44 protein-coding genes, 2 tRNA genes and 2 pseudogenes (1 of these 48 running past the window's edge) are annotated in these 57,671 nt (G+C 64.3%); 23 read left to right on the top strand and 25 right to left on the bottom strand.

Annotated elements, in window-relative coordinates; all coding sequences use genetic code 11:
* Window positions 1-748 carry the final stretch of a M13 family metallopeptidase gene (locus MUN85_RS09310; protein WP_250506457.1) on the top strand. 1,211 nt of this gene lie to the left of the window's left edge, so only the last 748 of its 1,959 coding nucleotides appear in the window; the start codon falls outside the window, past its left edge; it ends in the stop codon at window positions 746-748.
* 86 nt (window positions 749-834) lie between these two features.
* Window positions 835-1,524 (top strand): alpha/beta fold hydrolase, encoded by a 690-nt coding sequence (locus tag MUN85_RS09305; protein ID WP_250506456.1) that lies wholly within the window; start codon window positions 835-837, stop codon window positions 1,522-1,524.
* A 3-nt stretch (window positions 1,525-1,527) separates the two neighbouring features.
* Here the strand turns inward: MUN85_RS09305 and MUN85_RS09300 are convergent, their stop codons facing one another.
* Window positions 1,528-2,130, bottom strand: a complete 603-nt coding sequence (locus MUN85_RS09300; RefSeq protein WP_250506455.1) for a mycothiol-dependent nitroreductase Rv2466c family protein — start codon at window positions 2,128-2,130, stop codon at window positions 1,528-1,530.
* 83 nt (window positions 2,131-2,213) lie between these two features.
* Between MUN85_RS09300 and pepN the strand changes: the two genes are divergently transcribed.
* Window positions 2,214-4,748, top strand: coding sequence for an aminopeptidase N (pepN, locus tag MUN85_RS09295; RefSeq protein ID WP_250506454.1), 2,535 nt, complete (start codon window positions 2,214-2,216; stop codon window positions 4,746-4,748).
* A gap of 56 nt (window positions 4,749-4,804) precedes the next feature.
* Here the strand turns inward: pepN and MUN85_RS09290 are convergent.
* From MUN85_RS09290 to MUN85_RS09275, 4 genes and pseudogenes are all read right to left on the bottom strand, one after another.
* A pseudogene (locus MUN85_RS09290) lies at window positions 4,805-5,067 on the bottom strand (5-methyltetrahydropteroyltriglutamate--homocysteine S-methyltransferase); the annotation flags it as partial.
* Window positions 5,068-5,360: 293 nt separating this feature from the next.
* Window positions 5,361-5,822 carry a PTS sugar transporter subunit IIA gene (locus MUN85_RS09285; protein ID WP_250506453.1) on the bottom strand — a complete coding sequence of 154 codons (462 nt, stop codon included), beginning with the start codon at window positions 5,820-5,822 and terminating at the stop codon, window positions 5,361-5,363.
* Between the two features lie 3 nt (window positions 5,823-5,825).
* A complete protein-coding gene (gene malQ / locus MUN85_RS09280) occupies window positions 5,826-7,967 on the bottom strand; it encodes a 4-alpha-glucanotransferase (RefSeq protein ID WP_250506452.1) in 2,142 nt (713 codons plus the stop codon).
* Window positions 7,968-8,051: 84 nt separating this feature from the next.
* Complete coding sequence (locus MUN85_RS09275) at window positions 8,052-8,291, bottom strand: PTS sugar transporter subunit IIB (RefSeq protein WP_092565389.1); 240 nt, start codon at window positions 8,289-8,291, stop codon at window positions 8,052-8,054.
* Window positions 8,292-8,422: 131 nt separating this feature from the next.
* Between MUN85_RS09275 and ptsP the strand changes: the two genes are divergently transcribed.
* Both ptsP and MUN85_RS09265 read left to right on the top strand, forming a co-directional pair.
* On the top strand, window positions 8,423-10,129 hold the full coding sequence (gene ptsP / locus MUN85_RS09270) for a phosphoenolpyruvate--protein phosphotransferase (RefSeq protein WP_250506451.1): 1,707 nt from the start codon (window positions 8,423-8,425) through the stop codon (window positions 10,127-10,129).
* Window positions 10,130-10,135: 6 nt separating this feature from the next.
* Window positions 10,136-11,101 (top strand): acyl-CoA thioesterase, encoded by a 966-nt coding sequence (locus tag MUN85_RS09265; RefSeq protein WP_250506450.1) that lies wholly within the window; start codon window positions 10,136-10,138, stop codon window positions 11,099-11,101.
* Here MUN85_RS09265 and MUN85_RS09260 read toward each other — a convergent pair.
* The 5 genes from MUN85_RS09260 to MUN85_RS09240 all read right to left on the bottom strand — a co-directional run bounded on the left by MUN85_RS09260 (window position 11,098) and on the right by MUN85_RS09240 (window position 16,973).
* The gene (locus MUN85_RS09260) at window positions 11,098-11,544 is read right to left on the bottom strand and encodes an acyl-CoA thioesterase (RefSeq protein ID WP_250506449.1); all 447 of its coding nucleotides are present in this window, start codon (window positions 11,542-11,544) and stop codon (window positions 11,098-11,100) included. The genes MUN85_RS09265 and MUN85_RS09260 overlap by 4 nt on opposite strands.
* An 8-nt stretch (window positions 11,545-11,552) precedes the next feature.
* Entirely contained in the window at window positions 11,553-13,235 is a 1,683-nt protein-coding gene (gene ettA / locus MUN85_RS09255; protein ID WP_250506448.1) for an energy-dependent translational throttle protein EttA, read from the bottom strand.
* Window positions 13,236-13,375: 140 nt separating this feature from the next.
* A complete protein-coding gene (locus tag MUN85_RS09250; protein WP_176780769.1) occupies window positions 13,376-13,828 on the bottom strand; it encodes a single-stranded DNA-binding protein in 453 nt (150 codons plus the stop codon).
* Window positions 13,829-13,960: 132 nt separating this feature from the next.
* Window positions 13,961-15,385, bottom strand: coding sequence for a GTPase (locus MUN85_RS09245; protein WP_250506447.1), 1,425 nt, complete (start codon window positions 15,383-15,385; stop codon window positions 13,961-13,963).
* On the bottom strand, window positions 15,369-16,973 hold the full coding sequence (locus MUN85_RS09240; RefSeq protein ID WP_250506446.1) for a GTPase: 1,605 nt from the start codon (window positions 16,971-16,973) through the stop codon (window positions 15,369-15,371). The genes MUN85_RS09245 and MUN85_RS09240 overlap by 17 nt, the downstream gene beginning before the upstream one ends.
* A 117-nt stretch (window positions 16,974-17,090) precedes the next feature.
* On the opposite strand from MUN85_RS09240, the gene MUN85_RS09235 reads away from it, so the two are divergent.
* Window positions 17,091-17,166, top strand: a tRNA-Arg gene (locus MUN85_RS09235).
* A 189-nt stretch (window positions 17,167-17,355) separates the two neighbouring features.
* On the opposite strand, the gene MUN85_RS09230 is transcribed toward MUN85_RS09235, so the two are convergent.
* From MUN85_RS09230 to MUN85_RS09220, 3 genes are read right to left on the bottom strand one after another with little or no spacing between them, the layout of a single operon-like run.
* Window positions 17,356-18,981 (bottom strand): ABC transporter permease, encoded by a 1,626-nt coding sequence (locus MUN85_RS09230; protein ID WP_250506445.1) that lies wholly within the window; start codon window positions 18,979-18,981, stop codon window positions 17,356-17,358.
* 29 nt (window positions 18,982-19,010) lie between these two features.
* On the bottom strand, window positions 19,011-19,940 hold the full coding sequence (locus tag MUN85_RS09225) for an ABC transporter ATP-binding protein (RefSeq protein WP_250506444.1): 930 nt from the start codon (window positions 19,938-19,940) through the stop codon (window positions 19,011-19,013).
* A gap of 43 nt (window positions 19,941-19,983) precedes the next feature.
* The gene (locus tag MUN85_RS09220) at window positions 19,984-20,637 is read right to left on the bottom strand and encodes a TetR/AcrR family transcriptional regulator (RefSeq protein WP_250506443.1); all 654 of its coding nucleotides are present in this window, start codon (window positions 20,635-20,637) and stop codon (window positions 19,984-19,986) included.
* A 636-nt stretch (window positions 20,638-21,273) separates the two neighbouring features.
* Here MUN85_RS09220 and orn point away from each other — a divergent pair.
* Window positions 21,274-21,945 (top strand): oligoribonuclease, encoded by a 672-nt coding sequence (gene orn / locus MUN85_RS09215; protein ID WP_348647975.1) that lies wholly within the window; start codon window positions 21,274-21,276, stop codon window positions 21,943-21,945.
* 86 nt (window positions 21,946-22,031) lie between these two features.
* Window positions 22,032-22,104, top strand: a tRNA-His gene (locus MUN85_RS09210).
* Here MUN85_RS09210 and MUN85_RS09205 read toward each other — a convergent pair.
* Window positions 22,100-22,447: a hypothetical protein gene (locus MUN85_RS09205; protein ID WP_250506442.1), complete on the bottom strand. Its 348-nt coding sequence runs from the start codon at window positions 22,445-22,447 to the stop codon at window positions 22,100-22,102. The two genes, MUN85_RS09210 and MUN85_RS09205, sit on opposite strands and share 5 nt — an antisense overlap.
* A 378-nt stretch (window positions 22,448-22,825) precedes the next feature.
* On the opposite strand from MUN85_RS09205, the gene MUN85_RS09200 reads away from it, so the two are divergent.
* From MUN85_RS09200 to MUN85_RS09190, 3 genes are all read left to right on the top strand, one after another.
* Window positions 22,826-23,104, top strand: a complete 279-nt coding sequence (locus MUN85_RS09200; RefSeq protein ID WP_250506441.1) for a hypothetical protein — start codon at window positions 22,826-22,828, stop codon at window positions 23,102-23,104.
* A 288-nt stretch (window positions 23,105-23,392) separates the two neighbouring features.
* On the top strand, window positions 23,393-24,844 hold the full coding sequence (locus MUN85_RS09195; protein ID WP_250506440.1) for an ATP-binding protein: 1,452 nt from the start codon (window positions 23,393-23,395) through the stop codon (window positions 24,842-24,844).
* A 116-nt stretch (window positions 24,845-24,960) separates the two neighbouring features.
* A complete protein-coding gene (locus MUN85_RS09190; RefSeq protein WP_250506439.1) occupies window positions 24,961-26,829 on the top strand; it encodes a Druantia anti-phage system protein DruA in 1,869 nt (622 codons plus the stop codon).
* A 5-nt stretch (window positions 26,830-26,834) separates the two neighbouring features.
* Here MUN85_RS09190 and MUN85_RS09185 read toward each other — a convergent pair whose 3' ends face one another.
* The 5 genes from MUN85_RS09185 to MUN85_RS09165 all read right to left on the bottom strand — a co-directional run bounded on the left by MUN85_RS09185 (window position 26,835) and on the right by MUN85_RS09165 (window position 40,098).
* Window positions 26,835-27,980 (bottom strand): RecB family exonuclease, encoded by a 1,146-nt coding sequence (locus MUN85_RS09185; RefSeq protein WP_250506438.1) that lies wholly within the window; start codon window positions 27,978-27,980, stop codon window positions 26,835-26,837.
* A 65-nt stretch (window positions 27,981-28,045) separates the two neighbouring features.
* Window positions 28,046-33,619: a DEAD/DEAH box helicase gene (locus tag MUN85_RS09180; protein WP_250506437.1), complete on the bottom strand. Its 5,574-nt coding sequence runs from the start codon at window positions 33,617-33,619 to the stop codon at window positions 28,046-28,048.
* Window positions 33,609-34,697, bottom strand: a complete 1,089-nt coding sequence (locus tag MUN85_RS09175) for a hypothetical protein (RefSeq protein WP_250506436.1) — start codon at window positions 34,695-34,697, stop codon at window positions 33,609-33,611. Before MUN85_RS09175 ends, MUN85_RS09180 begins: the two co-directional genes overlap by 11 nt.
* Window positions 34,697-37,537: a hypothetical protein gene (locus tag MUN85_RS09170; RefSeq protein ID WP_250506435.1), complete on the bottom strand. Its 2,841-nt coding sequence runs from the start codon at window positions 37,535-37,537 to the stop codon at window positions 34,697-34,699. The genes MUN85_RS09175 and MUN85_RS09170 overlap by 1 nt, the downstream gene beginning before the upstream one ends.
* A 1,142-nt stretch (window positions 37,538-38,679) precedes the next feature.
* The gene (locus tag MUN85_RS09165; protein ID WP_250506434.1) at window positions 38,680-40,098 is read right to left on the bottom strand and encodes a hypothetical protein; all 1,419 of its coding nucleotides are present in this window, start codon (window positions 40,096-40,098) and stop codon (window positions 38,680-38,682) included.
* A 204-nt stretch (window positions 40,099-40,302) separates the two neighbouring features.
* Here MUN85_RS09165 and MUN85_RS09160 point away from each other — a divergent pair, with 204 nt between their 5' ends.
* Entirely contained in the window at window positions 40,303-40,476 is a 174-nt protein-coding gene (locus tag MUN85_RS09160; RefSeq protein ID WP_250506433.1) for a hypothetical protein, read from the top strand.
* 462 nt (window positions 40,477-40,938) lie between these two features.
* Here MUN85_RS09160 and MUN85_RS09155 read toward each other — a convergent pair whose 3' ends face one another.
* Complete coding sequence (locus MUN85_RS09155) at window positions 40,939-41,661, bottom strand: B3/B4 domain-containing protein (RefSeq protein ID WP_250506432.1); 723 nt, start codon at window positions 41,659-41,661, stop codon at window positions 40,939-40,941.
* Window positions 41,662-41,671: 10 nt separating this feature from the next.
* The gene (locus MUN85_RS09150) at window positions 41,672-43,156 is read right to left on the bottom strand and encodes an NAD-dependent succinate-semialdehyde dehydrogenase (RefSeq protein ID WP_250506431.1); all 1,485 of its coding nucleotides are present in this window, start codon (window positions 43,154-43,156) and stop codon (window positions 41,672-41,674) included.
* Window positions 43,157-43,429: 273 nt separating this feature from the next.
* Between MUN85_RS09150 and MUN85_RS09145 the strand changes: the two genes are divergently transcribed.
* The 9 genes from MUN85_RS09145 (at window position 43,430) to MUN85_RS09105 (ending at window position 54,396) form a co-directional block, all read left to right on the top strand.
* A complete protein-coding gene (locus tag MUN85_RS09145) occupies window positions 43,430-44,878 on the top strand; it encodes a fumarylacetoacetate hydrolase family protein (protein WP_250506430.1) in 1,449 nt (482 codons plus the stop codon).
* An 11-nt stretch (window positions 44,879-44,889) separates the two neighbouring features.
* Window positions 44,890-45,810 (top strand): 4-hydroxy-tetrahydrodipicolinate synthase, encoded by a 921-nt coding sequence (gene dapA / locus MUN85_RS09140; protein ID WP_092566015.1) that lies wholly within the window; start codon window positions 44,890-44,892, stop codon window positions 45,808-45,810.
* Between the two features lie 8 nt (window positions 45,811-45,818).
* Window positions 45,819-47,354, top strand: a complete 1,536-nt coding sequence (gene hpaE / locus MUN85_RS09135; protein ID WP_250506429.1) for a 5-carboxymethyl-2-hydroxymuconate semialdehyde dehydrogenase — start codon at window positions 45,819-45,821, stop codon at window positions 47,352-47,354.
* A 19-nt stretch (window positions 47,355-47,373) separates the two neighbouring features.
* Window positions 47,374-48,438 (top strand): 3,4-dihydroxyphenylacetate 2,3-dioxygenase, encoded by a 1,065-nt coding sequence (gene hpaD, locus MUN85_RS09130; RefSeq protein WP_250506428.1) that lies wholly within the window; start codon window positions 47,374-47,376, stop codon window positions 48,436-48,438.
* Window positions 48,439-48,468: 30 nt separating this feature from the next.
* A complete protein-coding gene (gene dctP / locus MUN85_RS09125) occupies window positions 48,469-49,641 on the top strand; it encodes a TRAP transporter substrate-binding protein DctP (protein ID WP_250506427.1) in 1,173 nt (390 codons plus the stop codon).
* Window positions 49,642-49,705: 64 nt separating this feature from the next.
* Window positions 49,706-50,335 (top strand): TRAP transporter small permease, encoded by a 630-nt coding sequence (locus MUN85_RS09120; RefSeq protein WP_250506426.1) that lies wholly within the window; start codon window positions 49,706-49,708, stop codon window positions 50,333-50,335.
* Window positions 50,332-51,732 carry a TRAP transporter large permease gene (locus MUN85_RS09115; protein ID WP_250506425.1) on the top strand — a complete coding sequence of 467 codons (1,401 nt, stop codon included), beginning with the start codon at window positions 50,332-50,334 and terminating at the stop codon, window positions 51,730-51,732. Before MUN85_RS09120 ends, MUN85_RS09115 begins: the two co-directional genes overlap by 4 nt.
* Before the next feature lie 51 nt (window positions 51,733-51,783).
* Window positions 51,784-52,452: a GntR family transcriptional regulator gene (locus MUN85_RS09110; RefSeq protein WP_092566002.1), complete on the top strand. Its 669-nt coding sequence runs from the start codon at window positions 51,784-51,786 to the stop codon at window positions 52,450-52,452.
* 60 nt (window positions 52,453-52,512) lie between these two features.
* Window positions 52,513-54,396, top strand: coding sequence for an FAD-binding monooxygenase (locus tag MUN85_RS09105; protein WP_250506424.1), 1,884 nt, complete (start codon window positions 52,513-52,515; stop codon window positions 54,394-54,396).
* On the opposite strand, the gene MUN85_RS09100 is transcribed toward MUN85_RS09105, so the two are convergent.
* The 4 genes from MUN85_RS09100 to MUN85_RS12950 all read right to left on the bottom strand — a co-directional run bounded on the left by MUN85_RS09100 (window position 54,386) and on the right by MUN85_RS12950 (window position 57,166).
* The gene (locus MUN85_RS09100) at window positions 54,386-54,595 is read right to left on the bottom strand and encodes a hypothetical protein (protein ID WP_250506423.1); all 210 of its coding nucleotides are present in this window, start codon (window positions 54,593-54,595) and stop codon (window positions 54,386-54,388) included. The genes MUN85_RS09105 and MUN85_RS09100 overlap by 11 nt on opposite strands.
* Before the next feature lie 143 nt (window positions 54,596-54,738).
* Entirely contained in the window at window positions 54,739-55,650 is a 912-nt protein-coding gene (locus tag MUN85_RS09095) for an ATP-grasp domain-containing protein (protein ID WP_250506422.1), read from the bottom strand.
* Window positions 55,651-55,678: 28 nt separating this feature from the next.
* The gene (locus tag MUN85_RS09090; protein WP_250506421.1) at window positions 55,679-56,815 is read right to left on the bottom strand and encodes a DUF418 domain-containing protein; all 1,137 of its coding nucleotides are present in this window, start codon (window positions 56,813-56,815) and stop codon (window positions 55,679-55,681) included.
* Window positions 56,816-56,827: 12 nt separating this feature from the next.
* On the bottom strand, window positions 56,828-57,166 hold the full coding sequence (locus MUN85_RS12950) for a CPBP family intramembrane glutamic endopeptidase (protein ID WP_348647973.1): 339 nt from the start codon (window positions 57,164-57,166) through the stop codon (window positions 56,828-56,830).
* Between MUN85_RS12950 and MUN85_RS12945 the strand changes: the two genes are divergently transcribed.
* The gene (locus MUN85_RS12945) at window positions 57,152-57,427 is read left to right on the top strand and encodes a hypothetical protein (protein WP_250506419.1); all 276 of its coding nucleotides are present in this window, start codon (window positions 57,152-57,154) and stop codon (window positions 57,425-57,427) included. The two genes, MUN85_RS12950 and MUN85_RS12945, sit on opposite strands and share 15 nt — an antisense overlap.
* An 18-nt stretch (window positions 57,428-57,445) precedes the next feature.
* A pseudogene (locus MUN85_RS13070) lies at window positions 57,446-57,643 on the top strand (hypothetical protein); the annotation flags it as partial.
* Window positions 57,644-57,671: the final 28 nt, after the last annotated feature.

The following is a 57,671-nucleotide window of genomic DNA, read 5'->3' as shown; positions in this document are numbered from 1 at the left end:
GGCCGTTCGCAACGGGAGCCGATTCGAGTTCAACCGGCAGCTCGGTAAACTTGGCGGCCCGATCGATCGCGATGAATGGCTGATGTCCCCGCAGACCGTGAACGCCTACTACATGCCGACGATGAACGAGATCGTCTTCCCGGCCGCGATCTTGCAGCCGCCGTTCTTCGACGCCGAGGCAGATGATGCGCAAAACTACGGCGGGATCGGCGCGGTCATTGGGCACGAAATCGGCCACGGGTTTGATGACCAGGGTTCGCAGTTCGATGGCCGCGGCCAGGTGCTGAACTGGTGGACGGATGCCGACCGGGAAGAATTCGAAAAGCGCACCGCGCTGCTCATCGAGCAGTACGACGCGTTTGTGCCCTCGCAGCTGCCCGACGACAGCCCCCATCACGTCAACGGTGCGCTGACCATCGGTGAGAACATCGGGGACCTCGGCGGCCTTTCGATCGGGCTGAAGGCCTACGAAATCGCGTTGGAGAAGCAGGGCAAGACGCTCGCCGAGGCGCCCGAGATCGACGGCCTTTCCGGCCTGCAGCGCATCTTCTACTCGTGGGCACACATCTGGCGGGAGAAGGCGCGCAACGCCGAGATCATCCGCCTGCTCACGATCGACCCGCACTCGCCCGCGGAGTTCCGCTGCAACGGCGTGCCGCGCAACATGGACGCCTTCTATGAGGCCTTCGATGTCCGCGAGGGCGACGGCATGTGGCTCGATCCGGAAAAGCGAGTAGAGATTTGGTAGCGTCGCTCTTCCCGGTTCTCGCGATCGTCAGCATTCTCGCCCTAGTGGGGATCGTGATTGCGCTGATCAAGACGTCCGAGTAGGTCATGCGCCTGATCGCGCTGCACGGCTCGATGTCGTCCGCCGCCCAGTGGCGGGGCTATGCCTCGCTGCTGGGCGGCGTCGAGGTCGTCGCCCCCGACCTTCCGGGACACGGCCCCCGCCTCGCCGAGCGGTTCACGATCCCGCGCGTTGCCGAGACTATCGAAAAGGCGAGCTCCGGGGCGGATCAGTTCGTTCTTGCCGGACACTCACTTGGCGGCTATCTCGCGTTCGGGTACGCGGCCACCCATCCGGATCGAGTCGCCGGGCTCATTTTGCTGGGAGCCTCGGCCGAGCCCACGGGAGCATTAGCTGCGACCTATGGCGCATTCGCGTGGGCAGTTGAGCGAGCTCCGCGACGGGCTTTCACTCATGCCCGCAACAGCCTGGCCCGCCGGTTGGGAATGGCGGACGACCTGCTCGTACCGCCCGAGGCCTATGACGACCTCGCGCACATCTGGGCGAGCGTGCAGCGTGCATGCCCCTTGCGGCTGTTAGGACAGGTCCGTTGTCCGGTCGTGTTCATCAACGGGCAGTTCGATCAGATGCGTCTTCACGAACGCCGGGCTGCTCGCCTCGCATCGAATGCGCCCGTACGGATCATTACGGGTGCCAGCCACCTCGCCCCGATCACGCACTGCGCGGCCGTGGCAGGCGAAATACGACAGTTTCTGGCACAGCACGACCTGTGCTAACAGCTAGTCGAAAATCGGCCCCACGTCGCGTGAGCGCTTGAGTTCGAAGAAGCCGGGAACGGAAGCTACGGCGACGCAACCGTCCCAGAGCTTGAGCGCGTCCTCGCCCTTGGGCGCGGGCGAGACGACGGGGCCGAAGAATGCCACCCCATCAATCGCGATCACGGGGACGCCGACGTCATCGCCGACGAGGTCGAGCGCACGCTGGGTCGATTCGCGCATGACGGGATCGAAGTCCTCCGTCTGAGCGGCATCGGCGAGCTCTGCCGGTAGGCCCACCTCGGCGAGCGCTTCGGAGATAATCGCCTCGGTATCGGTGCGGCCCTCGACGTGGATCCGTGTGCCGAGCGCATCGTAGAGCGGCTTAACGTATTCCTGGCCCTGGCTCTGGGCGACGGCAGCGATAAGACGAGACGTCACCCAGGTCTTATCAATCATCTCGCGGTAGCCCGGATCGAGCTCCCGGCCCTCGTTCAAGACCGCGAGCGCCAGCAGGTTCCAGGAGACATCGAGGTTGCGTGCCTCGGCGACTTCGCCCATCCAGCGCGACGTCATCCAGGCCCACGGGCAGGTCGGATCAAACCAGAATTCAACGTTGGTGCTCATACCCTTCACTGTATTGGGTGGACCGAGATAGCGCAGGGTGGAAAGATCGAACCGATACCGACCCCGGCAGCCGAAGGAGCACCATGCCCGGCAAGAACCTCACCCGACTCGAAGCGATCGAACGCGCCAGAATCGTCACCGACGTCGAGTCCTACGACGTGAACCTCGACCTCACCCGCGGCGATGAAACGTTTGGCTCTACGACGACGATCGTCTTTAACGCCGAGGCCGGAGCAGCCACTTTCGTCGACCTCATTGCCGATAGCGTCGAGCGAATCGAGCTCAACGGTGAGCAGGTCGATCCCGCAGCCTTTGGTGATCACCGCATCCAGATCACGGGGCTGGCCGCCCACAACGAGCTGACGATCGAGGCCGTCTGCCGCTACACCAACACCGGCGAAGGCATGCACCGCTTCGTCGATCCGGAAGACGGCGAGGCCTACCTCTACACCCAGTTCGAGGTACCCGATGCCCGCCGCGTCTACGCCTGCTTCGAGCAGCCCGATTTAAAGGCCGCCTTCACTTTCCACGTCACGGCCCCCGAGCACTGGGTCGTGGTCTCCAATGAGCCGGCGTCGGTCAGTGAGGTGGCCGGCGCCAAGCGCTGGGACTTTGCAGCCACTCCCCCGATTTCGACCTATATCACCGCGATCGTGGCCGGCCCGTACCACGAGGTGCGCAGCGAGCTGACGAGCAGCGATGGCCGCACGATCCCGCTCGGCCTGTATTGCCGCGCCTCCCTCGCCGAGCATCTGGACGCCGAGGAGATTTTCGACATCACGCGTCGCGGCTTTGAATTCTACGAGCGCGAGTTCGCCCGCCCCTACCCGTTCACGAAGTACGACCAGCTCTTCGTGCCCGAATACAACGCGGGCGCGATGGAAAATGCGGGCTGCGTGACCTTCCGCGATCAATACATCTTCTCCTCCAAGCCCACCGAGTACATGATCGAGCGCCGCGTCGTGACGATCCTGCACGAGCTCGCCCACATGTGGTTCGGCGACCTCGTGACGATGAAGTGGTGGAACGACCTGTGGCTGAATGAGTCCTTCGCCGAGTTCATGTGCACGCTCGCGACGGCCGAGGCCACCCGCTGGGATCACGCCTGGACCACCTTCGCGGCCGTCGAAAAGGCCTGGGCCTACAACCAGGATCAGCTGCCCTCCACGCACCCCATCGTCGCCGAAATCAACGACTTGGAAGACGTCGAGGTCAACTTCGACGGCATCACCTACGCCAAGGGCGCCGCCGTGCTGCGTTCCCTCGTCGCCTACGTCGGGCGCGAGCCCTTCTTTACCGGCGTGACGAACTACTTCGACAAGCACGAGTGGTCCAACACGACGCTCGCCGATTTCCTCACCGAACTCGAGGCCGCCTCTGGCCGCGATCTTGACGCGTGGTCCAAGGTCTGGCTCGAAGAAGAGGGCCTGACGATCCTGCGCCCTGAACTTCAGATCGACGACGACGGCATCATCCGCTCCGCTGCGATCATTCAGGAATCCTTCAAGGGCTCCTCCATGCGGCCCCACCGCGTCACCGTCGGCGGCTACGAGGTGATCGACGGCATCCTCACCCGCACCTACCGCGACGAGCTCGACGTCGACGGGGAGCGCACCGAACTGCCCGAGCTTGTCGGCCAGCGGGCCGGCGCGATGCTGCTCGTCAACGACGAGGACCTCGCCTACGCCAAGATCCGAATGAGCGAGGCCTCCCTTGCGAGCGCCACCACCTACATCGACACCATGGCCGACTCGCTCGCCCTCGCCGTCCTGCTCGGCTGCGCGTGGGACATGACGCGCGACGCCGAGATGAGCGGCGCCCAGTTCGTGGCGCTTGCCTCCCGCGCCCTGTCGGCCCCCGGAATGGTGCCCTCGGTCCGGCATTCGCTGCTCAATCAGCTCGCGACCGCGGCCGAGCGCTTCACCGCGCCCGAGGGGCGAGCCCAGGTCATCGAGTCCTATGCCGAGACGCTGCGCGACCTGCTCGCCGACGCAAAGCCGGGCAGCGATGAGCAGCTGCTCTACGCCCAGCACTACGCGAGGTTCGCCACGACCACGGACCAGCTCGCCTACCTGCGCGGCATCGCGGGCGGCGCCATCGCGGGCCTGACGCTCGATGACGCGTTGAACTGGAAACTGCTGCAGGGCCTCGTCGCTGCCGGTGCGGCTGGCGAGAGCGAGATCGTCGCCCAGCTGGAATCCGACCCGTCGCTGACCGGGCGGGAAGAGGCCGCCTTCGCGCGCGCCGCCATCCCGACGGCGGGCGCCAAACAGGCAGCCTTCGATGCCGCGCTGGGCGATGAGTCCCTGTCCAACGACGCGCTGCTGTCAACGATGCGGGGCATGTTCGCCCGCGCCTGGCAGCGCCCCGAGCTCCTCACCGGCTTCACGCCGCGCTACTTTGACGAGCTCGAGCGGATCTGGCGCGAGCGTTCCGGCCACATCGCGCAGATGCTCGTCGGCTGGCTCTATCCGACGGAGCTGGCGGGCCTGAGCGATATCGCCGATCAGACTCGAGCCTGGCTCGAAGCGCACGAGGACGCGCCCGCCGCGCTGCGCCGCCTCGTCTCCGAGCAGCTCGACGGCGTCGAGCGCGCGGAGCGGATCCAGCAGATCTAGCCCAGATGCCAAGGGGCCCGGCCAGCACGCGCTGGCCGGGCCTTTCGGTATTCAACCTACGAGCTCACCTGCCCGCGTACCTCCGCGGCGGCAGCCACCAGGTTCCTAAGCGTCGCGATCGTCTCGGGATAGGCGCGCGTCTTCAGCCCGCAGTCGGGGTTCACCCACAGTTGGCGCGGGTCCAAGGCCGTGGTGGCAGCGCGCGACAGCGCGACCTCCTCTTGCAGCGTCGGAATGCGCGGGGGGGCAAGACATCCATCTTCGAGCGAGACGCCTCGATCGAGGTGACATCGGCATCGAGGTTGTCGATGGCGTCCACGAAAGATGCCGGGTCAGATGGGGTATAGGGGTGCTATGGCAAGAGCGGTAGTCATGGTGGTGTTCCTGCAAGGACGGTTCGGGCCGGGTCCAGGGGTGGGCTCTGACGGGCACGCGGACTTCCGAATGTGTGCGCAGGAGAAAGTTCAAGAGGACCGAGGCGCGCTGACGTGCTCGTCAACCAAACATTCGCAGGAACACAAATGCAGTATCAATGGGCGCGACCGCGAGCTGAAAGACGCGTCCACATCGTCGACAATGTAGCGCGCGTTAAGGAATATTGCTCGATTCAGGCTATGGAGCTGTGACCGAAAAGAGCGATTCGCCTGCCTCGACATGTTCCCCGGCTAGCCGCGTGATGCTATGGGCCTCCCCCATTGCCACGATCGGCGTAATAGGAAGGAAGTTCTCGATCTTTGAGGTATCCCAGGCACACATGAGTTGACCCTGTGCCAGCCGCGAGTCCTTGGCTACGTGCCAGGCAAACCCCCGACCCTGCAATGCGACGGTGTCCAGCCCTAGGTGCACGAGAATCGGGATGCCCTCATCAGGTGAGATGACGCAGGCGTGCGGATGCCAGGCGGTGATAAGCCCCGCAATGGGCGCCACGACGGGGATTCGCTCGCGTTCCGGCCAGATCGCTACGCCAGGCCCAAGCACCTGGCCGGAAAAGATATCGTCCGGGACATCGGGCAGGTCGACGACGTGCCCACCAAAGGGCGCTCTGACCGTGAGCTCAGCCGCCGAGCCAGCCATGACCTAGTGCGATCCCAGGCGGTCGCGCACGCCGAGCGCTTCGCGCACGGTGTGGATCAGCGACGTGAGCCGCCCGTTGTCTGGCAAATCCTCCACGAGGATCGATGCTCCAGTGCCATCACCGAGCGGAATCTTCCAGTTGGGGTATTCCTGGTCCGTGCCTGGCTGGTTCTGCGTCCGACGCTCCCCCACCATGTCGGTAAGCGAGATTCCGAGGAGTTGGCTCGGCGTCAGCGTGATGTAGCGGTGCATCGCTTCGACGATCTCGCGTTCCGTGGGATCGTCGCCGATGAGCCCGTACTCACGCAGGCGGTTGAGCATGCGCTCGCGTTCCGCGAGTGCCTCCGCGCGGACCTGTTCCACCGGGTCGACAAGCAGGCCGAGGCGCTCTCGAACATCGACGTGCTCACCGGCGAGGTAACCGGCCGCGGGCGGCATGTCGTGGGTGTCGACGGTCGCGAGCGCCAGGTGGCGGTAATCTTCGGGACGCTTCGGCAGCCCGTCCTCGCCGTACTCGAACCACATGACCGAGGTGCCAAAGATCCCGCGCTCCGTCAGGTAATCGCGCACCCACGGCTCGACGGTCCCGAGATCCTCGCCGATGAGTGCCGCGCCGGCGCGGTGCGCTTCGAGCAGCAGGACCCCGATCATAGCCTCGTGATCGAAGCGAACATAGGTGCCGTCACCGGGCGATGCGCCCTGCGGGATCCACCATAGGCGGAAGAACCCAATAATGTGGTCCACCCGGATCGCGCCGGCATGACGCAACACGGTGCGGAGCATGTCGCGTAGCGGTTCGTAGCCGCGCTCAGCGAGGGCATCGGGGCGCCACGGAGGCTGGGACCAGTTCTGGCCCTGCTGGTTGTACATGTCTGGCGGAGCGCCCACCTCGATGCCGCGCGCGAAGACATCTTGCAACGCCCACGCGTCAGCGCCTCCGGGGTGTACACCGACCGCCAGGTCCTGCATGAGGCCGAGTCCCATTCCGGCATCGATCGCGTCGGCTTGTGCGCGCTGCAGCTGCTGGTCAATGATCCACTGCAGCCAGCAGAAGAAATCGATCCGCTCGGCAAGCTCGATGCGCAGCAGCCGGGTGCGAGGCGAGGACGGGTGCGAGACCGACTCAGGCCACTGCTCGCCGCGGTAGCGTTCCGCGAGTGCGCACCACAGGGCGAAGTCCTCCAGGCCCTGGCCCATCTCGCTGCGGAAGCGCTCGAATTCGCGGCGCCGGGCAGGCGACAGCCCGTGCGCGTAGATGACGGCGAGGGCCTGGCTCTTTGCCCGCCAGGACGCATCGCGATCGATGGGCTCGGGCGAGTCGTTATCGGCTTCAACCTCCTGCTGCGCCCAGCGGACAAGAGATCGCTGCGGGCCGGTGAGGTAGGCAACCTCCTCAATGTCCTCGGGCCGGATGTAGAGCGGAGAAACGAAGCGGCGCGACGTCGGTAGATAAGGCGAGGGCGTGATGGGCGGGAACATCTCGGCCGCATGCAGCGGGTTGATGAGAAGGAAGTCGGCTCCCACCGAACCGAAGAACGAACCCAGCTCCGCTAGATCACGTGCATCGCCCATCCCCCACGAGTCCTTGGAACGCACCGAATACAGCTGGGCCATCGTGCCCCAGCCGCGGCCCGTGGCAAGCGTGGGCTCGGCCAGCCGCTCCGGAGTGACCGCGAGCGGCGCCCGAGTCGTCGACCCATCACCAAGCGTGGCCACCACCGTGTGCCAGCCCAGCGGAAGGTTACTCGGCAGAACGAACGTTGCCTGCCCCGTCAGTACCCCGTCGACCTCACGCGGTTCGACCCAGTGGTCCTTTTGCCCCAGCTGCCAGCTTCCGCCGTCTTCCAAGACGACGGCGACCTCGACGCTGCGGCCGTGCGGCAGGTGAACCGGCACGTCGTGTTCGTGGCCTTCGCGCACGACGAGGCAGGCCGGCAGCAGGCGACGCCAGGGGGCGAGATCGACGTCAGCGATCGCCTTGTGGACATCCTCATCGGAGGTGAGCTGAAAGCCGAGGGCGGCTAGCACCCGAATCAGCGTCTCATCGGATACCTGGCGATGGGCGCCGTGAAAGTCCCAGAATTCGGTGGCGACCCCGTTGAGGTCGGCCAGGTGACGAAGGGCGTCGGAGTTGTCGATGCTCATGAGGTTCCCACCTGTGAGGTTTCGTGAGTGAACGGTCGGCATAAAAACCGCCCCGCGACAAGCGGGACGGTCCGGATCTCAATCCTATTCTTCGGCCATCATGCCATTGATGTTCTCGGCGATCGCCTCGGCTTCGGGGCCGACGACGACCTGGACCACGTGGCCGGATCGCACTACGCCATAGACGCCGTCGATCCGCAAGCCCTCTTCACTGACGGCCTCTGGGTCCTTGACCTGGACACGCAGTCGCGTGATGCACGACTCCAGCTCCTCGATGTTGTCCTTGCCTCCGAGTCCGGCCAGAATTTCAGCTGCGTTGCTCATGTCACCCATCTCATTTCTTGCGTTCCGACTCCGTAACTATCCTCACACCAGTATCGCACTAACCGCGGGCTTCGGCGATGCTACCGGCTGAGCAAGTTGGCACAATGGGGATCGGACCGAGGAGGTTTTCCATGACAGGCGTACACGAAGCTGATCGCGATAAGCATGGCCGTACCCGCTACCACGGCATCGGGGTCAGCCCCGGCCGCGCCGTCGGCCCGATCGCGCGCGTCTTTCCCCGGGTGAGTGAGCCTCGCGCTCGATTCCTCCCTCCCGAACGCCACGCCGACGCCGAGGTCGAGCGCATCTATGAAGCGGCCAAGCAGACGGCCGAGAACCTCTCGCTGCGCGCCCAGCTCGCCGAGGGTCAAGCCGCCGAGGTATTGACGACGGCAGCTCAAATCGCTGAAGACCCCGTGTTGTTGGAAGGCGCGAGCGATCTTGTGCGCTCACGTCAACTCGTTCCCACTCGCGCCGTATGGGAGGCCGCGGGCTCGCTCGCTGACCAGCTCCGAGAAATGGGCGGCTACCTCGCTGAACGCGCGCTCGATGTCTACGATGTGCGCGACCGCATCATTGCCCGCCTCATCGGCCGTCCCGCGCCGGGCCTTCCCACCCCAGATCGGGAGCACATCCTGTGGGCCTCCGATCTCGCGCCCTCCGATGCCGCGCAATTGGACGCCGCAAAGGTGCTCGGCATCGTCTTGCAAGAGGGTGGCCCCACCTCGCACACCGCGATCGTCGCCCGCGAACTCGGAATCCCGGCCGTCGTCGCGGCGCAGTCATCGAGCGCACTGAAGGACGGCGACATCGTTCTGATCAACGGCGCCGCGGGCACCGTCACGCTCGACCCTACCGAGGAGCAGATCGCGGCCGCGCAGCAACAGATCGTGCGCCGCGAGTTTTCCGGCACGGGCCAGCTCGCCGACGGCCACCCCGTTCCGTTGCTCGCCAATATTTCGGACGCGGCTGGTGCCCGCGCCGCTCGCGAGATGAAGGCCGAAGGCATCGGTCTGTTGCGTACCGAGCTGTGGTTCCTCGGCTATCCCGAAGAGCCCTCCGTCGCCGATCAGGTCGAAAAGTTCACGGACGTCTTCACCGCGGCGCCTGACGGGCGGATCGTCGTGCGCACCCTCGATGCGGGCTCCGATAAACCCATGCCGTTCCTCCCTATGGGCCACGAAGCGAACCCTGCCCTCGGGGTTCGCGGCTACCGCATGGTCCGAAAGTTCCCCGACGTTCTAACGCGCCAGCTCGATGCGATTGCGCAGGCGCAGCGCGCCACCGGAGCTGACGTGCACGTCATGGCTCCGATGATCTCCACGGTGAGCGAAGCCTCCGATTTTGTCGACGCCTGCCGCGCCCGCGGTCTGAACCACGCCGGCATCATGGTCGAGGTCCCGTCCTCCGCGCTGCGGGCGGGCCAGATCCTCGCGAGCGCCGACTTCGCCTCCATCGGCACGAACGACCTCAGCCAATACACGATGGGCGCCGACCGCCTCCAGGGCGTGCTCGCTGACCTCGCTGACCCGTGGCATCCGGCAGTCCTCGACCTCATCAAGCTGACGTGCGCCGGGGGCGCGCAGCAAGATCGTCCCGTCGGTGTCTGCGGCGAGGCCGCCGCCGATCCTGCGCTCGCGATCGTCCTCGTCGGGCTGGGCGTTTCGACGCTGTCCATGACACCGCGCTCCATCCCCGATGTCGCCGCAGCTCTCGGGGCCGTCACGCTTGCCGAAGCACGTGAGGCCGCGGGTATCGCGCTCGCCGCGTCGGGAGCGCGCAGCGCCCGCCAAGCGGTGCGTGACCGCCTCGATGCCCTAACCGAACTCGGATTGTGAGGCCCAATGGACGATAAGCCAATTCCGCTGCAACCCACGCCCGATGGCGTGCCCGATCCCATGAACGGCGTGCTGCCGATCCCGCAGCCCGATGTGGAGCCGCTGTCCCACGTCCTTGCCGCCCTGGACCTCACGCGCCTCGACGAGACGACCTTTGCCGCGCCCTCGCTGCCGTTCTTCCTGGGACGTATCTACGGCGGTCAGGTCCTGTCCCAAGCCATGATGGCGGCGGGCCGCACGACACCCGACGACGGCGACGGGCCGCGCCAGCTGCACTCCTGCCACGGCTACTTCCTGCGCCCCGGAACGATCGACTCTGCCCTCGAATTCCGGGTGGAACTCCTGCACGATGGCCGATCGTTCTCGACGCGTCGCGTCCACGCGATCCAGCATGGCAAGCCAATCTTGTCGGTCATCGCTTCGTTCCAGGAAAGCCAGCGCGGCCGCGAGCACCAGGATGTCGCGCCCCGGGTTTTCACCCCCGACATGCTGCCAAGCGCGATGGAACTCTTCGCCGCAAATCCCGATCCGACGGCGCAGTTCTTGGCCCGCACTGGCGCCTTCGATATCCGACACGTCGCCGGCAATATGTTTATCCACCCCGCGCCGACTCGGGATGCGACCCAGTGCGTATGGATGCGGGCGCGCTCGGCCCTGCCCGAGGGCGCCAGTCAGCTCTTGCACCGAGCCCTGCTGATCTACGCGTGCGACCAGGTCATGCTGGAGCCCGTCCTGCGTCGCCACGGTGTGTCCTGGCAACACCCGGGCATTTCGGTCGCGTCGCTCGATCACTCCATGTGGTGGCACCGCGATATCGATGTCTCGGACTGGTTCGTCTTCGAGCAGCACTCGCCGTCAGCACAGGGCGGCAGAGGCCTGGGAACCGCCAAGATCTTCGATAAGACCGGGGCTCTCGTGGCCTCTGCCGCCCAAGAAGGTATGGTGCGCGTGCCGGAGGATAACGAGGTTTAGCCGCGCCGGAAGGACAGCGGCGTATCGGCGATTCGGCCGAGCTGCTCGCGTTCCGCATCCGTAATCCGGCGCGGTTTCATCGATTGCGTGTCCATGAGGACCACCACGGTGCGCGCCTGGACCGCAACCGAGCCGTCTTCGGCGGGAATCGTGTAGTCGATGTCGACCGAGGCGCCTCCCATGCGCGAGACCCAGGTCCGCACCTGGATCGGCGTATCTGGGTACATCACGGGCTTGAGGTATTCGATTTCCTGACGCGCGATGAACGTCGCGGACGATCCGCCAAGGCCGAAGGACCCATCGGAGTTATCGAGGCCCTGGCCATGCCAGAACACCGCGATACGGACCTCTTCTAAGAGCGTGAGCATCGCAGCGTTGTTCACGTGCCCATAGGCGTCAAGGTCGGCCCAGCGCACCTTGATCGGAACGTCAATGGCTGTCATGAGTTGTCCTAGTTCCGGGTGAGCTTGCGGTAGGTCATGGCCGGCGGGCGTGCTGCCTCCGGGCCAAGGCGCTCGACCTTGTTCTTCTCGTAGGCCTCGAAGTTACCTTCGAACCAGTACCACTTGGTCGGATCTTCATCCGTTCCCTCGTAGGCCAGGATGTGGGTGGCGACGCGGTCCAAGAACCAGCGATCGTGGGTGATGACCACGGCACAGCCGGGGAACTGGAGCAACGCGTTTTCTAGCGATCCCAGGGTCTCCACGTCGAGGTCGTTCGTCGGCTCATCAAGCAGCAACAGGTTTCCACCCTGCTTGAGCGTCAGCGCCAGGTTCAACCGGTTGCGCTCACCACCGGAGAGAACCCCAGCGGGCTTCTGCTGATCCGGGCCCTTGAAACCGAAAGCCGAGACGTATGCGCGAGACGGCATCTCGACCTGGCCGACCTGGATGAAGTCGAGCCCATCGGAGACAACCTCCCACAGGGTCTTGTTCGGATCGATGCCGGCACGCGTCTGGTCGACGTAGGACAGCTTGACGGTCTCACCGATCTTCAGTTCGCCATCGTCGAGCGGCTCCAGGCCAACGATCGTCTTAAACAGCGTCGTCTTACCGACACCGTTGGGGCCGATGATGCCGACGATGCCGTTGCGCGGCAGCGAGAAGGACAGGTTATCGATCAGGACGCGATCCCCGAAGCCCTTCTTGAGGTTCTTCGCCTCCAACACCAGGTTGCCCAGGCGCGGGCCCGGCGGAATCTGGATTTCTTCGAAGTCGAGCTTGCGAGTGCGCTCGGCCTCAGCCGCCATTTCCTCGTAACGCTGCAGACGCGCCTTCGATTTGGCCTGTCGGCCCTTAGCGTTCTGGCGGACCCACTCCAATTCTTCCTTCAGGCGCTTCGCAAGCTTCGCGTCCTTCTTGCCCTGGATCTGCAGACGTTCCTGCTTCTTTTCCAGGTAGGTGGAGTAGTTGCCCTCATATGGGTAGAGCCGGCCGCGATCAACTTCCGCGATCCATTCAGCGACGTGATCCAGGAAGTAGCGATCGTGGGTGACAGCGATGATGGCGCCGGGGTACTTGGCCAGGTGCTGCTCGAGCCACAGCACGGACTCGGCATCCAGGTGGTTGGTGGGCTCGTCAAGGAGCAGCAGGTCCGGCTCTTCCAGGAGGAGTTTGCACAGCGCGACGCGGCGGCGCTCACCACCGGAGAGCACGGAGACATCGGCATCGCCCGGGGGCAGCTTCAGGGCGTCCATCGCCTGGTTCAGCTGCGAGTCCAGATCCCACGCGTCGGCGGCATCGATCTCGGTTTGCAGCTTGCCCATCTCTTCCATGAGCGCATCGAAGTCCGCATCCGGATTGGCCATTTCTTCACCGATCTCGTTGAATCGGTTGATCTTGGCAAGGATGTCGCCGACGGCTTCTTCCACGTTGCCGCGGACGTCTTTTTCTTCGTTCAGCGGGGGTTCCTGCAGCAGGATTCCGACGCTGTAGCCCGGTGAGAGTCGTGCCTCGCCGTTGGAGGGCTGTTCGAGCCCGGCCATGATCTTTAGGATCGTTGACTTACCGGCACCGTTTGGGCCGACCATGCCGATCTTGGCGCCGGGCAAAAATGCCATGGTGACGTCATCGAGGATGACTTTGTCACCGTGCGCCTTGCGGGCCTTGACCATCGAGTAGATGTATTCCGCCACTGTTCTCCCCACGGGTTGATGCTTGCTGCCGGTGAGCCGGCCTTGGACCAGACTAAGACATGGCCGGCGCCAATCTCATCTTTCTTCCCGCGAGCGAAACGTGAGGTGTGCCGGGCCGGTGGCCGGCCCGGCACACCGAATTAGACAGCTTCGCGCAGCTCCTGGTCGTCATCGGGGTAGGGAACGGTGGTGTCCATGACTTCAAGGGGCGGGCGGACCTCCTTTTCGGGTTCGTCTCGCCTGACGCGAGTGAAGCGGGCGGTGCCCGTCGTCAGGTCAATTCCGACGTGGGAGGCGATGACCACGACCTGGGTGCGGTCTTGGCCGGCCTGGTTGGTCCAGGACTCGGTTTCGACGCGGCCGCGCACGAGCACGGGATCGCCTTTGCCGAGTGAATTGAGGACGTTGTCCGCCAATTGGCCGAAGCACTTGACGGTGAACCACTGGGTTTCAGAGGTGAACTCACCGTCGGGGCCTTTGCGCCGCATGGAGTGGGCGACGCGGAGTTTGACGAGGTTGGCCGTCGTGACGGCCGTGATCTTTTCGGGGTGGGCACCAAGGTTGCCCTTGAGTGTGACATCCATGGAGTTCATGATGGTCATCCTTCCTCCCTGCGGGTGCGGGTAGGACTCACTGTGGGCGACAAGCGCCCTGGGGGCGCCTGCTGCGTTGACACCCTCGGAGCGAAGTGGGCGCTGTGCGGCGCTGTGGATAGCGGCGGCGAGCTATCGCAGTTGGGAGCGGAGCTCTTCGTGATCGGCCAGGACGGCGACCGTGGGTTCCACGAGTTTCGTCTTGACGACGGTGCCGACGGCCTCGAGTACGGAATCGTAGTAGTCTCGCGGGGCCTGCTTGGCGCGCGAGGTACGACGCATCGAGGCAAAGCCGATGAGAAGGAGGCCGCCCGCGGCGATGCCGAGGCCGATGAGCCAGCTCGCCGAGATGAGGTTCATCAGGGCAAGGACGAGGAAGACGAGCCCGAGGGTCGTGAGGATGAAACCGAGCAGCGTCGCCACGCGCGTGGCGGTATCGCGCAGCGGCGGGCGGGGCACGGCGGCGACGGCCTCGTGGACGTCATCGGCAAGCTCTTGCACGCCCGGCATGGCGGCGTCGATGCGGTCGGCCCAGACTTCGGGCAGGTCAGCTTGGGCACGCATCGCCCACGTCGAACCGACGGCAGCGACGGTGGCGTAGGACGGTGACTGGCTCGGCGGGACGGAGGCATCGCGCGGGTGGGCGATCGCGTGTTCGAGAGCGTCGATGACGGCGTCGACACCGCAGGCCGTGACGAGCTCGCGCGAGGTGTCGTCGACGAGTTCGGGCGTGACCGCGGAGTCCGTTTCGGAGAGTTTGTTGTGCAGCGTCGCGACGACGGCGTCGAGCTCGGCGCTGGCGGTGCGCTCGACCATCGAGGGTTCGGCATTGGCGATCGCGAGCAGGCGGCGCAATTCTTCGATGCCTTCGCCCGTCGCGGCCGAGGTGGCGATGACGGGCACGCCCGCGAGTCCGTCGAGTTCGAGCACGCCGGCGAGATCGGCGAGGAGGGTCTCGCGGCGGGCCTCGGGCACGCGGTCGATGTGGTTCATGACGACGACCATGGCGTCGGCGCGGCGACGCATCTTGGCGAGGTAACGCGAATGCAGGATGTGGTCGGCGTATTTTTGCGGGTCGACGACCCACACAAGGACGTCGACGAGTGGCAGCAGGCGATCGACGAGTCCGGAGTGCGCGTCCTTCACCGAGTCGTGGTCTGGCAGGTCGAGCAGGACGAGGCCATCGAGCGCCTTTTCGTGCGCGCGTTCCAGCTCGGTGGTGCGTGAGGTCACGCGCTCGGGTTCGATCGCAAGGTAGGTCGTCAACGTGCTGGCAGGCTCGCCCCAGGTGAAGGCCGTCGCGGCTTCCGTCGTGGGTCGCAGTGCGCCGGCGTCCGCGAGGTCCGTGCCCGTCAGGGCATTAAAGAGCGAGGATTTGCCGGAGCCGGTGCCGCCGATGAGGGCGGCGACGACGTGACCGCCCGCGATGTGGCGCCGGTTTTGGATGGCGAGGATCTCCGAATGTGCGCGGTCGATCTCCTCGGTGTCCCAGGGGCGGGCGTCGGCGGCAAGAGCCTGCTCGATCCGCGCGATCCGGCCGTCAAGGTCTAACTGCATCGAGGTACCTTCCCAATTCGGAGACCCGCAGCCGCAGGCCTGTCACGACCTTTCGGCTATGGCCCGCCGTGCCGCCGAGCGCGCTGTGGTACGGGCTCGCGGACTGGGTGACGACTTCGGAGCACATGGCCGTCAGGACCTCGCGGCCCTGTTCGATCGCCGCGGGTCCGATGAGCCGGGTGATGACCTGCCCGGCGCCGCGTACTCCCCCGACCGCAGCGGCCAACAGGTGGGCGGTGCCGGAGGCGGACAGCACGTTCTCTCGCACGTGCGGGGCGACGATCGCATCGAGTTCTTGCCCCCACGCGGTAAGGACGCGGTCCGCTCCCTCACGCGCTTCGGCCGTCGTGACGTGCGGGATATCGCTCATGAGGACCTCGGCGCCCGAGTGCGTCTCGCGCCACTGTTCGCCGATCTGGGCCGGGACATCGTGGATGGCGTCGGCAAGAACGGTGCGCATCGCGGCGTGAATGTCGAGCCCGAGCGCTTCGGCGGCGGCGTTGCGGCGTGCCAGGCGACGGCCCCCGATGCCGGGTTTTACGTTCGTGAAGTTCTCGGTCAGCAGGTCGGACAGTGGGCCGGAGGAGGCGGCAGAGGTGAGCCAACGCGTCGTCGGCGCGCCGACCGCGGCGCTGCCGGAGCGTAGCGCGGTGGTAAGGTCGACGGCCGTTGCCGAGGCGTTGTCGTCGGCAATATCTGCGAGGTTGTCGAGCGCGTGCGCCTGGCGGACGTAGACGCGCGTGAGTTCTTCCAGGTTCTCGCGCAGCGCGCCCCACGCGCCGCGGGTCGTGCGCGCGATGATGCCGCGGCCCTGCTCGCCTTCGGTGGCGAGGGTGAGCCATTCGCGTAGTTCCGCAACGGAGTCATCGGGCAAGAGCCCCTCGTGCGGGCCCACGTCTCCGATGATGAACAGCGGGACATCTCCGAGGCCCGCCTCGGTGAGGCGCTTCATGAGATCGGCGCGCACGTCGGCAAGGATCTTTTGGGGCACCCGGTTAAAGACGATGGCGAGCTGCAGGCCGCGCTGGTGCGCGTGCTGCAGGTTGTGCCACGGGATCGCATCGCCATAGCGCGCGGCCGTCGTGACAAACAGCCATAGGTCGGAGGCTTCGAGCAGTTCCGCCGCTGCCTTGCGGTTCGCATCGTCAAAGGAATCGAGGTCCGGGGCGTCGATGAGCGCGAGGCCCTCGGGCAGCCGTTCGTGCTCCACCGTCGTCGTGAGTTCGGCGAGCGGAACATGCGCGATCGAGGTGGCGGGGTGGTGAGCGAGGACCGCTTGGCGCGTCGTCGGGCGCAGCACGCTAGCTTCGGAGACTTCTTGCCCGAGGATCGAGTTCATGAGGGTCGATTTTCCGGCCCCCGTGGATCCGCCAAGGACTGCGACGACGGGGATGTTCTTGCCGCCAGCGCGAGGCAGCAGATGGGCATCGATCTGGGTCAGCACCCGGGTGCGAAGGATCTCTGCGTCATCGATATAGGGAGCGGATAACACGAACGGAGCGGAGGCAAGATCGTCGTGGATCGCGCTGAGCAATCCCGGCAGTGCGGCTACCTCGGGCAGATCGGCGCCACCGCTCGGTTGAGTCACGTGTCCCTCCAGACGTCAAGATAGTCCTCATTATTCCAGTTCTTGCCCAATTAGCGCGGTGTGACCCGCCCGGAGCGAATTCCGCGCGAGCGGGCTCGACCGATAGACTTGGATTACGCCTCCGTAGCTCAATGGATAGAGCACCGGCCTTCTAATCCGTAGGTTGCAGGTTCGAGTCCTGCCGGGGGCACCACCGCGACCTTCTCGCCTTCCGCGCGCTATTTCGCAGCAAAAAGTCGATCGAAGCGATTGTCCGAACAGAGGTTCACGCCCGCCAAGCACGAGTAGCCCCTAACCAAACAGCTGGGTTGTGGGAACGTGCCTTTCGACGATGTTCCCGCAACACAGCTTTCGTGACGACGCCGCTCGGCGTGTCGTGCCATCACGCAGTGATGAGGTCGCGCCGCTGAAAACCCCAGATCCCGACCGCCATGAGCACTGCCGCGACCAGGGTGAGCACCCCTATCGCACTGGCCGACAAATCGACCGCAGGATACTGTCCGATGTGACGGAAGACGGATGTCTTGAGCAGGGAGTCATCGAGGCTGAGTACGTCGCCGAACATTGCGAGCGCGGTGCTATAGCCGAAGGCGAGCCACGTCAGGGCGAGCAGCCTCGGCGCAAATCCGTAGAGTGCCACCCCGACGCCAACGAGTGACCACACCGCGGGAACCTGGGCGATGTGGCCGAGGAAGGTCGGCCCAATGAGGCCCCAGTCCCCCGTCGCCATGGCAGCACCAAGCCCTTCACCGAGCCCCGCGAGCGCCAGCAGCCAAACAGAGCCCACGACGGTGATGGTAAGCCAGGCGAATACCCACCCGCGACGCGTCACCGCGGTAGCGAGAACCGGTTCAGTGCGCACGCCGTATTCCTCGCCCTTGAGCGCCTGGAGCGATAACAGTGCGAAGACGGAGACGAAAACAGCGAAGTACAGCGCCATGAAACCGAGATAGCCATCGATCATTCCCGCGGTTCCACCAAACATCGCGAGGATCTCCGGCGGCATTCCGGCAGCGTTGTCGGCCATGGGCTGGACGAACGCCCCGAAGATCACGCCGGCTGCCAACATCGAGACGGACCACCATGCGAGCGTGGCGCGCTGCAGCCGGAAGGCAATGCTCACCGCACTGGTCAGCCATGCGGGAGCGGTCGCCGATCCGAGCCGGTCAGGCAGGATTCCCGCCCCAAGGTCACGGCGTGACTGCAACGCAAAACCGAGATAGATGAGAACGAGGCTGACCCCGAATGAGATCAGCAAAGGCCACCACCGATCGAGTGTGAGCGGAGCGGTTTGCTGCGACCAGCCAAGCGGTGACAGCCACGAGAGCCACTCGAGGGAACCACCCTGGATGCGCGACATGTCGCCCAACCCACGCACGATGAACGACGCGGCAAGCACCGCCCCCGCCATACCCGACGCCGCTCGCGAAAACGGCGAGAGCTGCATTGTCAAGGCGGCAACCGCGGCAAAGACAATCCCGACGGCCGCGACGCTGCACGCGAACAGCAGCGAGGCGCCAATATCCTTAGGGCCGGCCTCCGAGGCCGAAAAGACGAGGGTCATGAGCGCTGCCATCACGACGTTCATACCGATCGCCAGGATCAGCGCTGCCGCGAGGCTCGAATGGCGTCCCACGACGTTCGCGCGCACAAGTTCTGCTCGCCCGGTCTGTTCCTCGACGCGGGTGTGCCGCGAGATCGTCGTGATGCTCATGAGCGCAGCGCCGATCATCAAGTAGGCGCCGTACATGCCGACGAGGAACCGTCCAACGGTGATGTCCTCGAACCCGTAGCCGGGTCCACCAATGAGCGCCATCACCGGGTTGGCAGCGAACGCCGCGAAGCTGCGTAGCGCTTTCTCGTCCAGGACGAGGCCCAGCGCATTTGCGAAATACGCGAGCATCATCGCCATTCCCAGGACCCACGCGGGCATGCGAATGCGGTCGCGTCGGATCATGAACCGTAGCAGCTGCCCGAGTCCGGCCAGGGCGTCCGATCGCGCGGGCATCCGGTCGGTCATTGAAAGCACCGCCCCGCTCATCGGGCACTCCGATGCAGCTCATCACCGTAGTGGCGCAGCAACAGCTGTTCCAGAGTTGGCGGAGTCGCGGTCAATGCGGTGACATCGTGGGCAGCGAGTTCTCGCATAATGTCAGCCAGTTCGCTCGTATCGACGTCGAAGCGGACGTGGCCGTCCTCGACGCGGTAATTGTGGACCCCGCGGTGCTCGGCGAGCCTATCGGTGGGGTGCTCAATCCGAGCGGTCACGGCAGTGCGAGACAGATGACGCAACTCATCCAACGTGCCGGTCTCCACATTCTTGCCGTGCCGCACGATCGAGATCCGGTCGGCAAGGACTTCTACCTGGGCCAGGATATGGCTCGAGAGCAATACCGTACGCCCGGCGTCTTTGACCTCCCGGATGCAGTCCTGGAAGACCGCCTCCATGAGGGGGTCGAGTCCAGCGGTAGGTTCGTCCAGGAGCAGGAGGTCGACGTCCGAAGCGAGGGCCGAGATCAGGGCGACCTTCTGCCGGTTGCCCTTGGAATAGGTTCGACCTTTCTTGCGCGGGTCGAGATCGAATCGATCGATCAGCTCGTCGCGCTTCTTCGTGTTCACTCCGCCTCGCATCCGCGCAAAGAGGTCGATGGCCTCGCCTCCGGTGAGGCTGGGCCATAGTTCCACGTCGCCGGGAACATAGGCGAGCCGGCGGTGCAGACCGACGGCGTCGTTCCAGGGATCCTTGCCGAGGAGGCGCGAGGTCCCGGAATCACTTCTCAGGATGCCGAGCAGGATCCGGATCGTCGTGGATTTACCTGCCCCGTTTGGGCCGAGGAATCCGTGGACTTCGCCCCGTGCAACCCTGAGGTCGAGTCCGTCGAGCGCGGTCACTGAACCGAATTTCTTGACGAGGCCAGAAATGCTGATGGCGGGAGCCTCGGTACCCGCCGAAGAATGGATGGTCATGAAAGCCTTCTTTGACGTGAGGGATGGTTGGATCGGAGCCGCATCAGCGCGGCGGATCGTGCGGGCTCCCGGGATTCTCTCCCGCCGTTTGAGACTCGGCGTCGCGCGGCACATGAGCAATGAAGCCGTGAGTGTACAGATCCGTCAGGACCGGAATCAGGCGCTTCATGCTGCCGGTGAAGTCGTCTGTCTGAAGGGAGTGGCGAATCCTATCCTCGAGCAGGACTGGTCCTAGCGCCACCATTGCTAGCGCGGTTGCCTGGGCGCGCCGATCCTCAGCGACACGGAATTCGTATCCTTCGAATCCGGTCTGAAGAATCTCCTCGATCGTCTCGACATAGTGGTCGAAGAAGCGCTGGCCTTGGCCGGTCGGGTCGAGGAGAGATCGCGTGAGATAGAAGATGTAGGAAAGGCTCGTGGGGTCTTGGAAGAGCCCGACCGCTAGCGGCGCCGTCCCTCGAACGTCCTGTCGTTTCGCCTCAGTGAGGGCGTCGAATACGTGTTCGTCACAAGCTTCTCGCAGCCCCTCTTTGGATCCAAAGTGGTGGATCACAAGGCCTGGCGAAACTTCGGCAGCCTCCGCGATTGAGCGGACCGTGGCGCGCGCAAACCCGCGCTCGGCAAACAATGTGATGGCCGCTTCGCGAATCCGTGCAGCCGTTTCAGGGGCCGGATGAGAAGCCGATGTTGAACGCATGTTCAATATTAAACACGCGTTCAATCAGCGGGTCAAGATCTCCTCGCCCCTGCCGCTATGCCCTTTACGTCACCGCGGGCGTGGATCACTCGGCTGACGATCCTCGCGCAAGACGGCCATCGCGTTCCACGGCAGCGTCGAGGGCAAGCGTGAGCTCATCGCTGCAGCTTTTCGCAAGCATGGGTATCGCTTCGGTGAGATCCAGCAAGCGGCATTCAGCAACCACGTCGGAGGTAATCGGTAGACTTCCCTAGAACCCTTGATGCTCTCCATCATCGAGGCGAGCTTGCAAATACCGGAGGGACTCTCATGGACAACCACGTTGAGGGAATGACCCAAGTGGACGGCTACCTGATTCCAGATGAGGAAGTCGCGACCTACGTCGAGAACCGCAGGTACGTTGCTCGGCGTGCTCTGGCCATCTACGAGTCTGCCGGCTACGAGGCGGCGCGCAATTTTGCCGGCTCAGAAGATGGTGAAGCAGTTGTCGCTCGGGATGAGCAAGGCGAGCTTCGTCATCTCATGCACCTAGATCCCGCTGGTGTCGCGCAGATGTTGGAGGCCGATGAGGCGGGAACTTTAGATGAGTGCCTACTTGGGAAGATCGAAAGTGAAGAGGTGAGGGCAACGTCCCGCGTGAAGGATGCGCTGGTCTGGATCGACTGCGAGATGACCGGTCTGGATTTGGAGCACGATGAGCTCATCGAGGTGGCGGCGATCGTGACCGATTCCGACCTCAACCCCCTCGACGGCGGCATCGATGTTCTGATCAAACCCAGCGATACGGCCCTTGAGCAGATGAACGATTTTGTGCGCCGGATGCACACCCGCTCGGGACTCCTCGATGAACTCGCTTCGGCCGGCAGCCTGGAGGGCGCGACCAACGAGGTCCTTAGTTACATCAAGAAGCACGTGCCGGTCTCACGCAAGGCACCGCTGGCGGGTAACTCCGTTGGAACCGACAAAGCATTTCTCGACAAGCAGATGCCCGCCGTCACAGACCATTTGCACTACCGAATTATCGACGTCTCCTCCATCAAGGAACTCGCCCGTCGCTGGTTCCCTCGCACCTACTTCCGGGCGCCGGAAAAGGCCGGCGACCACCGCGCACTGGCAGATATCGCCGAGTCCATCGACGAATTGCGCTACTACCGTTCGGTGTTGTGGCCGGAGGGCGAAGGCCCAACGTCCGCAGAGTGTGTTGAGGCTGCCGGAACAGTTCTCGCGGATACGACGCTGCAACGAGCCGCAGCAAAGCAGGCCGAGAAGGACCGGATCGCGAGCGCCGTCGGGCGCGTGACCCGGTGAGGTACGCCACCGACACAGAATTAGGTCGCCGCATTTTTCTTCGGTAGACTAATCGATCGTTGCCCCCGTTTTACGGACGGCACATGGTGGGTATAGCTCAGTCGGTAGAGCGTCTGGTTGTGGTCCAGAAGGTCGCGGGTTCAAGCCCCGTTACTCACCCTGATGCGGCGAGGTTCAAACCCTCGACCAGAGTCTCCGCTCTGGTTCCGGTTCGGACCTCGCCTTTCGTTTTCGCCTCGACAGCCCAGTTCAGGGCGTTGGACTGCACCTCGGGATCGCAGAGCGTGTCGTAGGGGCGCTGATACTCGACGCGCGGTTCGCCGTTGTCGTCAATGAAGATGGCGGTGAAGAACGCCTGATTGCACAGCCGACGTTTCGCGTCGTCGCACGGCCGGTAGATGTCCACCGTGTGTGCGAGCAGCCCCATCGAGTCCTCCAAGTTCGCCCGAGCCTCGGCGTATTGGTCGTGGTCTGCGGCGCTCCGGTTGTTGATGGTCCCCATCTCGGCACCAATAGGGGCTTGTTCCTGCTTGCGCAAGTCCAGAGGTACGGCGTCGGCATAGTGCGCTTGCAGCAGCTTGACCCGTGTCCGGTGGCGGGGTCGTTGGGCTCGGCGCTCATCAACAGCGCGATCCGCGCCATCCGTTCGCCCGGCAACTGCTCTGACAGTGTCTCTATGATCGGCGCCCTCCAGTCCACGGCCACCGTCCAGGAACTCAGGGCGTACTCAACGAGGGGTTCCGTCTGTCGCAGGCCAGTCGTGGACTGAATGGCGAGGTAGGTTCATAAAGTCCAGTGGTCCCTTCGGGGTCGCCCCCCCTGGGAGCACTCATCAACAGGCGCCTCCAAGACGGGAGTCCGTCGCGCTATCACGACGACGATGAGAGGCCCAATCATGTTTCGGGGCTCTATGGCGCTCAGTGCAGGCGGCTACGGTTGGTTCCGCTACGCGCCCACCAACCTTCGTATCAACGCGATCCGCATCACCCGACACGTCTTGAAGCGGGGCATCCCCGCCATATTCCTCCTGGGTGGTGGCTACATCTACGTCACCGCGATCTGCACCACGATCCTCAGCCACGGCGGCCCCGGCTGGCTCAACCTCCTAGAGATCCTCTTGTGCTGGAATGCTCTCATGATTCTCTGGCTCGGTCCTTGACGTCAAGCCATCAGATGGTGTTCGATCCGCAACGCACTCGGAGACTCGTGTGGCTCTCGGAGGCGGAACCTTACGTCATAACCGCTGGCTCGTCGCGCCCAGCAGTGCGGCTCGTGCTCGCCAGCGGGCAAAGTCTCGACCCGACTGAACCGGCGAAGACCGAGCGCATCAACGTAAGCCTCGTGGCTCGGGCAGGAGGGGCGTGACGGGCACGCGGCGGTTATGTACGCCGGGCCCTCGGGGAACTACTCTAAAGTCAGAGAGCAACGCCCTGAAGCACGGAGGATCATGAGCCAGCAAACCACCCGAGTCGATAATCTTCTGATCTCCTCGAACTTCATCCGGGCGGTTCGTGAGTCCGGATATCTCAGCATTTCCACGGCTCTGGCTGAACTGGTCGACAACTCGCTTCAGGCCGCCGCTACCGACGTAGCCATCACCGTCAGCCGCGACGCCTCCGATGCCTTGCCTGAGATCGTGGTCGAGGACAACGGGATCGGCATGTCCGAGCCCGAACTGGAGCATTGCTTGCGGTTCGGCGGCTCGTCCCGCTTCGACGCGCGTCAGTCGTTCGGCCGATTCGGCATGGGACTACCCGCAGCCAGCCTCAGCCAAGCACGCCGAGTCGAGGTCACTGCGTGGCGGCGTGGTGGATACGAGAGCACCGTCGCGCTGGATGTGGATGCCATCGTGTCGGGCACCGATCCCGCGCTCGTTGCCCAGCGTGGAGCAAGCAGCGCCAGCGAGTCTGGCTGCCGTGTCCGCTGGATGCAGTGCGATCGGATCGAATACCGCCGACTCGCCTGGCTCGAAAGATCACTCCACCGCGACCTGGGACGGATATACCGACGCTTCCTCGCGGCCGGGTTGAACATGACCATCAACGGGACGCGGGTCGAGGCGGTCGATCCGACGCTGCTTACAACCAAAGTCGAAGGTGTGACGGCTCGGCTCGCCTTCGATGAACTTCAGTACGAGTTGGAGACCACCGAGGGCGACACCTCAGTCGTCACCGTGCGGTTCGCCATGCTGCCCGTACAAAGATGGCATCGGCTCGACAACGTGACGAAGCGTCGGGTTGGCATCATTGGCGGTGGTGGCGTCTCCATCCTGCGTGCTGGTCGTGAAATCGCCAGCGGCTGGCACCTCTTGGGCGGCAAACGCAAGGAGAACTACGACGACTGGTGGCGCTGCGAGATCGAATTCGAACCTAGTCTCGATGAGCACTTCGGCATCACGATCAACAAGCAGGGAATCCGCCCCTCGGCGACCCTGCGCGAGGCCATCGAGCCCGAACTGGAGTCGATCGCCCGACTCCTTAACGCCCGAGTGCGTCAGGCCTTTGAGGACGTGAAGTTCCAGGCCGCCGCCGAGGCATCGTGCCGTATCGCTACCGCCGCCGACCCCAGCCTGCCGGTAATCGCCTCACGCGGACGAAGTGGCGCCATCCAGTACCGGTTGGAGTCGGATGTCCTTCCGATGGATGCGATGTTCCGCTCGACGATGGAGCAGCGAACGCTCAGCCTCACGCTCAACGCCGACCATCCTGCCTTCGCCGCCCTCTACCAGCCTCTCCAGGAGATCGAAGGCGAGGCGGCGGCGGAACTCCGCACCTCGATTGAACTGTTCCTGCTGTCGTTCGCGCGCAGCGCCGTCCAGTTGGAGCAGGCCGGGCAGCCGCTGATCGACTTGGTACAGGCATGGAGCAGCACCTACGGACGGATGCTGCAGAAGTCATGACCGACGACGACGCCAAGTACGTCCCCCTCGCGCTCCCGGCCGGGTCGACGGCCTCGGAACGGCGGGGATTCAGCAGCCTCTGCAATCTGTTGGCGCACGCACAGTTCGACCCGGCTGTGCCGCTAGACCATCGCTTCTGGTTCACGGCAGCCGGGCTCGGGGACCTCTACAACAAGCCGTGGCTGGCCGCAGCCGCCCACACGGTCATTGATCTCGTTGACCAGGGCTGGACCGTACAAGTCGACAAATACGGTCCACTAATCAGTCCTCCGCGCCCCCACCATGACCGGGACACCGAGAAGGCGCGTATCCGCAGACAGGAGCACCTACGCCGGGACGCGCAACTCAGGCAACCGAGCGTCCGTCGCTTCATCGACCGCATGGAGCGCAGCCATCAGCACGGTGGCCGTCTGGTATCGATCTTCAACCTCATGCGGGACGGCCGTGAACTCGCCGCCGCCCTCGAAGCAAACCCGGACGCGGCCAACACGATCCAGCCCTACGTGCAGATCGTGGACAGCGCGCGCACCTGCGAACTGACCGGCTTCAAGCTGCACGACATCTGGCGCTACTTCCGCCACACCTGGTCGAACGCCTACTCGACGGTTCCCGGGCGGTCTATGCCCATCCTGATCCGCGACGCCGCCACCGAGCACCACGCGGTCATCGGGTTGGCCGCAATTTCCAGCCCGATCGTCCAGATCGCCGAGCGCGACAACTGGATGCAGTGGGACACCAAGCGGTTCGTCGCGGCCGTCGAAGCCGATCCGACTGACAAGATCGCCCGCTGGTTGACGCGTCGCATCAAGACCCAGCGCTGCGAGATCTACGTCGATGATCTACTGCGCGATGACGTGCTGCAGCCCAACGACCTGAAGGAGCCCACCCAGGACGTGATTGCGCGGCTCCGGACTGATGCCAAACGCCACCGCGCCAAGCACCACCGAGGCGGTCCGATCCGCGCGGTCCGCAACATCGAGACCGACGCGTGGGTCGACCGAGCCGAGACCCACCTCTTCCGATCGAAGCGCTCGGCGCTCCTGGCCGAGACTCTGGAAATTCAGGCGCTACTCGGCACCTACCTCGGCCCGAGACCTACCTCCGCAGGACTCCGTAGGGCGCTCGCTAATCCGAAGGCCAAGACGCAGATCGGGCGGGTGGTCCGACGTGCTCGTGGCGAGCGAGTCGGCACCGTCATCGCCGACCTGACGGTGTGCGGGGCCGTCGCGCCGTACAACGCGCTGGCGGCGGGAAAGCTGGTGGGCGCACTCGCGGTGTCTCCCACCGTGCTCGCTGCCTACCGCGCCAAGTACACACGACCCAGTGAGATCGCCTCCGCGATGGCTGGTCGGCCAATCACCCGCGAGGCCCGGCTGGCCTTCGTCGGCACGACCTCGCTCTATGGCACTGGGTCCAGCCAGTACAACCGGCTATTCTGGCCGGCTTCGGCGATGGGTGGCCCAGACGACGGCCGCATGGGCTTCCACGAGTTGGGGCGCTCCCGCTCATTCGGCACGTCGCACTTCTCCGACGCAACGGTCGAGGCGCTGGTGCGTCTCTCCGAACACAGCGGCGACCTGGTTCGCGTGAACAGCCTCTTCGGCGAAGGTGTCAGTCCTCGGCTGCGCAAGGTTCGGCTCGGCCTGGCGGCGCTTGGCTGGCCGACTAACGAACTGCTGAAGCATGGCCGTGAGCGCATCCTGTACGGCGTGCCACTGGTCGAGAACGTCCGCGATTTCGCACTCGGGATTGACCAAGAACCGGTCTATCTCCTCGACCCCGAGCCACGCGATAGCGGGGAGTCGGTAGCGCAGTGGTGGTTCGAGCGATGGGCACACAGGCGCGCAGCGCAGGAGCACGTCCAGGAGGCCATGTGTCAACACCGGCTCGTGCGTCCGGTCCGGCACGGCGCCCGAGTCCCATTGCCCAGTGATCACGAAGGCCCGCCGATCGGCGGGCCCCGCTCCACCGCACGCGACGCCTGAAGGGGCTACCCCGTCACTTCAAGTACCTCTGATGTGCTCGTCAGCGCAGCGACAAGCGACTCCTCCTCATCGGGATCAACTACCCGAAGGGCGCCGAGGATGCGGATGTCGCTCCCGAGCGGGAGCGCGAAGGCGGGGGTCGGCGTGCGCACCAGGACATCGCTGCCGGTCCGAGCTTCGCGTAGGATGAAGCTCTTGACGCCGTGCTCGCGCATCACCGTGCCGGCGAGGTCGTACCACCTACCGTCCGAGACTTCGGCTGTCGGCGCTGCTCCCGTCGACCAGTAGGGATCGCACACCCCACGAACACTGCACAGGCTGCAATGCTCACCCAGTCTCGCGGCGGGCGGGTCAGCGGCGATGGCGGCCTCGGCCACCTCGATCCTGGCGGCGACATCATCCCCAAGAGCGGCAAGGTCAGCGGCACTCGGCACCGGCACGGCGACCTCATGATCCGGATAGGCAGCGACCAACTCCGTGACAGGCAGCCCATCCGGGTTGACCGTGACGTCGGCGCCCCACAGGAGCGCGTACAGGCGCAGTTGGTCGTGATGCGCCGGGTCTTCCGCGCCGGTCTTGAAGTCGGTGATCCGGGCGCCGTCCCCGTCGATGCTAAGGAGGTCTATACGACCCTTTAGCCGAAGTTCCTCGGCGACGAGTTCCTTCTCTGGGTGATCACCAGTTCGCGCGGGGTAATGCGTCGAAGGGTCGGCAGTTGGCGGCACGGTCCCGGACCCACTTGATGGCCGAAGGTCCATCCGGTTGAGATAGGTCTGGATCTGCTCGCGGGCTTCCGGCAGCCAATCGGTTAGGCTCCGGGTGAGGTGCTCGCGGCGATCCGCACCGAGTCGGGGATTTCCTTCAAACCGGGCCAGTTGCACGGCGAGTACGTCCTCGGCGACCTTGGTGTAGCCGCCGAGTCCACGCAGCACCGCGACTGCCTGGGCTGAACGGGTCGATGGACAGCCCGCCTTTACGAATGCCTTGACGATGATCTCCAGAGCACCGTGTACCACGTCTCCCCGGATGGCAGCGGGGATCGGCAAGCGCGGATAGCCGTGCTGCTCCCACAGGCCCGGGTAGTTAGCGCGAGACAAGGCGAACCGGAGCGGACACCTCTCGACTTCCTTGAGTGATGAGTAACTCCACATCGCCGGCGGCCCGGTGAGGACCGCCCGCCCGCAAGCGACCCCCGTCTCAAGGGCTCGCCCCTCGCTCAGGTCAACCAACGTAGCACCTGCTGGGAGGCCACTGGCAGGTTCCGCATCACCACTATGTCATCGACCGGGTAGACAGGGACACCACCCAGTTCCTTGGCATCCCACAGTGCCTGCGTGGGCGGCTGATCGCGCGTCAGTGGGCTCTGGATGTAGAAGATGCGGTCGCGCCCCTTGCCCCGAGCTAGGAGCGGAGCGGTGATGGTTCCGAGCCCCTCAACGGTGACTGGCTCGTTCTTGAAGAACTCGATGCCGTCGATGTTTCGGCTCTGCAGGTCGGCCAGGAGTTTGTCGATCGACTGACCGACGCGCACGTCGTCCAGCGTCGGCACGGTGCCATCGAGCACGTACTTGAGTAGCGCTGCGCCGACCTTGCGGTCCAGCAGCCCATGCTCGAAACGGTTACGGAAGCTCCGCAGGCAGCGGTAGCACGAGACGTCGCAGTCCGCCGGACAGCGCTCCAGTCGCGCCAGCGCCTTCTGGAAGATAGAGATGCCGTAGCCGTGCACCCGGCGCGTGAAGCCCGCCCCGCCAGCCAAGGTGTCGTAGAGGTAGATCTCCGCCTCCATGCCGTGGTTCCCCGCGGGAGTCAAGGCTGGGCGGTACTCGGCTTGAAGCTCGCTGGCATCGATATCGAGTTCACTCGTGGCCGCGATAGTCAGCGCCTCCGCGATTGTCCGGAGCGCAACTTGGGTGGAGAGCAACTCGGGACGCAGCGTGATCGGCTTGTCGACCTTCAGGCGCACCAAGAGCACATCGGAGATGAAGTCCGTACCCAACACCAGCCCCCGAGTCGAGGCCGACCCCTGACAGTCAGGTTCGCGCTCATCCGGGTAGGGCTTCGGGTGGGTTCCGGACACGATGCCTGTCGCGCCCTTCGTCGGCTCGATCAAGCCGCACAGCGTGCAGTACGTATAGCCCTCGCTGCGCGGGCCAGTGTTGGTGACGAGAAGGGTGTCACGGCGATACGTATGCTCCAGTCGATCAGTGACGTGGTCCCAGGCTGACTCCTCCTCGGGCCCCTCGGCGACCAACTTGGCGCGCGTCGCGTAACTATTGGCAGGCGCATCGTCCGGACTCGTCCCCGGCTCATCACCGGCGCGGTGAGCGAAGCCCGGCGGACGCATCCAGTTCATGGCCTTACCGAACTTGCCTTCGGCGCCACAGGCCGGGCAGTCCCGCTCTTCACCACGTTCTGCCTGGTCGTACGGGAAGTGCTTGGCGTAACGACAGACCTGGCACTCGAAGTACAGCCACTTGTCACGCCAGGCCTGGAAGCGCTCCTTGTGCATCGGGGCGTAGATGGCGCCCGAGGTCCACTCCTTGTTATCTATCCAGACGACCTTGCCCGGCGCGTACTGACTGAGCGCGATGGGCAGGCCCTGGCTCGGCGCGTAGCGGAACTCCGTGCGGAAGGGCTCCGACTTATCGCGGTCAAACACATGGAAGGCGACGACATCCGTCGGGAAGGCGTAGCGCGGCAGGACGCCCTTGTAGAGCAGCCGGTCGAGCAGGTTCGTCTGGCTGCGCGGTTCGCTCGGCAACTCGGCCCCGTCCTCGCCGGAGTCGCCCTCCTCGACCTCCTCGTCCTGCGGTGCGGCGTCGCCGACCTCAGGCTCGGGCAGGGCCCCGTTCGCCTCGACGTCGAGCGCCTTGTCGATATCGGTCAGCGTCCTCGTCACCAACTGGTCCAGGATCGCCCGGCGATCCCCCGGCTTGAGTTCGGCTGGTAGCCAGGAGTCCACGTCAGCACTGAGCTCCGTCTTGTGCTGGTTCAGCCACTCCTCAAAGTCGTTCCGGTTGAGCGGCGACGAGGTACCCACGAAGCCGCGCACGGTGCCCAGAACCTCGAACAGCTGCGGCTGATCCTCCGGTGCAATCTGTGGCAGGCGGTCCTGGTTGTAGCGCTGCAATAGATAAGCGATCACGTGCCGACGGACGATCTCGTCGTTGTCCAACGTGAGAGTCGGGTCCTCCACCTCGCCTCGGATCATGAGGTCGGGATTGCGGAAGTAGTGGTCATCGTGGGTGTCGGCGCTGCCGAAGGCGACGACGGTCGCGACGGCGTTACCACGACGCCCTGCGCGACCGGCGCGCTGCTGGTAGTTGGCCCGCGACGGGGGCATGTTCCGAAGTGCCACGCCCGACAGACTTCCGATGTCGATACCGACCTCCATCGTGGTCGTGCACGACAGCACGTCGATGGCTGCTCGTTCCTGCTCGCCGGGCCGGAGCAGGCCGATGTTGACGTCCTGGAAGAGCAATTCGTACTCCTCGGCGCGGGAGAAGACGGCATCGGACTGGGCGGCGTTGAGCTGAGCGGTGTGCTCGGCCGCAATGATACTCATGATCGGCTTGTCCGGGGTCCTCAGTGCGCGCTCGGCACTCTCTCGGTAGTAGCCCTTCCGAGCCTGGAACACCTCATCAGTCTCAGGGTCGAGCGTGCGTACCTTGTCAGCGCCGCAGCTGACGCACTTGTTCGATCCCGGGAACGGACGCTGGGTGAAGCGGCAACGCTCGCAGTAGCCCCAGAGGCCGCCGACCTCGAGGGCGACGTTCCCCGCCAGCAGTCGGTACTTGTTGCCCACGGCTTCGCAGAACTTCGGCAGGATCGTCGGCAACCAGGAGTCCTTGAACACCTTCTTGGCGGCGGGGGTGCCGAGCCAGCGGTCGATGGCCTGAAACTTGCCGGAGTGCGGCTTGACGCCACCCTTCTGACGCCACCACTCCTGCGTCATTGAGGTGAACCAAATACCGCGCGCCGGGTTCGACCACTGCGCCAGCCACAACCTGAGCAGCGCCAGGCGCTCGGCGTCCGTCGTGGCCACGCCGGGAACAGCGGGCAACTGGGCCAACAACTCATCGGTCAGGCGTGCGTTTTCTCGCAGGGAGGCCAATCCGAGGGACGTCAGGCCGTAGTACTTATCAGTCAGCGCGGCGTACATCGCCCGGAGCAAAGACTGCGGTGGCTGCGCGGTCAGCATCAGCAGTTCCATCGTGGCAGCGTCGTTTCCGGTCAGCGCGCCCTTATCGACAGCTTGGCCGACGTCGCGCAGCACGTGAAGTGACTCTGACTGGCGCAGTTCGGGACGCAAACGAACCTTGAGTTGCTTGGCAGCCACTATCACGGCCAAGTAGAGCCGCTCCAAGCTGAGCTGGGCACCGATACCAGGCTGCGCGGCGAGGTCGGTCCAGCCCTTCAGGATGAGCGGGCGAATCACGTCGCGTATCGAGTAGGACTGCAGGTTGGGTGCGAGCCGGGCGGCGACCTGCCGTGAGTCCGAGAAGGCCAGCACCTTGCGACCGCGCAGCGGCGCGAAGTCTGTGTAAGGTGCGCTGGGCGGCTGTACTTCAATCTGCCGTGTCACTAGGGCCTGGAACGGCTGGTCACCCTTGGTCTGGTGATCCTGAACCAAGGAGCGCCCGAAGCCAGCCAACTGGCCGCAGACGCCGCACGGTTTGAACTCACCGTTGGCCTCGGCCTGGTCGCTGGCGTCGTCATCATTTTCGTCACTGCTGACCGTCTCACCACTCCGTAGCTTGGGGATGAATACGATGCGGCTCCGGGTGGGGGCCTTGGGCGGATTGAGGCAGCCCGTCACGAGGTCAATCTCGGCGACCTCGACCTGTTCGGCGGCGGGCTCCTCAAGCAGGAGGTCCAGAGGGGACAACTCAGGGATCGACCCGGCCGTGGTCAGGAAGGCACCACCCTGCTCGTGCCAGAGGAAGGATGGGTCCTGCACGTTGTCGGAATAGGCCCGCGCGTAAGACGAGCCACAATGACGGCAGGTGTAGAACTCGAACACTCGGGCGCCGCAGTCGCAGGTGGCCTGCGGTTGAGCGTAGAGCTTCCCGATAGGTCCGGGCCCGGACGGCAGGTCGCTGCGGTCCACAGCGTCGCACTCCGGATCGAGACAGGCCCAAAGCCCCGGCAGTCCACGGAAGAAGGCGTGGACGCGGCATGGCAGCAGCCCAGCCTCGTCGGGCGATCGCCGAGCGGCGCTCCCTAATGCGACGAGTGTAGTCACGGCCCTATCGGCCAGCGGCGCCTCAACGCCCGGAAAGATGACCCTGCCGACTTCGCTGACTGGTTGGCCCTTCTGCATCGTCTCGTTGACGAGCAGGTTCATCGGCCCATACGAGTCGAGTGCCTCATAGAGAAGCGCGCCAACGCTCCGGTCACGATCCGAAATACCCCGCTCGCTTAGAAGGATGGACACGGCATTCGCCCGCTCGGCGTCGGTGTCTCCGGTGTAGAACTCCTCCAGCGGCACGGCGGCCAGCAACGCCGCATCGTCCGCCGAACCGGTCGCCGCACCGTCTCGAAGCGCCCACCGGCTGGTCACCGTTCGGAAGTCCTCGGGCTCCTTGCCGGTGAGTTGCGCCGCGAAGGAACGCGCATATTCTGCGGTGGTGAAGCTGGCGCTGGTGGTGATGACCTGTAAGCGCTTGGGGGAGATGCCAAGCCGTGAACGCAGGCGACGAAGCAGCAGCGCGACCTCGGCGCCGGCCGCTCCCCGGTAGAGGTGTGCCTCATCGACCACGAGGAGGAACTTCTCCTCCGGATTGTCGGCAAGCCACTGACGAGTCTGGTCGAAAACCGGCCGCTCCAGCGGCCGCATCAGCATGTACTCTAACATCGAGTAGTTAGTGATGAGCACGTCGGGCGGCGCCGCCAGGACCTCATGCCGTGTGAGCAACTCCGGGTCACCAGGTTGCATGACCGCACGAACAAACTCGTCGGTCTTGGGGTTCTTCCAGCGCGAGCCCTTGGGGCCGAACCACGCCTTCAGATCGGGCTTGGCAGGCCACTTCCCGCGCTCCTGCAGCTTTTCTTTAAGTGCCTTGGCCTGGGCGTGTCCCGGAGCAGACGGATCGGCGGCCTTATCGATGAGCAGCAGGTAGAAGTCCTCGATAGAGCCGAGGCGCTGCTGATCCTTGTTGACCGTACGCACACCTGGATACAGCGTGCGGCTGGTGTAGCGCGCGAATCTGGCTGGTCGCCCGGCCCACTCACGGAACTGGGTCGTGACGCGGGGGTCACCGAGCAACAAGCGCAGGCGACCGAGTTGGTCGTTCACCAGCGCGTTCATAGGGTAAAGGATCAGGGCACGGACAGCCGGGGCCGCAAACGAGGACGGGCGGTGTGCTGCCTCGGTCGCCAGCTTGGCCAGCATCGGGAGCAGGAACGACTCCGTCTTACCGGAGCCGGTACCGGTCGTGATGGCGAGACTCTTGCCGTCTCGCGAGGTCCACTCCAGCGCCTCGGCCTGGTGGGTGTACGGCGGGTCGTACAGCAGCCTGTCGAGGTAGCCCACCTTCTGGGTGAGCAGACCGAACAGCGTATGCACCTCCGCATCGAGATCAAGCTCGGCGAACTGGCGGTCGGTCTGGTAGCGCGGCGTGCTTTCGATATATGGAGCCTTGAACAGCACACCCTCGGTCATCAATAACTGACGCCGCTGCTCGATGATCGTCGGGTGGCCGACGTGGTACGTCGCCTCGATGTAGTCCCGCAGGGCGGCCTGGATCTCGTCGATCGTCTCCGCGATCGTGGGCGCTTCAGTCGCCACTGCTGTCCTCCTCGTAGGTCATCCAAAGCATTTCAGTCAAAAAGGCCGTTACGTCGCGGACTTCTCCTACGGGCAGCCGGAACGAGAACAGCGCGCCCGGGGTCTTGTCGAGCGCCAGCCCCGCGAATTGCACGTAGCGCTCCGCGAAGCCGGGCAGCGGCGAGAAAAAGTCGATTATCGCGTCAGCGCTCGGGCTGAGCCCGCGGCGCAGGCGAAACCGCTGCGGCGTGCCTCGCAGCGCGTCGACCGCCGCCTGGTAGCGCCAGGCCTCATCCCGACCCGGCACGACGAGGTCGTTGATTGGGAACTCAAGGACACGCTCCGGTTCACCGGATTGCAAGCGGACAAGACACCACAAGTCGGCTCCATAGGCCTGGGGCCGGCGCGCCACAAAGTCACCAGTGTCAGCCGGATCTGGCGCCCGCCACCGGCCCCGGTAGTAGCGCACCTTCGACGCCGGATCGAGCAGTATCAGCCCGTCGAGCTGGCCCGCTTCGGGCGCCACGTTCAAACGCGTCCGGTGGCGCTCGATGAACTCGGCGGGGCTCTCTGCCCTCGGGCTGCCTACCCAACGATCCTTCGGCACCCGCTGGAGTCCCCGCGCGCGCAACTCGTCGTCCGCACTGTTGGAGTCAATGGTCAGGATGCGCGTGTGCCGCTCGTACTCGATGACCTCGGCCAGTTCGTCCCCGATGAGCGGTGCCCCGAAGGCACGCACCCCCATCAGCAGGTAGGTCCCCGGCACGCGCTCGATGTAGGACGGCGGGCCCAGATAGAGGAGCCGTGTCGATCGGCCGCTCTCGTGACGCAGTTCGAGCAGGTCGCCCGACGCCACGAGTTGATCGAGCAGGTCCATGAGATCGTCGCGCTTCACCTCGTCATCGTGCAGCGGCTTCAGCGCACCGAGTACGGCATCGACCAAGCGGCCGGGGCTGGTGGCGCACATGAATGAGGCCGCCCGGCGCAGTGAGGTCGCCAAACCTTCGGGCGAGGACAGCCCGATAGCGTCGGCGTCCAGCCCCAGCGTCGCCACGGCGAGCGAGGACGCATCGTGAGCGGTCAATTTGGTCAGCTTCATTAGAAGCTCCACTCTACGCTTTCAGGGTCGTTGAGGGCACGGGTACCGAGCACGGCGAAGCGGGCCGCCCGGTAGAGGACGGGCAACTTTAGGACGCGCTCCAGAAGGTGGGCGGCCTCGCTTGGTTCCCAGTCGAAGATGTATCCTGGTCGCCCGGCTAGCATCAGGAGAAAGCGCGGTGCCGCCCGCGTGCCGGTGATTCCGTGGTCGGCAAGGTGCGGGGCGATGACCTCATAGAAACCCGGCAGCAGTTTCTCTGGCTTGAGCCACTTGTAGAGGCTGTAGGCGATGGTCGATGCCAGCGCCTTGTGCTCGCTCGAAACGCCGACCGCTCCCTGCATGTCGTCCAAGTGGTCGGCTACTTCCTCGGCCTGGGCCAGCTTGCGCTCCACAGCCGCCCAGTGGCTGCCGCCAATAAGCGTCCCGATTGACCGGGCGATGGCGTCGCCGACGATCTGCTGCTCGTAGGCGGCGAAGGCGTCGGCCGGGAGATCGGCCCCGATCCAGCGCTGGTGTCCTTCAGCTAGGCGGAGCACCTCTCGGACGGAAGCGGACTGCGACGTGACCACGGGGCGCGCCGGCGGCATCCGCATCAACGCATTGGGGTTGGTCGGCAGGATGGCTGCTGCCATCGCGTCACCTGCCGTGGCGATGGCCAGCCCGCCGCGCGGGGGCACCGCAAACGGCTCGGCTGGGTCGCGCTGCACTGCGGTGAGTGGTGCCTCGATGTCGTAGAAGTCCAGGGACGTGCTACCCCCATCCGTTCGGTCGACGAGCGTGGCAACCACCTCGCCGTCGTGGCTGCGCGCGAAGCGCCACCGCAAGGGCTGGAATCCGCGCTCGCAGGTCAGCGTGGCAAATCCGATCCTGTCGCGGGCGACGGCCAGGGTGCATGATTCGGCGGCGTCATAGGCGTCGATGAAGCAGTGGTCGGTGCGCACGGCCTTGGCCAACGCCCGCCAGTCCGCCTCTTCAAGTGGCAATCGCACGGTGCGGAGGAGTTCCGTCAGCACGACGCCTTGGCTATCGCGGAGTCCGACCCGGAGGTCCGCCTCCGTTCCGACCGGGCCGTCTATAGTGACGGTGGCGCGGTCATCCCAAAGCTCCGCCAGCGTGGGGCGGGCGGGCGTCGCGAGCAGACGGATGCCCTCACCTGCAGTAGCGCCTTCAGGCCGCACCTGGGGATCTCGCACCGTGACGACCAGCGCCCCGGAGGCCAGCTGACGGTCCCCGTCACCGAGAAGAGCCACCCCGACCTCGTGGGTACCGACGGCGAGTCCCTCGAGCATGAACAGCAACTCCGGCTCGCCCGGAGTCCACTCCAGGAAGTAGACCGCCTCATCGACCACCACCCGAGCCCGCCGAGGCACCAAATCGGAGCGGATACCGAGCATGGCCGACTCGCCTGCCAACCACTCAACTTCCCCCTCGCCGTCCCAGGCGCTGGCAACGATACCCACCGGTCGAATAGCGACGTGCGAGACGACGGCCAGGCCGGCCGCAACAATGGCCGCCTCCTCGTTCTCGCTGAGGTGTGGCGGCACCATGAACTCGTACGCCTTGACCCCCTGGGCGCTGATCGCGACCTCGGTACACCAGGGCACCGCTGGCGTCCCCAAGGAGTCGGCGCCGACGAGCACGTACTGGTGACCGGGCCGGACGAACTTGCCTTTGACCTCGATGGCGAGCCCGGTGCCTTGGCGACGGAATAGCCACCAGGGTCCCTTCGTGATGACGCACTGGTCAGCTAGGATACGGTTGCTCTCGTCGTCGCCCCGTTCAAGCTGCAGGAACGGCTGATCGGCTCGGGGCCAGCGCGCGAAGCGCACTTCTTGGCCCGGGTAGAGCAGACCGCTTGGCGGGATGGAGCGGGCACCGCCATCCACCTCGGCACGCGACGTCCGCAGCTGACCGTAGACCTCCGGCAGGCCGGCGCTGAGCACGGTCAGATCGGGCAACTCGGCGTAGGCATTCCACGCGTCATAACTGCGTAGAAAAAGGCGGGGATCGGTGGCCCGCGGCCGCCGCTTCATGGTCGTTCCGGCAGCACCTGCCGATCCGTCTGCCTGGAGGCCACGCACGCGGCTGGCCGACGCTCTGGCCGACTTCAGCCAGTGGCGGGCCTGCTGCTCCTCGGAGAGGCCCTCGACGATACGCGCCAGGGTGGGGCCAGTCAGGTAGGGCGTTGGCTCGTTCTCGCCGGAGAGCAGCGCGGCAGCTAGCTGTCCCACCAGCGTGGTGTTCTCGCAGAAGATGCGGAATCGCTCGGTGTAGTTCGTCGCCCGCGCAGCAAGCGGGACGCCGAGAGCCCGGGGATCATCGAGGAGTTCGGAGGTAAGGGCACAGCTGAACTCAAACAGTAACTGCGCAAGGTTGCGCTGCAGATAGACCGGCAGCACCGCGTGAGTAATCGGCCACGAGATGATCGTGAAGTGTTCCGCCCAAGCGCCGGTCGGGCGAGCGCCGCCATAGCGTTCACAGAACCGAACGAACCAATCCCGGATGATCGACCGCTCCTGGCTGGTCCAGCGTGGTGTCAGCGACGAGAACGTCGTCCAGTACTCGTCACCCACGTAGCCGTATCCCATCTCGGCTGCGTAGACCACGAACGGCAACCACGACGCCCGGCAGTGGTCCAGGGAGTAGTCACTGATCGCAGTGCGCACCGCCCCCTTCAGGAGATCGAGGTCGGCGGGACTCAGGTCATGCTCTAGCGCGAAGACCGGCGAGCGGGGTTCGAGCTTCGCCCGGGCGTCACGGAGATCCCTGAAATGGGCGTCGAGTGCCTGATGGAAATGCTGCAGCAGTTCACCTGCACTGCTAGATGAGACATCTGCCACCGCTGCCACCTCCTTGCGCTCGACCAGTCTAGTCAGGACCCAGTCTGCCCGAGGGGGCCGAGAATCTCGAACTCGAGTGCGCTTAACCCGCCGTGGGAGGTGTGTCCTTCTACGGCACCCGGCGACGGGTCCCCATGCCCGCACGGGCGAGGCACCCCGGATAGCTTTACGATCCACGCCCATGCTTCGCGCGATCGCTCGCATCGAGACACCGCCGAGGTGGAGCCTGACCGCTTCCGCTGCTTACTCGACTCCGAGTCCAGGCCGACGCCAGACCACCCCGCGGCGGTTCAGGTGCGCCGACACCGTGGTCCGGTGTACGCCGTACCGTTCAGCAAGCTCGTTGACGTTCGATCCGCTGCGAATCGTCTACGAGACGATCGACCTCGGAGGCAGTGGGGATAGTTTGAAGATTTTCAATCCTCCAGACCACGGCTCCGCGAGAGTCCCGCATCGAGCCGTTCTCCGGCCTCTGCGAGACTCGTTAACTCCCAGCTTTCACCGGGTGACCGGGGTGTTTAGTCCCGGAGCAAAGTTGGCGAACGTGCTACGAAGGGCCCCAGATGGGCGAGATTCAATCCCTCGGCCAGAGCCACCATTCTGGTTCAGGTTTGAGCCTCGCTCTTCTCTTCTACTTCGGCAGCCCAGTTCAGGGCGTTGGCCTGCACCTCGGGATCGCATCGCGTGTCGCACGGCCGCCGGCACTCAACACGGGGCTCGCTTTCGTCGTCAAACGCGCTGGGAACGCCTGGTTGCGCAGACGACGGCTCACGTAATCGCACCCCGGTGAGGGCCTTGCCGGCGGCTGTGGAAGTGCCTGACGATTAGGCGTTGGCGCATACTATGTCAGAATCGAGATGAGCATCAGCACGCAATCACGAGTTCGAACGACAACAATGCTCCGTCCGAACAACCACCTCCGGGTCACCGATCCCGCTGAAGCCCTCGGAGTCGGGGAACTCCCCCTCCATCACGAGCCCCCACTCGACACCGGAAGAGTCAGATGATCGAGGAGGTTTGCGCAATGAGTAGGCATGGCAACCAGTTGCGCTCACCCTACGGCTACTCGACGCTGATCGAGTTAGGTATGGGAGTACCGTTCACTGCATACCTGACAATGAGACTGCTGAACGAACTCGTGACTAGCGGCGTAGTGCAGCTAATGCGTCCTCACAGGCGCTCGCAACGTCGGCAAGGCCAGCTTCCCGAGCATATCCGCGAAGCTCGCGAGTATTACGCACCCAATCGCGAAGGTCCTCTGACTCTTCTCTAGCGAGTATCGCCCTCGCTACTCGGTCCCACTCTTCTCTAGGCCAAGGCGAAACGCCGTCAAGGCTACTGGCAGCAGTGATTGCGGTAAGACGAAGGATGGATTGCTTTGCGTCTAGTGACCGAATGCATTTGGTATAGATTCTGAACCTGTCCAAGGAGGTCACGAAGACATACTCTCGGGACTGCGTGGTGACACAGATTCTTCCGAGATTGATCGAGCTTAAGAACATAGCACTGAGCCCCGCAGCGAGGGTCATCCAGTCCGGTTCAGGTCCACTCGCGTGAATGGTCACGTATTCGTCACTGACATCAACAGAGTCGCACTGGAGGTCGAATACACCCAGAAAGAGCGCGACCGCAGCGTCACGATCTCTAGGTGCCAGGCAATGACTGTAGTCAAAATCAACTCCGAGGCGCGCCATAGCGAGCGTGACACCCATGAAGGTAGCTATTGCAGTTTCGAGATAGGCGAGGAATCGGTCAATGAAATGATCAATCGAGAAGTCGTTGCCGTCGAACTTGAGACCGTGCTCGCTCAAATCAATGTCAGCGTGTGCTCCTGCGTTGCGTAACGCGGGAGTTAGATTCTCGTCTAAGAGTAGCTTAGGGTGAGCTGATGCCGCCTTTCCTATTACAGCTCCGCCATTTTTGTAATTCAGCCTCAAATACTCATCCGTCGAGTTCGAGAGGATAGTCGCTAGCGTGTGCTTCATTACGCCGTCGCGAAACGTGGCCACCGCTTCGACTGCCCGATGCGCTACTTCGAAGTCGCTGCAACCTTCCACAAGAACCCCTTGATGAGCAGACGCGGCCGCGCTACTGAGAAACGCCGCCGCACGAGCGTGCCGGCGCTTCCACTCTTCAGACTGCGCGAACTTCTTGCCGCCTATCCCGACAGCGACATCCGAAGCAGACATGATTTGAGCGAAAGACTCTAGATCGAAGGAGGTCAGAGCAACGGAGTGGATAATGTGTGCTTGGAACCCCATGCTCTCTGAGGCAGACTCCCATCCTGTTTCGACCCTTAACGCCTGGTCAAGCTCCTTCAGGGAGTGCCCATATCCTGCAAGTTGTCGTGCAGACTGGCCAATCGCGTTGAGCGCCTCCGAGGGCGATTCTTCCGAGAAGGCCTCGTCCGCTTGGTTTATGCGGTTGATCTCCACGAGTATGGTCGCTGCCTCGTCAAGAATCTTGTTACCCTGGCGCTCAAGCTCCTGGGCTGAGAGTATGTCGGGCGCTCTCAGTGCCTCTACGAAGAGATCCGCACCCTCCGCGAACTTCCGCAGCACGCGGCCTATGATTCTGCCACGATTTCGCTGTGGCCTAGGTAGTTCATTCTGCCAAGTGGCTACCAGTTGGTCCAGCAAGGCAAATGCCGCCACCAATGAATCGGCGGTGCGGTCTGTCCGGGAGGTATCGGCCAGGGCTTGGAGCACGCGCTTTATGGCTCGGTCTTGTTCCGTAACTAGCTTGTCTAGTTCAGGAGAGACATCGTGAACGGGCGGCCGTCTCTTATCCCGAAACTCAAAGACGAGGCGTTCCCGACGCTGGAGGTCATGCTGGACCTCATGGGGGTTCGGCTGTACCCCACAGTCGTGGCGTTCCCGCGCGAGCAACCGCACGCCGTTGCCTCCTGCGCAGGCAATAGTTCCGAATTTCAAGACTAACCGTTCCCTGCGCTTCCGTCGTCCCATGTATGTTCCCCCTGCCTCCGTCTTGGACTAGGTATCTCAGCAGATCATGGAGCACTGAGATGATGAAGGTGGCCAGTGCTGGTGATGGTTCACTAGCGCATTTCCGCGTAGGTGTTCCCGGAGGTTCCGGCGCGTGTGTCCCAGCGGGTGTGGCGGTGCCAATCATGATGCCGACGAGTGAGACGACACGGCTGACGTGGTTGGGGCGACCGGGCGCAGGAGCGTGGTGTTCCGGCTGGTACGTGTGTGATTCCGAGCCAGTTCATCCGCACCATCAGACGGCGAGGTGTAGGTGGGTGCCAGCACATTTATCAGTTGACAGCCAATGTTACGGAGAATCCCGCCAAGTGTACTGCGCAGTGACCTCGGATACCATTGCCCCCGGCTCTTTCCGAAGGGATTGCGGCTGTCGTCGACAAATTCGGTGGCTCGCGATTAGTCCCGAGTGATAAGGCGCGACGTGGTGGTGAGATCACTATCCATTTCGCCCAGCGCCGCAATCAGCGCGTCTCCGGCGGCTGTGAGCTCCTCATTGGTCATCGGATCTAAGCAGTCGAAGATGAAATACGCCGTGCTGGTCTCATCGCTCAATCCGGTGCGGCGGCCTTGCCGCCAGTTCCACCGTCGGCACGTGACGCCCTCGTCGTCACGCCACACCACTTCGCCAACCTCGGGATGTTCCATGACGACCTCGCCGCTTGCGACGACGTCGAAGTTCTCATCGCCGCGTGCTCGCACCAATTGTGGCGAGCCTCGGTAATGGTCGAAGTCCTCTCCCCCGATAGGCACCTGGTGCAGGACCGATATCGCGTTGTAGATATCGGTCAGTGCGTTGATCCGCGGCAGGCCCTTTTCCGCTCGGCGGGTCAGTGCTTCCAGCGAGTTTCGAGTGCGCTGCGGTTTCGCTCCGAAGGCACGGTAGGCCTCCCGCCAACTGGCGATATGCGGCAAGTCCTGAACGGCCGTTCCCGACAGCAGCCGCGCCGCGTACGCCTCGGCCTGGAGGAGCAGCTTCTCGGAGGCATCGTTGCTCGGTGAGCCCTTAATGCCTTCGACAACGATAAGCAGGACGCGGTAGTCCGGACGAAGATCGAATACGTCGCTAGCGACGGAGGCTCCGTCGAGAAATTCTTGCGCGGTTAGCTCCTTGGTACTCACCGGCACACTCCTATTTCTCGCTCGCGAATGGGTCCTCAAATCCGAGGTACATCACTTCTAAGTACTCTTCGATGCCTTCGAATCCGCCCTCACGCCCGACCCCGGAGTGCTTGACCCCACCGAAGGGTGCGGCGGCATTCGAGATGGTTCCGGAGTTGATGCCGAGCATTCCCACCTCTAGCCGCTCAGCCAGTCGGAGTGCACGGTCGATGGATCCGGTGTGCAGATAGCCTGCCAGCCCGAACATCGAGTCATTGCAGTAGCCGACCACTTCGTCCTCGGTCTCAAAGGGCACGATCGGGGCGACCGGGCCAAAGATCTCGTCCGTCACGAGCTCGGCCGTGGCTTTCAGGTTCGTCACGACGGTCGGCGGGTAGAAGAATCCCGCCCCATCGCTCTTCTCGCCTCCGGTCAGGACCTCGGCGCCCTCACTGCGGGCCTTGTCGACCATCTTGGCGATCGAATCGCGCTGTTCGTCAGAGACGATCGGACCGACATCGGTTTCCTCTTCCATACCGTCTCCGACGGTGAGCTCTTTAAACCTCGTGGCGAGGCGCTGGGAGAACTCATCGGCGATCGACGAGTGCACGTAGAACCGGTTGGCGGCATTGCATGCCTCCCCCATGTTCCGCAGTTTTGTGGCATGCGCAGCTTCCACAGCCTTGTCTAGGTCAGCGTCCTCAAAGACGATAAATGGCGCTGAGCCGCCAAGTTCCATCGAGGTGCGAACGACGTTGTCGGCACACTCCTTCATGAGAGCCATTCCAACGGGCGTCGAGCCCGTGAACGACAGCTTGCGCAGCCGGCGATCCTGGATGATCGGCCCGGTCAGGGGCCGCGCTTGCGACGCTGGGATGACGTTCACAACCCCGGCCGGGATCCCGACCTCCTCACACACCTTGACGAAGGCGAGTGCGGTGAGTGGCGTCAGGTGAGCGGGCTTGAGGATCGTTGTGCACCCGGCCGCGAGCGCCGGCGCGATCTTGCGCGTCGCCATCGCGAGCGGGAAGTTCCACGGCGTGATGAACAGCGACGGGCCGACCGGGCGCTTGAGGGTCAGGACCCGGAGATTTCCCTCGGGTGAGGAAGTGTAACGTCCGTTGATCCGCACGGCCTCTTCGGAAAACCACCGCAAGAATTCGGCGCCGTAGGCAACTTCGCCGTACCCCTCGGCAAGGGGCTTGCCCATCTCGAGGGTCATGAGCGTGGCGAACTCATCCTTGAGCTCCATCACGCGATCAAAGGCAGCCCGCAAGAGCTCAGCCCGCTCCCGCGGCGCGGTGCGCTGCCAGTCGTGCTGTGCCTCGCTGGCGGCGGCAAGCGCGGCCATGCCGTCTTCGGGGGCTGCATCCGCGACCGCGGCGAGAACCTCGCCGGTTGCGGGGTTGATGACGTCGAAGGTTGCACCCGATTCTGAGTCCTGCCACCGGCCGTTGATAAACAGCTGCGTCGGGGCGTAAGCGAGGGCTTTGTCGATGAGTTCGGTGCGGGACATGAGAACCTCCGATGGTCGTGCGTCGCGTTCCACAAATCATATATGACTTCCCACATGATGCTAGTAATGCTGTGGCCCAGGCCATAAAATCGCGTGCCATATCGCGGGAAATCGCTCCAGCCATTGTCCCAGATCACATAGCGTGTCGCACTATCTGAAAAGTACTACCCCGTATTTTCAGGCGAAACACCCCTTGACAGGACGTAGATCACACGGCAAGCTACTGGAAACCAGATCGTATATGACTTCGTAGATGGATCGAGAGGAATCCCTGTGGACGTCCTTACCCAGCGACTTGGCTTCCGACCCGGCAAGGTCATTGCCGTGCATTTGAGCTACCGATCACGCGCCGCACAGCGTGGCCGCACCCCCGCGCACCCTTCCTATTTCCTCAAGACATCCTCCTCTCTCGTCGGCTCTGGCGAGGTCACGCGCCCCGAAGGCACTGAGCTGCTCGGCTTCGAGGGCGAGATCGCAATCGTCATCGGCACCGATGCCCGAAACGTCTCCCCCGAGGACGCCTGGTCGCACGTCGGCTGGATCAGCGCCGCGAACGACCTCGGTCTGCACGACCTGCGCTACGCCGACAAAGGGTCCAATGTTCGCTCTAAAGGCGGCGACGGCTACACTCCCCTCGGTCCCGAGCTGCTCGACGCGAGCGATCTCGACCCGAACGCGATCGGTGTGCGCACGTGGCTGGACGGCGAGCTCGTCCAGGACGATTCCTCCGCCGGCATGCTCTTCAGCTTCGGCGAGATGATCGCCGACCTCTCGCGCTTCATGACGCTCGAGCGCGGCGATGTCATCCTCACCGGTACCCCGTCGGGCGCGTCGGTGGCTCAGCCCGGCCAGCGGATCGAGGTCGAGGTCTTCGACCAGCGCGAGCCCTCCCGCAGCTCCGGCCGCCTCGCGACCACCGTGATCGAGGGACCGGCACTGGCCGACGTCGGCAATCCGCCGAAGGTCGATGACAAGCAGCGCGCCGACGCCTGGGGCACCGAGCCCGAGAGCGCCGAGACCTTCGAGCTGACGGCCGAAATCCGCGAGCGGCTAAGCAACGTCGCCGTCGCGACCCTCTCGGCGCAACTGCGTAAGCGCGGGTTCAACGAGGTTTCGATTGATGGCGTGCACCCGCTGATCCCCGGCTCCAAGCTCATCGGGCGGGCGCGCACGCTGCGCTACCTGCCCTACCGCAAGGACGAGTTCGCAGCGCGCGGCGGCGGCTACAACGCACAAAAGCGCGCGATCGACTCCGTGGGCGAAGGCGAGGTCCTCGTCATGGACGCACGCCGCGTCGCGGACGCCGGAACACTCGGCGACATCCTCGCGCTGCGGGCCAAGACGCGCGGCGCGGCCGGCATCATCACCGATGGCTGCGTGCGCGACTATGCGCTCGTCGCCGAGCTCGGGATGCCCGTCTTCGCCGCCTCCCACCATCCGGCCGTCCTTGGCCGGCGGCACATCCCGTGGGAGACCGACGTCGACATTGCCTGCGGCGGCGCACTCGTGCGGGTCGGGGATGTCATCGTCGCCGACGACGACGGCCCGATCGTCATCCCGCCCGCCCTGCTCATGGACGTCCTGGAAGGCGCCGAGCAGCAGGAAGCCGAAGAAGAGTTCATTACTCAGATGGTCGCCGAGGGCAACTCCGTCGACGGCCTCTACCCCCTATCTGGCGCCTGGCGCGAGCGCTACGAGGCGTGGGCCTCGCAGCAGAAGTAGAAAGGACCCCCATGTCGTTGCGTGAGAGGCTCAGCGGATCTATCGCCCCGCTCTTTACCCCCTTTACTGACTCCGGCGAGGTCGACCACGACTCGCTGCGCCGCATGGTCGCCTGGCAGCACGCCCATGGCTCGGCCGGCATCTCCTTTGGCGGTTCCACGGGCGAGCCCAGCTCGCTATCGCTCGCCGAGCGGGCCGCGGCCCTGGAAACGATCAAGGACGCGATCGGCGATACCGGCATGTCCTTTGTTCCGGGCACGGGCTCGGCCAGCCTTGATGACACCCTCGAACTCACGGCCAAGGCCGTCGAACTCGGCGTGGATGCCGCACTCATCATCACGCCCTACTACTCCCGCCCCACCCAGGAGGCGCTCTACCAGTGGTATGGCACCGTCGCGCGCGAGTTCCCCGACCTGCCTCTCATCGCCTATAACGTGCCCTCCCGCACCGCGGTCGAGCTCGCCCCGGAGACCTTTGCGCGCATGTTCCGCGATTTCGACAACATCGTCGGGATTAAGGAAACGACGAAGGACTTCGAGCACTTCTCGCGCACGATGTTCCACTGCGGGAGCGAGGTCCTCATGTGGTCCGGCATCGAGCTCTTGTGCCTGCCGCTGCTCAGCCTTGGCGGCATCGGCTTCATCTCGGCGCTTGCTAATATCGCGCCGCAGGCCGTCGCCGATACCTACCGCCTCGCCGTCGAGGGCGATATGGAGGGCGCCCGCAAGTTGCACTACGGCGTGCACCCGCTCGTGGACCTGCTCTTCACCGAAACGAACCCCGCGCCCGCGAAGTGGCTCATGGCCGAGCGCGGCCTCATCTCGAGCCCGAACGTTCGCCCGCCGCTGATCAACCTGACCGATGCCGGCAAGGACAAGGTTCGCGCCCTCGCGGATCAGGCCGCCGACTACCTCACCGACGTCACGGACTAAGGAGAGTCATGACCGACGCTAAGCCCGCAAGCCTGCCCGAGCGCCTCCGCCATTACATCGGCGGAGAGCTCACCGATTCCGTCTCCGGCGAGACCTTCGACGTCCTGAACCCGGCGACGAACGAGGTCTACATCCAGTGCGCCGCCGGCGATAAAGCCGACGTCGATAAGGCGGTTGCCGCCGCCCGCGAGGCCTTCGACTCGGGGCCGTGGCCGAACCTCATGCCGCGCGAGCGCGCCCGCATTTTGTACAAGATCGCCGACGAGGTCCAGGCCCGCAATGCCGAGCTCGCCGAACGGGAGTCCTTCGACTCCGGGCTGCCGATTCGCCAGGCGAAAGGCCAGGCCGCCCGAGCCGCCGAGAACTTCCGCTTCTTCGCCGACCTCATCGTCGCCCAGATCGATGATGCCTTCCGCATGCCCGGCCGCCAGCTGAACTACGTCAACCGCAAACCCAAGGGCGTCGCAGGCCTCATCACGCCGTGGAACACGCCGTTCATGCAGGAGTCCTGGAAGCTCGCTCCGGCGCTCGCCTCCGGCTGCACCGTCGTACTCAAGCCCGCCGAGTTCACGCCGCTGTCGGCCGAACTGTGGACCGAGATCTTCGAAAATGCCGGACTGCCCACGGGCGTGTTCAACATCGTGCACGGCTTTGGCGAAACCGCCGGCGACGCGCTCGTCAAGCACGAGGACGTCAACCTCATTTCCTTCACGGGTGAGACGACCACCGGCCAGATCATCTTCGCTAACTGCGCGCCGACGATGAAGGCCATGAGCATGGAGCTCGGCGGCAAGTCCCCGGCCATCATCTTCGAGGACGCGGACTTCGAAGCCGCCCTCGATTCGACCCTCTTCGGCGTCTTTTCCCTCAACGGCGAGCGCTGCACCGCCTCCTCCCGCCTGCTCGTCCAGCGATCGATCTACGACGACTTCGTCGCCGCCTATGCGGAACGCGCAAAGAAGGTCAAGGTCGGCCCGCCCTCGGATGAGGCGAGCGAGATCGCCGCGCTCGTGCACCCCGAACACTACGAGCGCGTCATGAACTACGTCGAGATCGGCAAGTCCGAGGCCCGTCTCGTGGCCGGCGGCAAGCGCCCCGAGAATCTGCCGGTTGGCAACTACCTGGAGGCCACCGTCTTCGCCGACGTGCCGCGCGAGGCACGCATCTTCCAAGAAGAGATCTTCGGGCCGGTCGTGGCGATCACGCCCTTTGATACCGAAGCCGAAGCAATCGAGCTTGCCAACGACGTGAAATACGGCCTCGCGGCCTACGTATGGACCCGCGATGTCACCCGCGCCCACACCGTCGCCCACCAGATCGAATCGGGCATGGTGTGGATCAACTCCCACAACGTCCGCGATTTACGCACCCCCTTTGGCGGGGTCAAGGGCTCGGGCCTCGGCCAGGAAGGCGGCTACCGCTCGCTGGAGTTTTATTCCACCCAGCAGGCCATCCACGTCACCCTGGGCGACGTCCACACCACGCGCTTCGGCGCCACCGGATACACCGATAACGATCCGGGCCTCGCGGGCCCGGGCTGCTGATCCCCTTAAGGAGAACCCCATGAGCGAGATCCCCGTCCCCGCGGCGCCGGCTCCCGATGTGCTGCGCTGCGCCTACATGGAGCTGCTTGTCACCGATCTTGACGCCTCGCGCGAGTTCTACGTCGACATCCTCGGTCTGGTTGTCACCCACGAAGACGACGAAGCCATCTACCTGCGCTCCTTCGAGGAGTTCATCCACCACAACCTCGTGCTGCGCAAGGCCGAGCAGGCCGGCGTCGCCGTCTTTTCCTACCGGGTGCGCAGCCAGGAGGATGTCGATCGCGCGGAGGCCTACTATCAGGAGCTCGGCTGCGAGACCCGCCGCGGCGACTTCACTCGCGGCGTACGCAACGCCGTGCGCGTCGTTGACCCCCTCGGTTTTCCCTACGAGTTCTTCTACGAGGTCGACCACGTCGAGCGCCTGGCCTGGGCGTACGACCAGATGGGCCCCGGCGCCCTCGTCCGCCTCGACCACTTCAACCAGGTCTACCCGGACGTCGTCAAAGGCGCCGCCTACCTCGAGGCGCTCGGCTTCAAGCGCACCGAGGACATCAAAGACGCGGAAGGCACGACGTATGCCGCGTGGTTCTGTCGCAAGCAGACCGTGCACGATACGGCGCTGACCGGCGGCGATGGCCCGCGCATGCACCACGTCGCCTTTTCCACCCACGAAAAGCACAACATCCTCTACATCTGCGACAAGCTCGGTGCCCTGCGCAAATCGGATTCGATCGAGCGCGGCCCCGGGCGCCACGGCGTATCCAACGCCTTCTACCTCTACCTGCGCGACCCCGACGGTCACCGCGTGGAGATCTACACCCAGGACTACTACACCGGCGATCCGGACAACCCGGTCGTCACGTGGGACGTCCACGACAACCAGCGACGCGACTGGTGGGGGCACGCCGTGGTCCCCTCCTGGTACACGGAAGCCTCCCTCGTCATGGACTTGGACGGCAACCCGCAGCCCGTCACCGCGCGCAAGGAGGACTCCGAAATGGAGGTCACCATTGGCGCCGACGGTTTTTCCTACACCCGCAAAGACGACACCGAAGAAGGCTTCAAACTCGGCCACCAGGTCTGAGGAGCCCCAACCCTGATGGAGTGAAGTGACATGAAAAAGACCAAGGTCGGCCTGTTTGCCGCCCTCGCGGGATCGGCCCTCGTGCTGTCCGCGTGCGGCGGTGGCGGCATCGTAAGTGACGGCGGCGGCCAAGGTGGCGGAGCAACCTCCGATTCCACCGCCACCGGCGATGCCTCCGGCGAGAGCGTTGAGCTCAACATGGTGACGATGGTTCAGCCCCACACCCCCAATGCGCCCGTCCAGAACTGGTTCCTCGATCAGATCGAAGAACGCAGCAACGGCCGCATTAAGGTCAACCGCACCGAACCGGACTCGATCTGTAAGCCCGCCGAGGTCGCCGAATGCGTGCGCGATGGCCGCGCCGATATCGGCACCTCGATCTCGGATTACACCCCGCAGCTCTTCCCGACGATGTCGGTCGCGACGATCCCGTTCATGGCGGATAACTCGCAGGCCTTCATGGAAGCGATCTACAAGGCGAACACCGAAAATGAGGACGCCAAGGCCGCGTGGGATGACTCCGGCATCAAGCTCATCGCCGCCTGGCACCCCGGGCTGACGATCATCGGCACCAACGGCAAGGTCTCCTCGATCGAGGACATCAAGGGCAAGCGCTTCCGCGTCACCGGCGCCTACCTGCAGCAGGCCTTCGAAAAGGTCGGCGCCAACGTCGTCGCGCTGCCCGCCAACGAAACCTATGAGGGTGTCGAGCGCGGCCTCGCCGACGCGGTGTCCTGGACGATGGATGGCCCCGTGGACTACAAGCTCATGGAGCAGCTGAAGGACTGGGCGCTGCCCGGCGCTGGCGTGTACACGACGTTCGCGATCTGGCTCAACAGCGAGAAGTTCGAGGCCATGCCCGATGACCTGAAGAAGGTCGTCGAGGACGTCCAGGCCGATCTCATCGCCGGTGAGGGCATGAAGGCCTTCAACGAGGCGACCGAAGCGCAGTGCGACGCGATGCTGGAATACTCCGGAGTCGAGTCCTTCACCGCCTGGGACGAAAGCGCCACGGCCGAGTGGAAGGACCAGGTCCTGGACGACCTGCTCGCAGCCTGGCAGCAGCAGGCCGCCTCCGATGGCCTTGCTAATCCCGAGAAGTTCCTCGCCGACTACCGCGCCGCCTATGACGAAGCGGCCGCCAAGCCGGACATCGTTGAGGATCCCGTCAAGAAGTGCATCGAGCGCTTCGCTAACCGCTAACCGGTAGGTGGGGGCACGCACGTGCCCCCACCCCGCCCCCGCCCGCTCGACAAAGGACAGTCGGATGGAAAAACCCATTAAGGCCCTCACCTCCGCGCTCGGTATTCTCGCGACGCTGGCCACCCTCGTGATGATGGTCGCCATCGCCATCGACGTCGTCTACCGCGCCCTGTACAACCGTTCAGTGCCCGGCGTCCTGGAGATCTCCGAAACCGCGCTCGTCACTGCCGTCTTCCTCGGACTGGCCTATACCGGAGCGACGAACTCCCACATTGCCGTCGACCTCCTCACCGAGCGCCTGCCCGCTCGCGTTACGCGCTGGGTGCTGACCGTAGCGTGGCTGCTGTCGACGATCTTCCTCGGCTGGATCACCTATGCGACCTTCGTGCGAGCCTCCGCATCACTTGCCGCGGGCGAAAAGCGCATGGGCCTCGTGGCCTGGCCGATCTGGCCGGCGCGCTGGATCATCGTCGTCGGCCTAGCCGCGATGCTCCTCGTGTCCGTCGTCAACCTGCTGCGCGTCGCGCTCGGCAAGGAGGTGCTCGGCGTCGATGAGCGGATGACCTACGCGACGGACCACCCCTATGAATACGTCACGGGCGAGGCCGGCGACTACGACGAGTCCGCACAAATCTCCGACGCCGAGGCCGCTCGGCTGGCCAGCGAAGCCGCAACCGAAAAGGATGACCGATGACCGTCACAACGCTCGTAATCCTCGTCATCGTCATCATGCTCGTTATGCTGGCGCTGCGAATGCCGGTGGCCTTCGCCCTCGGCCTGTCCGGCGCCCTTGGCCTGTTTGCCCTTCGCGGCGACGCGTTTGCCACGCGGACCCTCGGCTCCGCCCCCTTTGCCGAAACCGCGACATTCTCGCTGACGATCATCCCGATGTTCATTCTCATGGGCATGTTCGCGGTCAAGGCTCGGGTCGCCGAGCAGGTCTATAAGGTCGCCGCACACGTATTTCGCCACTTCCCCGGCGGCCTCGGTGTCGCCACGGTCATGGCCTGCGCCGGGTTCGCCGCTGTCTCCGGCTCTTCTATAGGCACGGCCGCGACGATGTCCCGGCTGAGCGTCGGAGAAATGCAGCGCCACGGCTACCGCACTTCGATGGCCACGGCGACCGTTGCGGTGGCCGGGACGCTCGGCGTTCTCATCCCGCCCTCGGTGATCCTCGTGCTGTATGCGATCATGACGCGCGAGTCCGTCGCGAAGGTCCTGGCCGCCGGCATTATTCCGGGCATCCTGTCCGCCTGCGCCTACGCCCTGTACATCATCATTGCTTCGCGCTCGGACCGTTCGAAGGTTCGTGCCAAGCAACTCGATCGCGCCCTCGTCCAGGCGTCCGGTGCGCCCGCCGGCGCCCGCGAGCAGGCCGCCGAGCCCCGCTCGGAGACGGTCAATCCGCCTGACACCCGGTGGCGCGACTTGCCGATGCGCGGCGTCGTGCGGGTCGGAATCTTGTTCTTCATCGTGCTCGGTGGTATGTACTCCGGCATTTTCACCCCCACCGAGTCGGCCGCGATCGGTGCGCTCGCTGCGGGCATCATGCTCGTCGCGGAGATGTACAAGGAGGGCTGGAAGGCGACCTCGCGCGCAATCGTGGAAGCGTTGAAAGAGACCGCCGGCACCACCTCGATGGTGTTCGCAATCATCGTTGGCTCGGCCATCTTGTCGGTCTTCTTCGTCGCGGCCCGAGTCCCGCACATGCTCACCGAGGCCGTGATCTCCGCGGGATGGAGTCCCCACGTGACGATGGGACTGCTGCTGCTCGCGCTCATTCCGCTCGGGATGGCGCTAGAGTCGATCTCGATCCTCGTCATCACGGTGCCGCTGCTCTACCCCGTCGCGACCGAGCTCGGTTTCGATGGCATCTGGCTCGCGATCCTCATCGTCAAGCTCATCGAGATCGGCATGGTGACACCTCCCGTCGGCATCAACTGCTTCGTTGTGGCGGGCGCCTCCGGGGTGCGAGTCACCGAGATCTTCAAGGGCGTGTTGCCGTTTGTCATCGTCGAGCTCATCCTCGTCGTCATCTTGTTCTTTGTCCCCCAGCTATCCCTGTGGCTGCCCTCGTTGGTCTCGGTCTAGCGCTTGCGAGCCTAGGATCGAAGCGGAACTCACCTGAGGAAGGTCACTGGAATGACACAATTACCGCCGCGGGCGTTATCGAAGTCCGAGCTCGTTTATCGCGAGCTACGCGACCGGATCATCAGCGGGCGCATCACCGCCGGATATCGCCTGGTGCTCGACAAGATCGCCAAGGATCTCGGCGTCTCCACGGTCCCCGTCCGGGAAGCAATTCGCCGCCTGGAAGCCGAAAAGCTCGTGACGTTCACCCCGAACGTTGGGGCGGAGGTCGCCTCCATCGATGTCCACGACTATGCAGACGCGATGCAAACCCTCGCCGTGCTGGAGGGGGTGGCCACCGCGCTGGCCGCCGCTCACATCACGCGCGAGCAGCTGGATCAGGCCGGTGCAACGAACGACCAGATGCGCATGTTGGCCGAAGGCAACTTCGATCCGCGGCTGTTTACTGACTTGAACCAGCGCTTCCACCAGCAGCTGTGCCACGCCTGCCCCAACCGGTATCTCAACGAGATCCTCGATCGCGAATGGGAGCGGGTCTCGGTGATCCGCCGCAACACCTTCGCCTTCGAGCCGGTGCGCTCCCTGACCTCAGTCCAAGAGCACGACCATATTTTGACTCTGCTTCGTTCCGGATCCGGCGCCGAGGAGGTGGAACGAGCAGCCCGAGCCCACAAGTTGCGAGCGCTCAACCAATTCATGCAATCACGACCCGCGTCCTAATTCGTTCATCATTCCAGTTCCCTTTCCCGTAGCCCCCCACACAGCAGTGAGGAGAAACCAGTGCAGTTCCACCACCACGGTTACGTCTCGACCGATCCCCGCGTCCTGCCCGCAGCAGGCATTGGCATCAACCGCAGCGAGGACCTTCCCGACACCATGGACGTCCTCATCGTCGGGGCCGGCCCCGCGGGCATGATCACGGCCGCACAGCTCGCCCAGTTCGGTGACATCTCGGCCTATCTTGTGGAGCGCCGCGACGGCCGCCTGCAGATCGGCCAGGCCGACGGCATCCAGGCCCGCAGCGTCGAGACCTTCCAAGCTTTTGGCTTCGCCGATCGGATCTCCGCGGAGGCCTACCACATCACCGAAATGTGCTTTTGGAAGCCCGACCCGCACAACCCCGAAAACATCGTGCGCACCGCTCGCACCCCCGATGATGAGCATGGCATCTCCGAGTTTCCTCACCTCATCGTCAACCAGGCCCGAGTCCTGGACTACTACGCGGAGTACGCGAAGAACGGCCCGGCTCGCCTCACCCCGAACTGGGGCTGGGAGTTTAAGGGGCTTGAGATCGATCGCGACGAGGAGTATCCGGTCACCGTGACCCTCATCGGCGCGGGTGCAGAGAACTCGGGGCAGGAGCGGACTGTCCGCGCGAAGTATGTCCTCGGCGCCGACGGTGCCCGCTCCAAAGTGCGCGACGCCATCGGAGCCCAGCATGTCGGTGGCGTCTCCTACCATGCCTGGGGCGTCATGGATGTCTTAGCTGTCACCGACTTCCCGGACGTGCGCATCAAATGCGCGATCCAGTCCAAGGCCGGCTCCATCTTGCACATTCCGCGCGAAGGTGGCTACCTCTTCCGCATGTACGTCGATCTCGGAGAAGTCGCCGCCGATGACAATCGCAAGGTGCGCGAAACCCCGCTCGAGACAATCATCGCCAAGGCGAACGAGATCATTAAGCCCTACTCGCTCGACGTCAAGGATGTCGCGTGGTGGTCCGTCTACGAAGTCGGCCACCGCGTAACCGACCGGTTTGATGATGTTCCGAGCGAGCAGGTCGCAGAGCTCACCCCGCACGTCTTCATCGCGGGCGATGCCTGCCACACCCACAGCGCAAAGGCCGGCCAGGGCATGAACGTGTCGATGCAGGACGGCTTCAACCTCGCATGGAAGATCCGCCAGGTCGTGCAGGGCCTGTCCCCCGCCTCGCTGCTGTCGACCTATACCGCAGAGCGCCAGGAGATTGCCCAAAACCTCATCGACTTCGACCGGGAGTGGTCCTCGATGATGGCAGCCAAGCCCGAGGATCTCGAAAGCCCGTCGGCGCTGGAGGAATACTACGTCCGGACCGCCGAGTTCCCCGCTGGCTTCATGACGCAATACAAGCCGTCAATGATCGTCGGCGAAGCGACCCACCAGGATCTGGCCGCAGGGTATCCGATCGGTAAGCGCTTCAAGTCTTACAAGGTCACGAGGCTGTCGGATTCGAACCCGCTGCATCTCGGTCACCTGCACCGCGCCGATGGGCGCTGGCGGATCTATGTCTTTGCCGACGCGCCCGCGCCGGGTGAGGACTCCAAAGTCGCCGCGCTCGCTGACTTCCTCGCCTCCGACCCTGCCTCGCCCGTGCTCGCTCACACGCCCGAGGGCCAGGACCTCAACTCGCTGTTTGATGTCAAGGTCATCTACCAGCAGAACTACACCGATGTCGACGTCCTGAAGGTGCCGAAGGCCTTCAAGACACCGAACGGCCCCTTCGGCCTCATCGACCAGGACCAGATCTTCGCGACAAACCCGGACCACGACATCTTCGCCGGCCGCGAGATCAGCCGCGACGGAGCAATCATCGTCGTGCGCCCTGACCAGTACGTCGCGACGATCCTGCCGCTGGATGCACCTGAGGAGCTTGCGGCGTTCTTCCGCCCGATCTTTACTCCCTAGAACGCTGGGGCGCTGCGCGAAAAGCGACGTCGTAGGCCGTCCAGATGACGTCGATGACGAAGATGATCGTCCACACGCGTAACGCCCCCGGAGCAATGCTCACCAGGGATAGCCCGTCCGAACTACTCGGCAGCGGCGTCGAATCCTGACCGATAAGCCTGCGCGTCACCGTAGGAATGAACGCGAGCGCGAGCAGCATCGCTGGGAGGTAAATCCCCGCGTGCCAAGCGAGATCGCTGAGCAGTTCGGGCTCGCGCTGCACATGCTGATGCGCGATGACGAGGCGTTCAACGCCCAGGCGGTCGCGAGTATCGCGGCCCACCTGGACTCGCTCGCCTAGCTCTACCAGAACGCTCGCATCGCGATCGCATCGGCGAACGCTTCGGCGGCCTTGTGGTCCGAGGTGAGGTAGAGGTTGCAATCAAAGAGCGATACTTCGAGAATCTCGAGCTCGTCATCGCCAGCGACCATGTCAATGCGGCAGTAAATGAGCTGCTCGTCGCGCCCCAACAGCTGCTTGATCGACTCGTGCAGCGCTGCCCGCACATCCTCACCGCGGGTGCGCTCCCCCGACGTAATCGCGTGCGGGTGCGCCCGGTTGCGGTGAACGGTCGGCCGAGCGCCGTTCGGCGAATCGAGAATCGTGTCCTTTTCGACGGCGTGCGAGAGCAGACCGTTGAAGAAAATCAGCGAAATCTCACCGCGCTCTTCCATCGAAACGAGATAGCGCTGAACCATCGCTGCGTGCCCGTTGTCCAAGATCTCCATCGCGTGCTGGATTGCCGCCATGCGGGAGTAAGCTTCACGCGCCGTGTACCGGCCCGTCGAGTGCTGGCCCGAGGAGACCGCAGGCTTGACGACGAAGTCGCCGCCCGCAGGAAAACGCGTGTGGACCTGGTGCTTGGACAGATCCTGGTGCACCTCGAGCCACGTCGTTTCGATCGTCGGCAGCCCGCGACCGGCGAGTTCATGCAGGTAGTGCTTGTCCGAATTCCATTCCAAAATGGTCGGGTTATTGAGCAGCTTCGGAACGGTATGTGCCCACTCGAAGAATTCCTTCCGACGCGGGGCGTAGTCCGGAACGGTGCGAATGATGCACAGGCCAGCCTCATCCCAGTTCACATCCGGGTCGTCCCAGATGGCGATCTGAACATCGATTCCGCGCTCTTCCAGCAGCGGGGGCAGGACCTGATCATCTTCGCTCAGCTCGGGAAGCTCCCGGCCTGTCACAAGGGTTACTCTTGGCTTCGACACGGCACCAGGTTATCGCTTTTGGTTGCCCCTAGCCCCGCGATGGTGCTTCAGGGGGAACGCCGCGGCCACTTCCGGGATGTGAATCGCGTCGCGTCGGCGCAATACGCTGAGAAATCCAGCGCGGCACCGCTTCCAGCGGGCCGATCCGGAAATTCGCCAGGTACATCGGAGAGAGCAGACATACGAGCGCGATCTGAATCGCCCACACCCCGATATCGAGGTAGGCCAGGTGCGGCTCGAGGTTTTCCAGGAAGCCGATCATCCGGTCGGAGGCAAAGATGTGGACGACGTACCACGTGAGCGTGAGCTGGCCAACGCCCGCGAGGACGGTCAGGGCCTTGCCCGCAATCCCGCGCGCGTTCTCGACGGCCCACGAGCACAGGGCAACACCTGCAACGACGATCAGCGCCGAGCTGATGATGTTGACGTAACTGCCGGAATAGGCCTCCCAGGTCAGGAGGCGATCGGTAAAGAGCGTGGCGCGATCGCGAGTCAGTATATCGACGCCGAGCGCGATTGCTGCACCGATGATTGCAGCGCCTGCGACGGCAAGGTAGCGACGCTGCGCGTTCACGACGAGCCGGACGTACATAATGCCGACGAGTCCATAGGTCACCCAGGCGACGAACGGGTATGGGTCGGCGACCATGAGCGAAATGTACGCCGCGGGCCGCACGACATCGAAGAAGTCCGGGCTGTAGAGCGGGCGACCCCAATCGTAGGCAACATTTGCTGCTGTCAGGAGCGGCCCGACGATTACGAACAAAGCGAGAATCGCGGCGACGATCGAGGTGCGAGCCGGCACGATCGCCCGACACACTAGCGTCAGGAGGCCAAGCGTCACGAGGATGACGGCGATTCGGGTCGCCCACCAACCCACGGCTAGGCCGAGCACAATGAGGAATCCAGCCCGAATCAGGACCGGCAGCCAGGATGTGTCGTTGCGCCGCTTAGCCGCCTCATATTCCAGCTGCGCCCCCGCACCAATGAGGACCGCGAACGCCACCGCATGGAAGTCGGCCATGATCCGCACGATGAACCACGAAGCCGTCGTGTCTGAACCCATGAGGTGATTGCCCATGATGCCAAAGAGGGCGAGGGCGCGCGCCACATCGAGGCCGCCAATGCGGGGCCTCGAGTGGCCAATGCGTGGACGAGCGGTCATCGGCGTCTACCTTTACGAAACTGCGAAATCCCAGGCTGCGTGCGCAGCCATTGCCGGCCAGAGTTTGCCCGTCACACGCCGCACGCAGTAGAACGCGACGCCTGCAAGCATCGTAAAGACTACCTGCTGCACGACCTGGACCGCGCTCGGGTCAAGCAGAATATTGGGCACGTGCCACAGCCCGAACAGCGCCGAGGACACCGCAATTACCGCACCTTTACTGAGTCCAACGCCACGCAGCTCCGTAATGGCCCAGCCGCGCATGAGCAGCTCTACCGCGAATCCGACGAAGGCGGCCATGATGGCGATCGAAAGCAAGAGCGACGGGCTTGACTCGTGCAGCGTCGTCACGCGCCGCACGAGCTGCGCGGCAAGCAGCACCACGCTGACCCGACGCTCTATGAGTTCACCGGTGGCGGCCCCGCGAGCGTCGAAGAACTCAAGCGCCGCTACGCCATTCAGACCCGCGGCAATTCTGCCGACGGCGCCGAAGAGTGGATCAACCTCGTGGTCGTCCTTGAGCCGGGGTACACGCCCATCGGCTACGTCCAAGCCACGCTGCCTCGAGGGCGAGGCTATGCGGAGATTGCTTGGGTCATCGGGCGAAAGTAGCAAGTCAAAGGATACGCGAACCGTGCGGCCCGCCTGCTCGTCGAGCACCTCGAGCAACGCGGTGTCCAAGCCTTGGTCGCCCACATTCATCCGTGCCACGACGCATCCCAAGCGATCGCGCGAAGTCTGGGGATGCATCGCACCGACACCGTCGTCGACGGAGAGCAACCGTGGCAGCGCTGCCTCGAAAACAACAAGCCCCTACCAGCGAACTGACAGGGGCCGAAAGTGGTGGGGTTCGGGG

Source organism: Bowdeniella massiliensis, assembly GCF_023634005.1.
Lineage (GTDB): Bacteria > Actinomycetota > Actinomycetes > Actinomycetales > Actinomycetaceae > Bowdeniella > Bowdeniella massiliensis.
The sequence above is the reverse complement of the archived record's forward strand: the minus strand, read 5'-3'. Positions and strand labels throughout refer to the sequence as shown.

Coding starts and splice junctions, on each gene's coding strand:
- MUN85_RS09305 (WP_250506456.1), top strand. CDS start 835: ATGCGCCTGATCGCGCTGCACGGCTCGATGTCGTCCGCCGCCCAGTGG.
- MUN85_RS09300 (WP_250506455.1), bottom strand. CDS start 2,130: ATGAGCACCAACGTTGAATTCTGGTTTGATCCGACCTGCCCGTGGGCC.
- pepN (WP_250506454.1), top strand. CDS start 2,214: ATGCCCGGCAAGAACCTCACCCGACTCGAAGCGATCGAACGCGCCAGA.
- MUN85_RS09285 (WP_250506453.1), bottom strand. CDS start 5,822: ATGGCTGGCTCGGCGGCTGAGCTCACGGTCAGAGCGCCCTTTGGTGGG.
- malQ (WP_250506452.1), bottom strand. CDS start 7,967: ATGAGCATCGACAACTCCGACGCCCTTCGTCACCTGGCCGACCTCAAC.
- MUN85_RS09275 (WP_092565389.1), bottom strand. CDS start 8,291: ATGAGCAACGCAGCTGAAATTCTGGCCGGACTCGGAGGCAAGGACAAC.
- ptsP (WP_250506451.1), top strand. CDS start 8,423: ATGACAGGCGTACACGAAGCTGATCGCGATAAGCATGGCCGTACCCGC.
- MUN85_RS09265 (WP_250506450.1), top strand. CDS start 10,136: ATGGACGATAAGCCAATTCCGCTGCAACCCACGCCCGATGGCGTGCCC.
- MUN85_RS09260 (WP_250506449.1), bottom strand. CDS start 11,544: ATGACAGCCATTGACGTTCCGATCAAGGTGCGCTGGGCCGACCTTGAC.
- MUN85_RS09250 (WP_176780769.1), bottom strand. CDS start 13,828: ATGAACTCCATGGATGTCACACTCAAGGGCAACCTTGGTGCCCACCCC.
- MUN85_RS09245 (WP_250506447.1), bottom strand. CDS start 15,385: ATGCAGTTAGACCTTGACGGCCGGATCGCGCGGATCGAGCAGGCTCTT.
- MUN85_RS09230 (WP_250506445.1), bottom strand. CDS start 18,981: ATGCCCGCGCGATCGGACGCCCTGGCCGGACTCGGGCAGCTGCTACGG.
- MUN85_RS09225 (WP_250506444.1), bottom strand. CDS start 19,940: ATGACCATCCATTCTTCGGCGGGTACCGAGGCTCCCGCCATCAGCATT.
- MUN85_RS09220 (WP_250506443.1), bottom strand. CDS start 20,637: ATGCGTTCAACATCGGCTTCTCATCCGGCCCCTGAAACGGCTGCACGG.
- MUN85_RS09205 (WP_250506442.1), bottom strand. CDS start 22,447: ATGGGGACCATCAACAACCGGAGCGCCGCAGACCACGACCAATACGCC.
- MUN85_RS09200 (WP_250506441.1), top strand. CDS start 22,826: ATGAGAGGCCCAATCATGTTTCGGGGCTCTATGGCGCTCAGTGCAGGC.
- MUN85_RS09195 (WP_250506440.1), top strand. CDS start 23,393: ATGAGCCAGCAAACCACCCGAGTCGATAATCTTCTGATCTCCTCGAAC.
- MUN85_RS09185 (WP_250506438.1), bottom strand. CDS start 27,980: ATGTGGAGTTACTCATCACTCAAGGAAGTCGAGAGGTGTCCGCTCCGG.
- MUN85_RS09175 (WP_250506436.1), bottom strand. CDS start 34,697: ATGAAGCTGACCAAATTGACCGCTCACGATGCGTCCTCGCTCGCCGTG.
- MUN85_RS09150 (WP_250506431.1), bottom strand. CDS start 43,156: ATGTCCCGCACCGAACTCATCGACAAAGCCCTCGCTTACGCCCCGACG.
- dapA (WP_092566015.1), top strand. CDS start 44,890: ATGTCGTTGCGTGAGAGGCTCAGCGGATCTATCGCCCCGCTCTTTACC.
- hpaE (WP_250506429.1), top strand. CDS start 45,819: ATGACCGACGCTAAGCCCGCAAGCCTGCCCGAGCGCCTCCGCCATTAC.
- hpaD (WP_250506428.1), top strand. CDS start 47,374: ATGAGCGAGATCCCCGTCCCCGCGGCGCCGGCTCCCGATGTGCTGCGC.
- dctP (WP_250506427.1), top strand. CDS start 48,469: ATGAAAAAGACCAAGGTCGGCCTGTTTGCCGCCCTCGCGGGATCGGCC.
- MUN85_RS09120 (WP_250506426.1), top strand. CDS start 49,706: ATGGAAAAACCCATTAAGGCCCTCACCTCCGCGCTCGGTATTCTCGCG.
- MUN85_RS09115 (WP_250506425.1), top strand. CDS start 50,332: ATGACCGTCACAACGCTCGTAATCCTCGTCATCGTCATCATGCTCGTT.
- MUN85_RS09110 (WP_092566002.1), top strand. CDS start 51,784: ATGACACAATTACCGCCGCGGGCGTTATCGAAGTCCGAGCTCGTTTAT.
- MUN85_RS09100 (WP_250506423.1), bottom strand. CDS start 54,595: ATGCTGCTCGCGCTCGCGTTCATTCCTACGGTGACGCGCAGGCTTATC.
- MUN85_RS09090 (WP_250506421.1), bottom strand. CDS start 56,815: ATGACCGCTCGTCCACGCATTGGCCACTCGAGGCCCCGCATTGGCGGC.